Origin of the sequence: Streptomyces sp. NPDC048560 (genome assembly GCF_040650955.1) — a bacterium.
GTDB lineage: Bacteria > Actinomycetota > Actinomycetes > Streptomycetales > Streptomycetaceae > Streptomyces.
The window spans coordinates 1-57,384 of the sequence record NZ_JBEZIJ010000015.1; the positions used below are offsets into that span (position 1 = coordinate 1).

Annotated in this window: 46 protein-coding genes and 5 pseudogenes (1 of these 51 only partly in view); 23 read left to right on the top strand and 28 right to left on the bottom strand. The window is 69.1% G+C overall.

Annotated features, from left to right (window positions below; translation table 11 throughout):
• Positions 1–140 precede the first annotated feature (140 nt).
• Positions 141–725 (bottom strand): DinB family protein, encoded by a 585-nt coding sequence (locus AB0C82_RS32480; RefSeq protein WP_362849270.1) that lies wholly within the window; start codon positions 723–725, stop codon positions 141–143.
• Positions 726–924: 199 nt separating this feature from the next.
• Between AB0C82_RS32480 and AB0C82_RS32485 the strand changes: the two genes are divergently transcribed.
• Together AB0C82_RS32485 and AB0C82_RS32490 are read left to right on the top strand one after the other, a co-directional pair.
• Complete coding sequence (locus AB0C82_RS32485; RefSeq protein ID WP_362849273.1) at positions 925–1,380, top strand: VOC family protein; 456 nt, start codon at positions 925–927, stop codon at positions 1,378–1,380.
• Between the two features lie 316 nt (positions 1,381–1,696).
• On the top strand, positions 1,697–2,146 hold the full coding sequence (locus tag AB0C82_RS32490) for a carboxymuconolactone decarboxylase family protein (RefSeq protein WP_362849487.1): 450 nt from the start codon (positions 1,697–1,699) through the stop codon (positions 2,144–2,146).
• Positions 2,147–2,301: 155 nt separating this feature from the next.
• Here AB0C82_RS32490 and AB0C82_RS32495 read toward each other — a convergent pair whose 3' ends face one another.
• Both AB0C82_RS32495 and AB0C82_RS32500 read right to left on the bottom strand, forming a co-directional pair.
• Positions 2,302–2,586 carry a hypothetical protein gene (locus AB0C82_RS32495; RefSeq protein WP_362849275.1) on the bottom strand — a complete coding sequence of 95 codons (285 nt, stop codon included), beginning with the start codon at positions 2,584–2,586 and terminating at the stop codon, positions 2,302–2,304.
• Between the two features lie 31 nt (positions 2,587–2,617).
• Entirely contained in the window at positions 2,618–2,929 is a 312-nt protein-coding gene (locus AB0C82_RS32500; RefSeq protein ID WP_362849277.1) for a hypothetical protein, read from the bottom strand.
• A gap of 295 nt (positions 2,930–3,224) precedes the next feature.
• Here AB0C82_RS32500 and AB0C82_RS32505 point away from each other — a divergent pair, with 295 nt between their 5' ends.
• The 4 genes from AB0C82_RS32505 (at position 3,225) to AB0C82_RS32520 (ending at position 6,724) form a co-directional block, all read left to right on the top strand.
• Positions 3,225–3,812: a TetR/AcrR family transcriptional regulator gene (locus tag AB0C82_RS32505; protein WP_362849280.1), complete on the top strand. Its 588-nt coding sequence runs from the start codon at positions 3,225–3,227 to the stop codon at positions 3,810–3,812.
• Positions 3,809–4,189 carry a hypothetical protein gene (locus tag AB0C82_RS32510; RefSeq protein ID WP_362849282.1) on the top strand — a complete coding sequence of 127 codons (381 nt, stop codon included), beginning with the start codon at positions 3,809–3,811 and terminating at the stop codon, positions 4,187–4,189. The genes AB0C82_RS32505 and AB0C82_RS32510 overlap by 4 nt, the downstream gene beginning before the upstream one ends.
• A 976-nt stretch (positions 4,190–5,165) precedes the next feature.
• Positions 5,166–5,516, top strand: a complete 351-nt coding sequence (locus AB0C82_RS32515; RefSeq protein ID WP_362849285.1) for a hypothetical protein — start codon at positions 5,166–5,168, stop codon at positions 5,514–5,516.
• 428 nt (positions 5,517–5,944) lie between these two features.
• Complete coding sequence (locus AB0C82_RS32520) at positions 5,945–6,724, top strand: hypothetical protein (protein ID WP_362849286.1); 780 nt, start codon at positions 5,945–5,947, stop codon at positions 6,722–6,724.
• A gap of 390 nt (positions 6,725–7,114) precedes the next feature.
• On the opposite strand, the gene gap is transcribed toward AB0C82_RS32520, so the two are convergent.
• Both gap and AB0C82_RS32530 read right to left on the bottom strand, forming a co-directional pair.
• Positions 7,115–8,113, bottom strand: coding sequence for a type I glyceraldehyde-3-phosphate dehydrogenase (gene gap / locus AB0C82_RS32525; protein WP_362849288.1), 999 nt, complete (start codon positions 8,111–8,113; stop codon positions 7,115–7,117).
• 108 nt (positions 8,114–8,221) lie between these two features.
• A complete protein-coding gene (locus AB0C82_RS32530) occupies positions 8,222–9,178 on the bottom strand; it encodes a helix-turn-helix domain-containing protein (protein ID WP_362849290.1) in 957 nt (318 codons plus the stop codon).
• A 300-nt stretch (positions 9,179–9,478) separates the two neighbouring features.
• Here AB0C82_RS32530 and AB0C82_RS32535 point away from each other — a divergent pair, with 300 nt between their 5' ends.
• Positions 9,479–11,995 (top strand): tetratricopeptide repeat protein, encoded by a 2,517-nt coding sequence (locus tag AB0C82_RS32535; protein WP_362849292.1) that lies wholly within the window; start codon positions 9,479–9,481, stop codon positions 11,993–11,995.
• Positions 11,996–12,158: 163 nt separating this feature from the next.
• Complete coding sequence (locus tag AB0C82_RS32540) at positions 12,159–12,326, top strand: hypothetical protein (protein ID WP_362849295.1); 168 nt, start codon at positions 12,159–12,161, stop codon at positions 12,324–12,326.
• An 861-nt stretch (positions 12,327–13,187) separates the two neighbouring features.
• Here the strand turns inward: AB0C82_RS32540 and AB0C82_RS32545 are convergent.
• The 7 genes from AB0C82_RS32545 to AB0C82_RS32575 all read right to left on the bottom strand — a co-directional run bounded on the left by AB0C82_RS32545 (position 13,188) and on the right by AB0C82_RS32575 (position 21,161).
• Positions 13,188–15,908: a fumarate reductase/succinate dehydrogenase flavoprotein subunit gene (locus tag AB0C82_RS32545; RefSeq protein WP_362849490.1), complete on the bottom strand. Its 2,721-nt coding sequence runs from the start codon at positions 15,906–15,908 to the stop codon at positions 13,188–13,190.
• 36 nt (positions 15,909–15,944) lie between these two features.
• The gene (locus tag AB0C82_RS32550; RefSeq protein ID WP_362849297.1) at positions 15,945–16,700 is read right to left on the bottom strand and encodes an ABC transporter ATP-binding protein; all 756 of its coding nucleotides are present in this window, start codon (positions 16,698–16,700) and stop codon (positions 15,945–15,947) included.
• Positions 16,697–17,590, bottom strand: a complete 894-nt coding sequence (locus AB0C82_RS32555; protein WP_362849300.1) for an ABC transporter permease — start codon at positions 17,588–17,590, stop codon at positions 16,697–16,699. Before AB0C82_RS32555 ends, AB0C82_RS32550 begins: the two co-directional genes overlap by 4 nt.
• A complete protein-coding gene (locus tag AB0C82_RS32560) occupies positions 17,587–18,939 on the bottom strand; it encodes an ABC transporter substrate-binding protein (protein WP_362849302.1) in 1,353 nt (450 codons plus the stop codon). The genes AB0C82_RS32555 and AB0C82_RS32560 overlap by 4 nt, the downstream gene beginning before the upstream one ends.
• A 14-nt stretch (positions 18,940–18,953) precedes the next feature.
• Positions 18,954–19,181, bottom strand: a complete 228-nt coding sequence (locus AB0C82_RS32565) for a ferredoxin family protein (RefSeq protein ID WP_125741086.1) — start codon at positions 19,179–19,181, stop codon at positions 18,954–18,956.
• Between the two features lie 66 nt (positions 19,182–19,247).
• The gene (locus tag AB0C82_RS32570) at positions 19,248–20,015 is read right to left on the bottom strand and encodes a GntR family transcriptional regulator (RefSeq protein WP_362849305.1); all 768 of its coding nucleotides are present in this window, start codon (positions 20,013–20,015) and stop codon (positions 19,248–19,250) included.
• A 735-nt stretch (positions 20,016–20,750) separates the two neighbouring features.
• Positions 20,751–21,161 (bottom strand): peptidoglycan-binding domain-containing protein, encoded by a 411-nt coding sequence (locus AB0C82_RS32575; RefSeq protein ID WP_362849308.1) that lies wholly within the window; start codon positions 21,159–21,161, stop codon positions 20,751–20,753.
• 359 nt (positions 21,162–21,520) lie between these two features.
• Between AB0C82_RS32575 and AB0C82_RS32580 the strand changes: the two genes are divergently transcribed.
• Together AB0C82_RS32580 and AB0C82_RS32585 are read left to right on the top strand one after the other, a co-directional pair.
• Complete coding sequence (locus tag AB0C82_RS32580) at positions 21,521–22,330, top strand: helix-turn-helix domain-containing protein (RefSeq protein ID WP_362849311.1); 810 nt, start codon at positions 21,521–21,523, stop codon at positions 22,328–22,330.
• Positions 22,331–22,618: 288 nt separating this feature from the next.
• On the top strand, positions 22,619–23,914 hold the full coding sequence (locus AB0C82_RS32585) for an N-acetylmuramoyl-L-alanine amidase (protein WP_362849314.1): 1,296 nt from the start codon (positions 22,619–22,621) through the stop codon (positions 23,912–23,914).
• A gap of 264 nt (positions 23,915–24,178) precedes the next feature.
• Here AB0C82_RS32585 and AB0C82_RS32590 read toward each other — a convergent pair whose 3' ends face one another.
• The 5 genes and pseudogenes from AB0C82_RS32590 to AB0C82_RS32610 form a co-directional block, all read right to left on the bottom strand.
• Positions 24,179–24,877, bottom strand: a complete 699-nt coding sequence (locus AB0C82_RS32590) for a flavodoxin (protein ID WP_362849317.1) — start codon at positions 24,875–24,877, stop codon at positions 24,179–24,181.
• Positions 24,878–24,970: 93 nt separating this feature from the next.
• Positions 24,971–25,132 (bottom strand): annotated as a pseudogene (locus AB0C82_RS32595) (aldo/keto reductase); the annotation flags it as partial.
• Between the two features lie 580 nt (positions 25,133–25,712).
• The gene (locus AB0C82_RS32600; protein WP_362849320.1) at positions 25,713–26,438 is read right to left on the bottom strand and encodes an alpha/beta hydrolase; all 726 of its coding nucleotides are present in this window, start codon (positions 26,436–26,438) and stop codon (positions 25,713–25,715) included.
• 371 nt (positions 26,439–26,809) lie between these two features.
• Positions 26,810–27,283 (bottom strand): hypothetical protein, encoded by a 474-nt coding sequence (locus tag AB0C82_RS32605; protein ID WP_362849322.1) that lies wholly within the window; start codon positions 27,281–27,283, stop codon positions 26,810–26,812.
• Positions 27,284–27,388: 105 nt separating this feature from the next.
• Positions 27,389–28,072: a TetR/AcrR family transcriptional regulator C-terminal domain-containing protein gene (locus AB0C82_RS32610; protein WP_362849325.1), complete on the bottom strand. Its 684-nt coding sequence runs from the start codon at positions 28,070–28,072 to the stop codon at positions 27,389–27,391.
• Between the two features lie 141 nt (positions 28,073–28,213).
• Between AB0C82_RS32610 and AB0C82_RS32615 the strand changes: the two genes are divergently transcribed.
• A complete protein-coding gene (locus tag AB0C82_RS32615; RefSeq protein ID WP_362849328.1) occupies positions 28,214–28,960 on the top strand; it encodes a DUF4386 domain-containing protein in 747 nt (248 codons plus the stop codon).
• Between the two features lie 9 nt (positions 28,961–28,969).
• Here AB0C82_RS32615 and AB0C82_RS32620 read toward each other — a convergent pair whose 3' ends face one another.
• A complete protein-coding gene (locus AB0C82_RS32620) occupies positions 28,970–29,779 on the bottom strand; it encodes an AraC family transcriptional regulator (RefSeq protein ID WP_362849330.1) in 810 nt (269 codons plus the stop codon).
• 49 nt (positions 29,780–29,828) lie between these two features.
• Here AB0C82_RS32620 and AB0C82_RS32625 point away from each other — a divergent pair, with 49 nt between their 5' ends.
• Complete coding sequence (locus AB0C82_RS32625; protein WP_362849332.1) at positions 29,829–30,266, top strand: DUF2000 domain-containing protein; 438 nt, start codon at positions 29,829–29,831, stop codon at positions 30,264–30,266.
• Positions 30,267–30,461: 195 nt separating this feature from the next.
• On the opposite strand, the gene AB0C82_RS32630 is transcribed toward AB0C82_RS32625, so the two are convergent.
• From AB0C82_RS32630 to AB0C82_RS32640, 3 genes and pseudogenes are all read right to left on the bottom strand, one after another.
• A complete protein-coding gene (locus AB0C82_RS32630) occupies positions 30,462–31,406 on the bottom strand; it encodes an NUDIX domain-containing protein (protein ID WP_362849335.1) in 945 nt (314 codons plus the stop codon).
• Positions 31,407–31,512: 106 nt separating this feature from the next.
• A pseudogene (locus AB0C82_RS32635) lies at positions 31,513–31,770 on the bottom strand (methyltransferase, FxLD system); the annotation flags it as partial.
• Between the two features lie 325 nt (positions 31,771–32,095).
• Positions 32,096–33,988: an ABC transporter ATP-binding protein gene (locus AB0C82_RS32640; RefSeq protein WP_362849338.1), complete on the bottom strand. Its 1,893-nt coding sequence runs from the start codon at positions 33,986–33,988 to the stop codon at positions 32,096–32,098.
• Positions 33,989–34,782: 794 nt separating this feature from the next.
• On the opposite strand from AB0C82_RS32640, the gene AB0C82_RS32645 reads away from it, so the two are divergent.
• Positions 34,783–36,540: an Imm49 family immunity protein gene (locus AB0C82_RS32645; protein WP_362849341.1), complete on the top strand. Its 1,758-nt coding sequence runs from the start codon at positions 34,783–34,785 to the stop codon at positions 36,538–36,540.
• A gap of 338 nt (positions 36,541–36,878) precedes the next feature.
• Positions 36,879–37,388, top strand: a complete 510-nt coding sequence (locus AB0C82_RS32650; RefSeq protein WP_362849492.1) for a GNAT family N-acetyltransferase — start codon at positions 36,879–36,881, stop codon at positions 37,386–37,388.
• Between the two features lie 372 nt (positions 37,389–37,760).
• On the opposite strand, the gene AB0C82_RS32655 is transcribed toward AB0C82_RS32650, so the two are convergent.
• Complete coding sequence (locus AB0C82_RS32655) at positions 37,761–38,402, bottom strand: hypothetical protein (RefSeq protein ID WP_362849495.1); 642 nt, start codon at positions 38,400–38,402, stop codon at positions 37,761–37,763.
• A 260-nt stretch (positions 38,403–38,662) separates the two neighbouring features.
• A pseudogene (locus AB0C82_RS32660) lies at positions 38,663–38,830 on the bottom strand (Lrp/AsnC ligand binding domain-containing protein); the annotation flags it as partial.
• A gap of 4 nt (positions 38,831–38,834) precedes the next feature.
• Here AB0C82_RS32660 and AB0C82_RS32665 point away from each other — a divergent pair.
• The 6 genes and pseudogenes from AB0C82_RS32665 (at position 38,835) to AB0C82_RS32690 (ending at position 48,928) form a co-directional block, all read left to right on the top strand.
• A pseudogene (locus tag AB0C82_RS32665) lies at positions 38,835–39,264 on the top strand (LysE family transporter).
• Between the two features lie 50 nt (positions 39,265–39,314).
• Complete coding sequence (locus tag AB0C82_RS32670; RefSeq protein WP_362849343.1) at positions 39,315–39,773, top strand: PaaI family thioesterase; 459 nt, start codon at positions 39,315–39,317, stop codon at positions 39,771–39,773.
• A 998-nt stretch (positions 39,774–40,771) separates the two neighbouring features.
• Positions 40,772–42,529 (top strand): endo-1,4-beta-xylanase, encoded by a 1,758-nt coding sequence (locus AB0C82_RS32675; RefSeq protein ID WP_362849345.1) that lies wholly within the window; start codon positions 40,772–40,774, stop codon positions 42,527–42,529.
• A gap of 331 nt (positions 42,530–42,860) precedes the next feature.
• The gene (locus AB0C82_RS32680) at positions 42,861–45,926 is read left to right on the top strand and encodes a cellulose binding domain-containing protein (protein WP_362849348.1); all 3,066 of its coding nucleotides are present in this window, start codon (positions 42,861–42,863) and stop codon (positions 45,924–45,926) included.
• 49 nt (positions 45,927–45,975) lie between these two features.
• Positions 45,976–47,631, top strand: coding sequence for a cellulase family glycosylhydrolase (locus tag AB0C82_RS32685; RefSeq protein ID WP_362849350.1), 1,656 nt, complete (start codon positions 45,976–45,978; stop codon positions 47,629–47,631).
• A gap of 463 nt (positions 47,632–48,094) precedes the next feature.
• Complete coding sequence (locus AB0C82_RS32690; protein WP_362849352.1) at positions 48,095–48,928, top strand: PIG-L family deacetylase; 834 nt, start codon at positions 48,095–48,097, stop codon at positions 48,926–48,928.
• Positions 48,929–49,618: 690 nt separating this feature from the next.
• Here the strand turns inward: AB0C82_RS32690 and AB0C82_RS32695 are convergent.
• On the bottom strand, positions 49,619–50,113 hold the full coding sequence (locus AB0C82_RS32695; RefSeq protein ID WP_362849354.1) for a hemerythrin domain-containing protein: 495 nt from the start codon (positions 50,111–50,113) through the stop codon (positions 49,619–49,621).
• Between the two features lie 488 nt (positions 50,114–50,601).
• On the opposite strand from AB0C82_RS32695, the gene AB0C82_RS32700 reads away from it, so the two are divergent.
• Positions 50,602–51,033: a cupin domain-containing protein gene (locus tag AB0C82_RS32700; protein ID WP_362849356.1), complete on the top strand. Its 432-nt coding sequence runs from the start codon at positions 50,602–50,604 to the stop codon at positions 51,031–51,033.
• 705 nt (positions 51,034–51,738) lie between these two features.
• On the top strand, positions 51,739–52,173 hold the full coding sequence (locus AB0C82_RS32705) for a hypothetical protein (RefSeq protein ID WP_362849505.1): 435 nt from the start codon (positions 51,739–51,741) through the stop codon (positions 52,171–52,173).
• A 642-nt stretch (positions 52,174–52,815) separates the two neighbouring features.
• On the opposite strand, the pseudogene AB0C82_RS32710 reads toward AB0C82_RS32705, so the two are convergent.
• Positions 52,816–52,962, bottom strand: a pseudogene (locus AB0C82_RS32710) (transposase); the annotation flags it as partial.
• 471 nt (positions 52,963–53,433) lie between these two features.
• Between AB0C82_RS32710 and AB0C82_RS32715 the strand changes: the two are divergent.
• Positions 53,434–54,633, top strand: coding sequence for an oxygenase MpaB family protein (locus tag AB0C82_RS32715; protein ID WP_362849359.1), 1,200 nt, complete (start codon positions 53,434–53,436; stop codon positions 54,631–54,633).
• Positions 54,634–54,881: 248 nt separating this feature from the next.
• On the opposite strand, the gene AB0C82_RS32720 is transcribed toward AB0C82_RS32715, so the two are convergent.
• The 3 genes from AB0C82_RS32720 to AB0C82_RS32730 all read right to left on the bottom strand — a co-directional run.
• A complete protein-coding gene (locus AB0C82_RS32720) occupies positions 54,882–56,078 on the bottom strand; it encodes a TetR/AcrR family transcriptional regulator (RefSeq protein WP_362849362.1) in 1,197 nt (398 codons plus the stop codon).
• 205 nt (positions 56,079–56,283) lie between these two features.
• Positions 56,284–57,375 (bottom strand): NAD(P)-dependent alcohol dehydrogenase, encoded by a 1,092-nt coding sequence (locus AB0C82_RS32725; RefSeq protein ID WP_362849365.1) that lies wholly within the window; start codon positions 57,373–57,375, stop codon positions 56,284–56,286.
• Positions 57,372–57,384: the end of a DUF4334 domain-containing protein gene (locus tag AB0C82_RS32730; protein WP_362849368.1), read on the bottom strand. 497 nt of this gene lie beyond the right edge of the window; only the last 13 of its 510 coding nucleotides appear in the window; its start codon lies off the right edge, out of view; it ends in the stop codon at positions 57,372–57,374. The genes AB0C82_RS32725 and AB0C82_RS32730 overlap by 4 nt, the downstream gene beginning before the upstream one ends.

Genomic DNA, 57,384 nt, shown 5'->3' on the forward strand with positions numbered 1-57,384 from the left:
GCTGGAACAGGCAACAACGGCTCGACCAGCGACCACAGTTCGTCCGAGACGATCCACGGACGCGACTCCCTCTTTCCCACGAACAGTCCAACGAGCAACCCAGCCGACAGTCACACCATCAGAGGCTTCTGTTAGGACCTTTAAGCCTTGATCGGTGCGGCCGACCTGGCGGCCTGCTCGATCGTCGCGCAGTGGGCTGCACGGGCTTCCTCGTCGATCTGCTTCTCGTGCTCGGCGCGCAGCCCGGTCCGGCCGTCGAGGCCCTCGCGCAGGATATCGGCGTGCCCGGCATGCCGGATGGACTCGCCGAGGACATGGACCATGATGGCGAACAGGTTCGTGTCGGCGTAAGGCTGCGGCCACCACGGCACGTGGCCGGGGGCGTCGAGGGGAAGCTCGTTGATCGTCGCGTCCGAGTGTTCCCACGTGCGTTGGTAGAACCCGATGATCTGATCGCGGGTCTCGTCCTCGGTCGCCCACAGATCGCTGCCGTTGGAGTCCTGCCACCGGGGCAGCGGTTCCGGGGAAGGGCGGTCGAAGACCTCGCCGAAGTACCTGGCCTCGACGGTGGCCACGTGTTTGACCAGGCCGAGGAGGTTGGTCCCGGTCGCTGTCAAAGGTCGGCGGGCGTCGTATTCGGACAAGCCGTCGAGTTTCCAGAGCAGCGCCTTGCGGTCCCGCCGCAGTCTTCCGTACAGGTTGTCCTTCGCGAATTCATCGATCATGCGGCATGAGCCTGCCATGGGCTGCTCGTGGTCTCAAGATCCCGTAAGTGGTCCGCAACCACTGGCAGAGCCGAGGCTGGCCGCCGCCCTGACCGGCTACAGGAAGCTCGCGAGACCTGCCACGTAGGACAACCTCTGAGAACCCAGGACCTGTTGCGCATGTGGATCGTCTGTCAGACCTGCCTGGGATGCTTCGAGCATGGAGATGACAGTGCAGCTGACGATCGACTGCTCCGATCCGCAGAAAATGGTGGCTTTCTGGGCCGAGGCCCTGGGCTACGTGCCTGAGCCTCCGCCTGGCGGACACGCGACGTGGCGTGCTTACTGGTCGGCGGCGGTGGTGCCCGCGGCGGAGTTGCCGGCCGGTGCCGGGGATATTCCGGAGTCCATCATCGATCCCGCGGGTCGTGGACCGAGGGTGTGGTTCCAGCAGGTTCCGGAGCCGAAGGTCGCCAAGAACCGGTGGCACTTCGACCTGAAGGTCGGTGGGGGCCGTGACGTCCCACTGGACGTCCGCACACAGCGGGTCAAGGCTGCGGTGGAACGGCTGGTCAAGGCTGGTGCCACCGTGCTGCGGATCAAGGATGGGCCGGACATGGGGTTCTACGCCGCCGCCATGCAGGACCCCGAGGGCAACGAATTCGACGTCGTCTGAGGGCCGCTGTGACGGTGCTGGTCACAGCCACTCGTTCACGGCCGCTACAAGAACAGTCGCCTAGCAGCGGACGGCGAGCTCGTCGCACCTCATGGCCACTGCCCTGGGCCTTTCAAGTCGGTTGATCCCGCACTCGACCGCATCGCGCTCGCGGTAATCCACCGCATCGAACGCGGCGGTCGGCCGCCCGGGAACGGAACCGAGCTTCCTGCGGTTGCGGGCCTGTCGGACATGCTGTTACCTTCCTCGGCGCTGCTCCGTCATGAGGATGACGGGCCCGGAAGGGCGTAGGTAACCGATGAAGGAGCAGCGCATGGTGGAAGCACGCATGACAAGCCCGGCCGACCCCGACGTGATCACTGCAATCCAGCACCTCTACAAGGCGGTCCACGCCGGGGGAGTGGACGGGCACCTGCTGGCCCTGGTGCACCTCCGGGCCAGCCAGATCAATGGCTGCAGCCCCTGCATCTTCGCCACGATCCAGGCGGCCAAGAAGGCCGGTGAGACGGACGAGCGGCTGCACAACGTGGTCGCGTGGCGCGAGACGCCCTTCTACACCGAGCAGGAGCGGGCGGCTCTTGCCCTGGCCGAGGCGGCGACCCGGATTCAGGACGGCGCACCGGGCGTGACCGACGAGATCTGGGACGCCGCTGCCGGCCACTTCACCAATGAGCAGCTGGGCGCCATCACCCTGGAAATCGCGATGACCAACTTCTTCAACCGGCTCAACCACACGGTCCGGGAGCAGGCAGGCAAGACCTGGTGAGCCCGGTCAGGGCGTGCGTCACCCTACGTAGACCCCGCCTTCCTTCCTGACGCCAAGCAGGGGACAGGCGTGGACAGGCAGGGAGAGGCAGGAACACCCTCCGGATACTCACCCGAGTTCAGGAGCCCGGAGGCCAGCAGTCCAGCCGACAGGGCTCAGCAGAACCAGCCGTTCTGTACCCAGCCGCGTCGGTTGATGTTTCCGTAGGCGAAGCCATATACCCAGTCTCCGCCGCCCTGTTCCACCAGGAAGGTCTGGCCTCGGTACAGGGTCCCCATCCAGGCTCCGTGCGGGGCGGTGACCCGGACGAAGAGGTCCTGGGCGCAGACGGTTTCGCGTTCGCCCACAGTTCCGTTCGCCGAGGAGGCGGGGCTGACAGTCATGGCGGTGATCGCTGCAAGGGCCAGAGCCACAGCGGCGAGCCTGCTCGTACGGGTCACGAGTGGTCCTTTCGTTCGTCGAGGCGGTTGATCACCAGGATCCAAAACCTCCGAGGCACTCCTGCCTGACGAAGCCCCAGTCGTTGGGCCCGAAGTCGAAGGTGGCCGCCCAGCCGTTGTAGACCGGGTGGGCGCCACGGGTGTGCCCGACCTTGTCGCCACGGAGCAGTATCCGTTTCAGGCCGACCGGTCCTGAAGCGCTGTCATAGTTCGCGTAGAAACTCGCACTGTCACAGACGATGACCGCGTGCTCCGGCACTGTCGGGGCCGCCTGCGCAGTTCCGACAGTGCCAAAGACGAAGATCCCGGTCGCGGCCAGAGCGACTTTCTTTCTTGAAGTCATGGACATGACATTAATGATGATGGATGTTCTCTGCCTCGTCCAGGGCAGGGCATCGCGTCGAGGGGGCGGGGTCCCTGGTGAGGCGCGCGGAACCGGATCGGGATCGGCGCTGTGGGCCGGGTCCACCATGGGCGCGGTCGCTCTGGAGGCCCGATCGTGCCGGCCGTCAACCTGCGGCCGATCCCTCGGTCGGGCTCTCCGGGGCGGCAGCCTTGAGGAGAAGCGTCGGCCTCATTTCTGAAGGGCGGTCAGGGCCTCTTGTTTACTTTACGGGTCGACCCGTATGGTAAGTGTCATGAGCTCTTCTCCGCCCCCCAGGGGGCGTCCTAGGGATCCCCGATCGCACGAGGCGATCATCGGCGCGACGACAGAGCTGGTGGTCGAGGTCGGCTATGCCGCGACGTCGATCGGGGCAGTGGCCTCGCGGGCCGGGGTCGGCAAAGACACGATCTACCGGCGGTGGCCGGGCAAGCCGGAGTTGGTCTTCGAGGCCGTGTTCACGACCACCGATGATGCTCCGCCCCCGGACACCGGAACGCTGGCCGGAGACCTGACCGTGTTGGTACAGGGCTTGGTCGACGAGTTCCGCGCGCCTGCGGCCGCGGCGGCACTGCCTGGGCTGCTCGCCGACTTCGCCGCCGATCCGGAACTGAAGGCGCGCATCCGCAGTGAGTTCCTGGCCCCGTCGAAAGAACGGCTGCTGGTTGTCTTCGAACGCGCTGTGCTGCGCGGGGAGATCGCGGCCGAGACGCCCGTGGACCTGGTCCTGGACACGTTGGCAGGAGCCGTGTTCTTCCACGTAGGGCTGGTCGGGGAGCACCCCGGTCAGCACCTGGCCGCAATGCTGGCTGCTGTCGTGGCCAACGGAATCGAGGTCCGATGAACGGCTGGCTTCTCGCGGCAGGATGCACCGCGCTCGGCGTAGCCGCAGTGCACATCGCCGGCGGGCACCGCGATGTGGTGCGCCCGCTGCTGTCCTGCGGACTCGCGGACGAACCCAAGCGTGTCCTGCATGCCGTGTGGCACATGGTGAGCGCTGACCTGGTGCTCTCCGGACTCGCCCTGCTCTACCTCTCACTGAGGGACGGTACGCCGGGTACCGGCCTGGTGTCGGGGTTCGTAGCCGCCCACTTCCTCGCGTACGCCGCAGCCTTCTTGGTCGTCACGCTGTCCGTCGGCTGGCCCAGACCGCTACTCCGCCTACCGCAGTGGATCCTGCTCCTGCCGGTCGCGGTGCTGGCAGCGGCGGGCGCCGCGTAGCCGAACGCCTGGAGAGCTCCCGCGTCCGCAGCCGCGTCTAGCCGTTCGGACATGCCATTGAGTGTCCGTTGACATGCGTGGGGAGCAGCAGAGCGAGCCTGCGGAGATTTCTGGATCGGTATCACCAGGCCCGTGCGAGTCGCCCGTGGGAGACCCTGCATTCCCGTTCAAGCGAGTCATGACGGGCCTGGACGCTCCGTGGAGCGCGAGCTGCCGCCGGGCGGCACACCCCCATACCTCGCGGCCCGCAGCAGCGGCGCTCGCTCCCTCGTCCTGTGGGCCGAGAGCACCGCCAGGAGCGGGTGGCCACCTTGGTGACGCTGTCAGCAGCCCGCGGTGTCGCGACGTTTCAGGTGCTCGGCGCGCACAGCGAGCTCATCGGCACGCTGGTGCGCGAGAAGGCGCTCCGCGGTAGGGGTCTGCGCACCCGGTGGAGGGTGACGCAGGCCGGTGGCTCCGAGGCGGTGGGCTTCAAGGGCCGGATCCGCCGGTGGTGCATAGGGTGGCTGTTGCTGCCCTTCCAGGTGCTGATTCTCGTGTTCACCGTGTTGACAGCACTCCCGGCAATGAGGGCGGTGTCGCGCGCGGCCCCCGGCGTATCAGGTGGCGTGCGAACGGGCAGATGTCGCTGGAGTTCAGATCGCGTGGCGACAAGCTGTATGTGCACACGCCGGGATGGGACTGGCGGCTCGGGGCCGTGCTGCTGGTTGTCCTGCTGCGTACCTTCGGCGCCGGCTCGTGGGACGCCAGGACGTGGGGACTCGTCGGTCGCGCCCGCCGGTGGCGTCCCGAGCCACGACGTGTGGATCGTGGGCTCCACGACGGTTGAGTCTGATACTCACGCGAGCCCTTCAAGCGCTCCGCCCTGGCCGGATGGACGCCGAGTCGCTGGTGGGAACGCCCTTGAGTGCCTGCGGAGAGGCGGTGAGCAGGCAAGGGTGGATTTTCGGGCCTGCGCACAGTAGAACTGGGCCCCATGTCTGACCAGCAGCCAGCCCCGCACCCGGCCCAACTCTCCGGTGTGCCCCATGCGTACGTGCCACCAGGAGCCCGGGGGGTCAGCGTAGGCTACCGGCGATGGGCGGGCATTCTCGTATGGCTCGCCATCAGCATCGCGGTCCTGATGGTGATCGCGTTCGTGGTGAGTCTTGTCCTCCTGGCACAGGCGGACGCGGACGTGGAGAACGCTGCCCTGGGCTACTTGGCCATCTTTCTCTGGTTCGGGATCGCCGCCGCGGCCCCGGTCCTGCTCGCGGTCGCCATCCCCGGTGCGGCCATGAGACGGCGTGTGCGGGAGCAGCGGCAGACAGGGATCACACCCTCGTAAGTAGTGCCGGGTGTGCCTGCCGGGTGTCGTCTCGCCGGGGCGACCGCCGGAGCAGACATCGGGTGGCGCGGTCGACGGTGAAGCGGCGTCGCTTTCCCCCCGCATGTCCACATTGATAGTGGGCGTAGGGGGACCGCGACCGCAGCCGATCACGCCACGATCGGGGGTCGGCGCGACGACTCCGACGAGCCCGCAGATGGTGCCGAGACGATCGCGTGTCACGGTCGCGGTCCAGGCGGACCACATGACCTCGTGGTGACCGGCCCCAGGCGGTGTGGTCAGGACGATGCCCTGGTGATCAAATCGTTGCCGCACCACGTACAACCGCGCATAGCCCTCACCTGTCCCACAGTCAGCCGCGAGGACGGACCTCCGGCCGGTGCGCCTGCGCGCCCGGCCCAGGCTGCTGGGGAAAGGCGGGCTCAAGGATGGGCAAGACGTTGTGGAGAGCGGTGGTGGCCGGTGGCGCGGCGATCCTGTTCACCGGGGTGGCGGCGGTGCCGGCCGGGGCGGCGGAAGGCGGGGTCTCCTTCACCCGGGTCGCAGTGAACGGCGGGAAGCCGATTGTGGTCGGGGTCAAGGAGGAGATCGTGGTGCATGCGACCTTCCGGATGACGACCACGCTCACATACGACTCCGGGCCGACCGTGTTCCCCTTCCGGGGGACGCGCGACGCGGGTGAAACGCTGCACAGCGCCATCATCACCAGCGACTGCAAGGTCGTGGACAAGGCGAACGGAATCTGCGACTTCGAGCAATGGCTGTACATCGATCCGCGGGACCTTGACTTCGGGAACCATGACACCGGTACCTGGGGAACCGCCGCGCGGGTCTTTCTCGCCGGCGACGCCTGGGACACCGACGACGAGAACCTCCCGCTCCAGGTCAAGCGGGCCACACGTGTCACTGTCAACGCCTCGCCTGAGCCGGTTGCGACAGGGAAGACAATCACGGTGACAGGGCTCGTCACGCGGGCGAACTGGGACACCCACACGTACCAGGGGTACGCGGGCCGCACGGTGAGCCTGCAGTTCAAGGCGGCGGGCGCCTCCTCGTACACGACGCTCAAGAAGGTGACGTCGAGCAGTACGGGGGCGCTCAGGACCACGGTGACGGCCACCGGGCCGGGGACGTGGCGGTGGACGTACTACGGGAACTCCACCTCCGGGGCGAAGTCGTCGACCGGGGACTACGTCGCCGTGCGATAGGCGACGTGCGCGCAGCCGGCCTCCCACCACATAGGCGTAACGGTCGGCTGGTGGCCCGCGACGCGGGACTCACCACCTGACGGCGTGGTGACCGGAGACGACTGGCCGGCGGACCCAGCTGCCCCGCACCGGGGTGGGCCTGCCGCAGGGCCGTCGAAACTGTGGAGTCCTTGGCAGCTGCGGGTGCGGCGGGCTGCGAGGTCGCGGCGGCGGCCGGAGGCTTCAGATCCCTGGGGTCCGGTTTCGGATCGCGTACCAGCGTCCGACCTTGCCAGGAGGGAACTGGCTGAGCGCTGTGGTCGGCCCGGCCGGCCAACTACAGCGCTCACTGGCGGTCATACCGCGTTGCTTACCCGCGCCGCCTCGGCAGGCGGCCGTCCCGGGTTCCGGTCAGCTCGTGGCGAGGAGTTCAAGCGTATCGATCACGCGGTTCGAGAAACCCCACTCGTTGTCGTACCAGGCGACCACCTTCACGTGGCGGCCGTCGACGCGGGTGAGAGCCGAGTCGAAGATCGACGAGGCCGGATTGCCCGTGATGTCGGACGACACGAGCGGGTCGTCGGAGTATTCGAGTACGCCTGCGAGAGGCCCCTGTGCCGCCGCGAGGTACGCCGCCAGCACGTCCTCGCGCGTCACGTCGCGAGTGACAGTCGCGTTGAGTTCGACGATCGATCCCACAGGAACCGGTACGCGGATCGAGTCGCCCGACAGCTTGCCGTCGAGGTTCGGCAGCACGAGGCCGATCGCCTTGGCGGCGCCCGTCGTGGTCGGCACGATGTTCACAGCGGCGGCGCGGGCGCGGCGGGCGTCGCGGTGCGGACCGTCCTGCAGGTTCTGCTCCTGCGTGTAGGCGTGCACCGTCGTCATGAAGGCGTGCTCGATGCCGGCGAGATCGTCGAGCACCTTGGCCAGCGGGGCAAGCGCGTTGGTCGTGCATGAGGCGTTCGAGACGATCGTGTGCGCGGCCGGGTCGTACGAGTCGGTGTTGACCCCGAACGCGAGCGTGACATCGGCACCGTCCGCCGGCGCGCTGATGAGCACCTTCTTCGCACCCGCGTCGATGTGGGCGCGGGCGGCTGTGGCAGACGTGAAGCGGCCGGTCGCCTCAAGCACGATGTCGATGCCGAGATCTGCCCACGGCAGCTTCGCCGGTTCGCGCTCGGCGAGCACGGTGATGCGCCGGCCGTCGACGACGAGAACGTCTCCCTCGACAGTCACCGGGCGGCCGAGCCGGCCCGAAGTCGTGTCATAGGCGAGCAGCCGCGCGAGGGTGGCGGGCTCCGTGAGGTCGTTGACGGCGACGACCTCCAGGTCGCTCTCGCGTTCGAGCAGCGCGCGCAGCACGTTGCGTCCGATGCGGCCGAATCCGTTGATGGCGATGCGAGTCATGAATGGTGTCCCTTCGGGTTCGCCACCAGGTTCTCGCGCGGCATCCACCGGTGACAGCGGCGTGATCGCCACGGTCCGCAAGGATCGCGCCAAGCTGGTGGCGACGGGCTACTGCCCCTGGGTGAAGGTGCGCCGGTACTCGCTCGGCGTGGTGTCCAGGATGCGCTGGAAGTGCAGCCGGAGATTCGCACCGGTGCCCAGGCCCACGTCGGCGGCGATCTGCTCGATGCTCAGCTGCGAACGTTCGAGCAGCTCACGGGCCATGTCGATGCGGGCGCGCATGACCCACTGCATCGGCGTGTACCCCGTGTCTTCGACGAAGCGCCGCGAAAATGTTCGCGGCGACACCGCCGCATGACGGGCGAGCACCGCAAGGGTGAGAGGCTCGCCGAGCCGGTGCAGCGCCCACTCCCGGGTGGCGGCGAAGCGCTCGCCGAGCGACTCGGGCACGCTGCGCGGCACGTACTGCGCCTGACCGCCGCTGCGGTAGGGGGCCGCCACCAGACGCCGCGCCGCGTGGTTCGACGCGGACACCCCCAGATCGCCGCGCAGAATGTGCAGGCACAGGTCGATGCCGGAAGCGGCGCCGGCGGACGTCAGCACGCTGCCTTCGTCGACGAACAGAACATTCGAGTCGACCTGAACGAGTGGACGTTTTGCCGCGAGTGCCCGCGTGTAGTGCCAGTGGGTCGTTGCGCGCTTGCCGTCGAGCAGGCCCGTGGCAGCGAGCGCGAAGGCGCCCGTGGAGATGGCCGCGAGCCGCGCGCCCCGCGCGTGGGCGGCGATCAGCGCATCGATGACGGCCTGCGGCGGATCGTCACGGTCGGGGGACCGGTAGCCGGGAACGAAGACGATGTCAGCCCATGCCAGCGCCTCGATGCCGTGGGCGACGTAGTACGACAGGCCGTCGCCGCCGGCCACGAGACCGGGTGTCGCGCCGCACACCCGCACCTCGTACGGCATGCTCGCGCGGGTCGTGAACACCTGCGCGGGAATACCGACATCCAGCGGCTTCGCACCTTCGAGGACGAGGACGGCGACGTGATGCAGGGGTGAGGACGGCACGGGGAAGAGGGTACGTGGGGGTGCGGCCCAGCCCGCACAGCCGCGCAGGTCCGCCGGGATCGGTGTCGATATCAGCGTGGACATCGCCCGGTTCCACCATCCGTGGCCGGATACCCGAATGACGTCACGGCTCACGTCTGCCGGCCAACCCCCGGCGCACACTCGGGCCGACCGTGGGGAGCTGCCACCACGGACGGCCGGCGGGCCGCAGCGGTCTCGACGGGATGCGCTGAGAGTGCGTCACCGCCTCCGTGGGCATACTCAGTCTGCTCAGCGGAAGCAGGCGAAGAAATGGGGGCGATGGCCGGCATCCTCATGCATAGGCGGCGTGAAGCGCTGCTCCTCTCGTCGGGCCCTGTCCTCGGTGCCGCCGTGGGTGCGGTGACCAACCTGGTCACGTCAGAGTGGAGTTGGTGGCTCTTCGGCGCGCTCGTGGCGCTGATCTCCCTGGCCTCTGTCGGTGCCGCCCTGGTGCCCAGCAGCGGTGGAGGTGCCGTCGGCCCTTCCGCGCAGAGCCCTCCCTGCACCCTCCCCCCTGGTGCCGCGGTGTTCGCGGGGCGTGAACGGGAACTGCGTCGACTCCTTGATGCGAGGCCGCCCGGACGCGGCTCCCGTCCCCGTGTCTGCATCATCACGGGCCGGTCGGGGAGCGGTAAGACGGAGCTGGCCGTCCAGGCCGCGCACCTGCTCGCCGAGCGGTACCCGGCGGGGCAGCTCTTCGTCGGCTACCGCAGCCACGCCGAATCGGCCGGCCGTCTCGCCCCGCTGGACGCTCTGGCCGCGCTCCTGGTCGCGGTCGGCGATGTACGTGCACCCGCGGGCCCGGCCGGAATGACCGGGCAATGGCAGTCCGCCGTGGGAGGCAAGCCGTTCCTGCTCGTGCTCGACGACGTCGACCAAGCCACCCAGGTGCTGGATGTGCTTCCCCGGTCACCTCACTCCCTCGTCCTGCTCACCAGTCGGCACATGATTCCTGGCATCGATGCGGACGTGCACATAGCGCTCGACGCTCTGACTGAGGAAGCCGCGCGCTCCGTCCTCCACACCATCCTTCGACGGGGCTCGCGAACCGTCGACGACACGGTGATCGACGCACTGGTTGCCACGTACCGGCTACCACTCACAGTCAGGCACCTTGCGGACCGGATCGTCGCCGAGCAGATACCGGCAAGCGTGCAGACCGGATCCGGAGGGTGCCACCTTCCCGGTGTCGGGCTCGAACCGATGCTGGCGACGATCCAGGATCTCGAGCCGTCACACCGTCTGGCTTTCCGACGCGCCGCGCTCCACCCGGGGCCGTATGTGACGGCCGAGATCGCGTCGGCCCTGGCGAGCCTCAGCCTCGGGGACGCCACTCGCGCTCTCACCGTGCTCCATCACCGGGGCCTGCTCATGAGATCTGGCCGGCACGGTTACGGGTTCCACGATGTGATGCGGCTACTGGCCCAGCCGGAGGACACGGTGCACACCGACGAGGCGTCCGCGCAGGCCCGAAGGAGACTGTTCGAGCTGATGGCGTGCTTGCTGAAGCGGGCGAACACCTTCATCTCGGCGCCGATGGTGCTGCCTGTGCCCGACAGCGTCCATGCGGGGCCGCTCGTACCGATGACTGAGCAACAGGCCCTGGAGTGGCTGGACCACCACTTCGATGATGTGCGGTCGGTGGCGCGACTGGCCATCGAGTGCTCCTGGCCCGAGAGCTGGTGGCTGACGGCCGGGCTCGCCTATTTCATGCGTATCCGGAGAAACCTGGTGCAGGCAGATGAGATGAACGAGGCGGCGCTGCAGATCGCACTCGCCTCGGGGGACCTGGCCGGTCAGGCGCACTGCCGCGCACAGTTGGGAACCCTGCACAGGGTTTCGGGCCGGTACAGCTCGGCCGAGGAGCACTCCCGCACCGCGATGAGCATCTTCGCCGACCTCGGGTCGAGTGTGCCGCACAACCAGGCCTACTGTGCGAGCGAACTCGGCGTCATCCTCTATCACTTGGCCAAATATGCGCCCGCGCACGAGGCCACGCAGCAGGCGATCGACCTCTACCGAGCCACCTCCGACCGGCGTGGCGAGGCCAACGGACTGGGTGTCCTGGGACTGATCAGCAGGGCGGCCGGCGACTACCGGACAGCCCGTACGTGCTTCAGGCAGGCGTATGCGATCTTCGCCGGGATGGAGAACCATCGCAACAGGGCATGGATCCTCATCGAACTCGGAACCATCGACCGGCTCACCGGAGACGAGCACCGCGCCCTGGCACGGTTCTCCGAGGCCCTGGACATCAATTCCGGCGCCTCGGACCGCAACGGCTGCGCCTGGGCGCGTCGCGAGATGGGGATCGTGCAGAGGACCCTCGGGCAGTACGCCGAGGCCGGCTCCCTGCTCGAAGCGGCTTGGCATGAGTTCGAAGACCTCGGCAGCCCGAGGAACGTCGCGGATGCCCGCATCGAGCTCGGCACCCTGCACCGGTCGATGGGGCAGCTCACCACGGCACGCTCGCACGCGCAGGCCGCGCAGGAGATGTACGCCGGTATGGGCAACCGCCGGGGCGAAGTATGGGCGGAGCTGGAGCTGGGCGTGCTCGACGCGGCCGAGGGCCGGCAGACGTCCGCCATCAGTAGATTCGAGCGGGCCCGGAGGATCTACGAGGACATAGGCGACCGTTCCGGTGCCGCGCGGGTTCAGCTGGAGCTGGGAAGACTCGAACTAGCCCGTGGGAGCCGCGCAGAGGCAAGGCACCATCTCGATACGGCTCTGATGCTTTACACCGGACTCGATGCCCCGCAAAGCGCGGAGGTGCGGGAGCTGCTCTCCAGAACTTGAGGGGCGAACCGGTGCGTTCATCGCTGCACTGTGTACGCGCCTGTCCACCCTCAAGACCCTGCCCCGGCGGATGGCCGGCGTCGGGGTGCGCTACCTGGGTTACGCAGCGCCGCGATCAAGGCCTGGAAGAAGCTGGCCGAGGCGGTGGTGGACCGTGCGTCGCGTGCCCGGGAGTACCCGGTCCGGGCGGGATGTTGTCGAGCAGGCCCTGAAGCGGGCCGGTGACGGCTGCTTTCCTCCACTCGGTCGCGCTTCCGGCTGCTGCACGATCATCCACAGCCCCGAGGGCCGCCCGGCAGAGCTGCGCTTCCGGGGCTTCACCGACGACTGAGCCCGGGTCCACGGCCAGAGACGCCGTCAGGCCGTCTCAACCAGATCATCGACCGGCATACTGGGCGCCATCCAAGATACGGCCGGAAGTAGATAGCATGAAATCCGACATAATTCGCATCAGTGCAAGCCTTGCGGCTGCCACCGTGACGGCATTCGCTCCGTCCTCATGCGGGGCAGGCAAACCCGTCGTCACTCCAAAGGCCGTAACTCATTCCGAATTGGTCGGCCGATGGGACGGGGAGCGGAAATGTGGATCGCCGATAGTTCGTCTACGTGACGATTACACCTTTTCGAGCAAGGACTTTCCAGTCGAGTGGGAGGGCCCCGGGCCGGACTCGCAGGTGACGCGCCGTTCATCCGGCGGGAAATGGCATGGCGTCAACAAAGATCCTGGCCTGCCGCCCTATCTGGTACTCAGATTCAAGAATTACAACGACATCCAGATTCTGGGATTCTTCTTGGAGCATGGAGAGTTGCAGATGGATGGGACTGTCCACGCGGGTGGGGGCGACCCCTATCCCTACGAATGTCTCTTCAAGCGCACTTCTGTCGACCCCGAGTCCTAAGGCGTCATCTCACGTGGTGAGTTCGGCGAGCCGCTTGTAGCAGATCAGGGTGGCGGAAAGGCTTAGGGAGCTGACTGACCTTGGTGCCCTGTCCGGATCGCATACGAGGGGCGTTGCCGGTACGAGGCTGTGGCCGAGACCGCGCCCGCCACAAGACTGCCGGGCGCGGTTTTTGCGACGCCGGCCGTCCCCTCAGCCGCACGGCACGGGGTGCCCGGCCCAAGCCCATGCTCCGGAGGGCGCCCGTCGGAGCCGCCATGGTCGGGAACTGCCGTGGTGACGAGCCGCCGTTGTCAGGAGGCTCCGCGGGATGCGTAGGCGCGGATGTCGGCGTCGGGATCGGTGGTTGCCGTCGCGAGGGCGGCGCGGGCCTCAGCGTCGGCGTGGTGGGGGAGCAGGGAGAGGACGGCGGCCTTGCGGACATCCGCGTTGGGGTCGGTCAAGGCCTTGGCGAGAGCGGGGACGGCCTGGGCGGGCGGCGCCGCCCGGAGGGCGCTCGCGGCGCCGGCTCGGACCTGCCAGGCGGGAGCGTCGAGGGCGGCCGCGGCCAGGGCGGCGTAGCGGGGAGGGCAGCCCGTGGCGGCCAGCGCCGCGAGCGCGGCGCCCCGGACGAGTGAGTCGGCGTCATCCAGCAGCGGGTCGAGCGGTGCCGGTGCCGGAGCGTGCACAGCCGCGAGGCCCCGGGCCACCGCGACCCGGACCTCGCGGGCCGGGTCGGCGGTGGCCACCGCCAGTTCCGCGACCGCGTCCACCGACACCAGGGCCCGCACGGCCGTGATGCGGACCTCGATGTCCCTGTCGGCGAGAGCGGCGGCGTACACCTCGGCGTCGCCCAGCCGCAAGGCGCGCAGCACGTCGAGCGCGGCGGCCCGGACGGCCGGATCGGCAACGCCCAGTGCCTCCCGCAGTCCGGATCCCAGATCGGCCTCGGCGGGCAGTACTTCGACCAACTCACGCAAGGTGGCTGCGGCGGCGGCCCGGACCTGCGGTGCGCTGTCCCGCAGGCGCTCGGCGAGCGCGGGCCCGGCGCCTGCCGGCACCGTCTCGCCGAGGGCGGCCACGGCGGCTGCGCGTACCGCCGGGTCGGCATCCGCGAGGTAGGGGCGAAGCGCCACGAGGTCGGGAGAATCCTCGGTGAGGGAGAGCAGGCGCAGGAGTGAGGGGCTGGGCGCGGAGACCTCCGCGGCATCGGCCGCGACCTGAGCCGTCGAGGCGGCTGCCGGGCGGGCGGCCGGGGCGGCGCCCCGCGCGCCGGCCGTGGCCACCGGCACCAGCGCGACCTCGCCCAGCCACCGCTCCGGCCCCGGCGTCGGGGTGAACTCCGGCACCGGGACCACGTACGGCTCGACCGGCCGAGCGGTGAACTCCATCGCCCCGGCAGCGGACTTGCGCAGGTCGAGGTGGTGCAGCCAGCCCGCGTCGTCCCGCCCCGGGTGGTCCAGCCTCTCGTGGTACAGGCCCCACCGTGACTCGGTCCTGGCCAGCGAGGCCCGGGCGGCCATCTCCGCGCAGTCCCGGATGAAGGTGACCTCCGCGCACCGCATCAGCTCATGCGGCGTGCGCGCCCCCATCCCGGCGATCTCCTGCGACATCCGGGTGAACGCCTCCACCGCGAGGGACAGCTTCGCGCCGGTCTTCGGCGGGGCCACGTAGTCGTTGACGAACCGCCGCAGCTTGTACTCCACCTGCGGCTGCGGCGGCCCGTCCGGGTTGCGCAGCGGCCGGTAGACGAGGTCGTGGGCGGCGGCCAGCTGGTCCCGGGGCAGCTCGCCCTCGTACGCCCGGTAGCGTGCGGCGTCCTCGCCGGCCAGGTCGCCGAAGACGAAGGCGCCGATCATGTAGTTGTGCGGTACGCAGGCGAGGTCGCCGGCCGCGTACAGCCGGGGCACGGTGGTGCGGGCGTGCGCGTCCACCCGGACCCCGGAGGCGGAGTGCCCGCCGCAGAGCCCGATCTCCGAGATGTGCATCTCGATGTCGTGGGTGCGGTAGTCGTGGCCGCGGCCCTCGTGGAACGTGCCCCGAGTGGGGCGCTCCGTCGTGTGCAGGATCGATTCGACGGAGGCGATGGTCTCCTCCGGCAGATGACTGAGCTTGAGATACACCGGGGCGCGGTCGGAGGTGAGTTCGGCCGCGAACTCGGCCATCATCTGCCCCGACCAGTAGTCCGACTCCACGAACCGCTCGCCGTGCCGGTTCACCTGGTAACCGCCGAACGGGTTCGCGACGTACGCGCAAGCAGGCCCGTTGTAGTCCTTGATCAACGGGTTGATCTGGAAGCACTCGATCCCGGTGAGCGCCGCCCCGGCGTGGTAGGCCATGGCGTAGCCGTCGCCCGCGTTCGTCGGGTTCTCGTACGTCCCGTACAGGTATCCGGAGGCGGGCAGCCCGAGCCTGCCGCAGGCTCCTGTCGCCAGGATCACCGCGCCCGCCCGGACGGTGACGAACGCCCCGGTGCGGGTGTCGAACCCGGCCGCGCCGATGGCCCGGCCGTCGTCCGGGTGGGTGAGCACCCGGACCGGCATGACCCGGTTCTCGATCCGGATCCGCTCCCGCATCTCGCGCCGCCGCAGCTGCCGGTAGAGAACCTTCTTGACGTCCTTGCCCTCCGGCATCGGCAGCACGTACGAGCCGGACCGGTGTACCTGGCGGACGGCGTACTCGCCGTGCTCGTCCTTCTCGAACTTCACCCCGTACGACTCCAGGCGCTGGACCATCGTGAAGCCGCGCGTCGCGGTCTGCCGGACGGTGGACTGGTCGACGATGCCGTCGTTGGCGCGGGTGATCTCGGCGACGTAGTCGTCGGGTTCGGCCCGGCCCGGGATGATCGCGTTGTTGACCCCGTCCATGCCCATGGCGAGCGCGCCGGAGTGCCGCACGTGCGCCTTCTCCAGCAGCAGCACCTGCGCGCCGCGTCCGGCGGCGGTGAGCGCGGCCATGGTGCCGGCGGTGCCGCCGCCGATGACCAGGACGTCGCAGGACAGTTCGGTCGCGTCGGCGAGGGCGGGGATGGCCATGGGGGTGTCCACCAGGGGGTCCACGGGGGGTGCCTTTCAGAGGGATTCGAGGATGCGGCGGCGCAGTTCAGCGGTGCCGGGGTCGTGCTGTGCGGCGCGCTGACGCGGGTGCGGCACGTCCAGCACCTGGCCGGAGCCCAGCAGGACGACGCGGTCGCCGAGGTGGATGGCCTCGTCCACATCGTGGGTGACGAAGACGACGGTGGCGCCGGTGCCTCGCAGGATGTCCACCAGCAGGTCCTGCATCTCGGCGCGGGTGTGCGCGTCGAGTGCGCCGAAGGGCTCGTCCATCAGGACCGCGCGGGGCCGGCCTGCCAGGGCGCGGGCCAGCTGGACGCGCTGCCGCTGTCCGCCGGACAGCTGGTGCGGCAGTTTGTGTGCGTGCTCGGCCAGACCGACCCGCTCCAGCCAGTCGGCCGCTGACCTGCGTCGATCCGCCCGGGGCACCCGGCGGATCGCCAGGGGCAGTTCCACGTTGGCGCGTACGGTCCGCCAGGGCAGAAGGGCGTCGTGCTGGAAGACCAGCGCCCGGTCGGCCGCGGGCTTTCCGATCGGTTCGCCGTCCTGGGTGACCCGCCCGTCCAAGGGGGGCAGCAGCCCGGCGAGGGTGCGCAGCAGGGTGGACTTCCCGCAGCCGGAGGGCCCGACCACGGCAAGCGATTCCCCTGGTGCGATCCGCAGGGCGACCGTGCCGGGGACGGCAACGCCGTCCGCGTGGCCCAGCCGTACGTTGTGCAGGGCGAGTTCGGCGCCGGTCGGCGTGGCTGCCGCCGGCAGGGTGGCGGTGCTCATGGGACCGGCTCCTTCCGGGGAACGCTGGTACGGTCCGCCGCGCGGGCGGAGGGGGTGGTGGCGTCCGCACGGGTGCGGCCGGTCCTGCGCGGCGCCGTACGCGGTGCGCCGGCGGCTCCCCGCGCGGCCGCGCGGGGCAGCCAGGAAGTGGCGCGACGGCCCAGCACCTCCACCGCGGTGGAGGTGAGCCATCCGAGGGCGCCGATGGTGACCATGCCGACGAACACGGCCGGGTAGTCGATGATCGTGTAGTCCTGCCACGTGCGGTAACCGACCCCGTACTCGCCGGAGATCATCTCCGCGGAGATCACGCAGATCCACGAGACGCCGATGCCCACCGACAGGCCCCCGAAGATGCCCGGCAAGGCGCCCGGCAGCACCACCGAGAACAGCACCCGCAGCCGGCCGCCGCCCATGGTGAGCACCGCCTCTTCCCAGACCGGGGTGAGCGCCCGGACCGCGTGCCGGGTCGACACCACCACCGGGAAGAACGCGGCGGTGAAGGTGATGAACACGATGCCCTGCTCGTTGGTGGGCAGCAGCAGGATGGCGACGGGAACCAGAGCGATGGCCGGCACCGGCCGTACCACCTCTAGCAGCGGGCCCAGCAGGTCGGCGGCCCACCGGGACCGGGCGATGGCCGTTCCGACCGCCACTCCCGCCACCGCGGCCAGGAGAAACCCCACCACGATCCTGCGCAGGCTGTGCCCCAGGTCCTGCCAGTACGGAGCGGTGTCGACCCGGTCGGCGAAGGCGGAGGCCACTTCGCCGACCGTGGGGAACTGCTCGAACCGCAGCCACAGATTGACGTCCATGGAGGTCAGCAGCTGCCACAGCCCGAGGGCTGCGGCCAGCGAGGCGGCACGCAGCAGCCAGCGGCCGGCGCTCATGACGCCAGACCCACTGCGTCCGCGTAGCGGATGATCCGGGCCCCGGTGTGACCGTCGACGTACCTCTTCGCACCGGCCGGGGTGACGAAGGCACGCAGGTCGGTGCCGTCCGCGACCCACACCGCCTTGTCGGCGAACCAGAGGGTGCCGGTCAGTGCGTCCGGCACGTACGCTGCCCGCACGTCGGCGGCCTTGGCGGCCTTCAGCAGCTCCTTGGGGCTGTCGAAGGTGCGGGTGGTTGCCGAACCCCGCAGCCACAGTTCGGGCTTGGCGGTGCCCGCCTTCGGATAGGCGGCGGCCTTTACGGCCCGCTTCAGCGGAACCGGGTCGACGAAGGCGTCCACGTCGACGTCGCCCACCAGCTTGGCCGCCTTCAGTACCGGCACATCCTCCTTCAGCGCTGCGATCAGCTCCGGGCGGAGCTCCGGGTCGAAGGTGGCGATGCCGTTGGCGCCGTTGTAGAGGTAGACCACCTCGGCAGGCAGCCCGGTCTTCTCGGCCACGGACTCGGCGGCGGCGACCGGCCGAGCGCGCAGGTAGTCGGTGGCCCGTCGCTGAGCCCTCAGGAAGTCGTCGAGGACCCCGGCCCGCTCCTTGGCGAACTTCTCCCGGACCGTGACCCCGTGGAAGGTCGGCAGGTTCAGTTCGGCCCCGTCGTACAGAGCGGTGGCCCGGCCCTCGAAGGCCATCTTGCCGGGCCAGGCGACGAACTGCGAGAGTGCGTCGGCGCTGCCCGCCTGCAGGGCCGAGGCGCCCACGCTGGGTTGCTGGTTGAGCTTCTGAATGCCCTTTTCCGGGTCGATGCCTGCCCGCTGGAGGGCCCGGACCAGAGTGCCGTCGGCGGCCGAACCGATGCTGGTGGACACCTTCTTGCCGCGTAGGTCGGCCAGTGAGCGCAGAGGTGAACCGGGTGCGGTGACCACCGTGTTCAGGCCGCCGGCAAGGTTGTAGCCGGTGATCGCGACCAGCCGGGTCGGCTGCTTGAGCTGCTTGCCACGGGCCGCGTTGATCAGCAGCGGGAAGTCGCCCATCGAGCCGATGTCGATTTTCCCGGCGGTCATCTGGGCGGTGATCGGGGCGCCCGTCGCGTAGTCCTGCCACTCGACCTTGTAGGTGGTGCCGTCCTTCTTCCCGCGGGCCGCGAGCTCCTCCTCGAAGTAGCGCAGGGAGCGCAGCAGGGTGCCGGCGGTGACGGTGTTGATGGTCTTGGACTGGTATCCGACGGTCACCGTGACCGTCTTCGCGTCGGCGTTGCCGTCGGCGCCGGCCGTGCCGCCGCAAGCGGTGGCCAGGGGGAGCAGCAGGGCAACCGGGAGGAGCGGGAGGAAGTGTCTTGTCTTACCGGGCATGGGAGTTCGGCCTTTCACCGGAGGAGGTAGGGCATGTTCACGGTGACCGCGCCCGTGGGGCACCGGGCCGCGCACGGGCCGCAGTACCAGCACTCGTCCACGTGCATGTACGCCTTGCCGTTGTCCTCGCGGATCGCGAGCGAATCGAGCGGACACATGTCGACGCAGAGCGTGCATCCGTCGATGCACTTGGACTCGTCGATGGTCACGGGCACGTCGGCGCGCTGCGGGACGAGAGGCATGGTTGTCTCCAAGAGGCCGGACAGGGCCGGGAAGAGGGAAGGAAAGGGCGGGGGAGTTGTCAGAGATCAGACGGAGCGGTGCAGCACGCCGCTCATGGTGATGCGGTCACCGCGGAACCGGATGAACTCCAGATCCACCGGCCGCCCGTCGGGCAGACAGGTCAGCCGCTCCAGCATCAGTACGGCGGCTCCGCGCGGGGCCTCGAGCACCGTGGCGGAGTGCGCGTCGGCGTTGACGGCCTCCAGGGTGATCTCGGCATGACCCAGTGGGCCGCCGGTCAGCGACTCCAGGAGCCGGAACACATCCGTGTTCTCCAGGTCGCAGCCGAGCAGTTCACCGCCCACGTCCATCGGCAGGTAGGAGAGGTCCAGGGAGAGCGGCAGTCCGTTCAGGCGGCGCAGTCGCTCGATACACAGAACGTCGGTGTGCTCGGGCAGGGCCAGCCGGTGGGCCACCGGGCCGGGTGCCGTGACCGGCCCGACGGTGCGGACCTCGTTGGTGACCCTGCCGTGCTCGTGCAGGGTTTCGGCCAGGCCCTGGAGGCGGTCCAGTCCGTGCGGGTACTTCTCGCAGACGACCACGGTGCCGACGCCGGGCTGCCGGTTGATGAGCTGCTCGCCGCGCAGCAGGTCCAGCGCCTGCCGGACGGTGTTGCGGCTGGCCCGGTAGTCGTCGGCGATGACGTCCTCCAGGGGCAGGACCCCGCCGCGGAAGTTGCCGGCCAGGATCTGGTGCCGCAGCAGGTCGGCGAGCTGCCGTGCCCGGTCGGCACGCAGCCGCCGTCGGCGCGCGGCGGCGATCGGGCGGGCTGCGGGGGCGGGTTCGGCTGGCATGGCACGGAACGTACAAGGAGAACCGCTCCGGTGGTGTTGCCGCCGTATTGCGCCACCTGACGCCTCGTGCGCACCCATCTGACCTGCGGCTTCACCGGCAGAGCGGCGAGATCCGCCACCCTGGCGCCCACAACGTGGACGCCGTGTGCCCACGATGCGGCCGGCGGCCTCGTCACTGCACGGCGCCGATGCGGTCGTCGGCCTCTACCCTGACCGGCCGGAACCGGTCACGGTGATTCGGAACTTCCAGGCCGCGCCGCAGAGGCCTACCCGACAGCCTGTCAGCTCTGTGTGACAGGGGTGACTCTCTACCCGAGGGAACCCGCGATGTTCTCGTCTGATGTCGAGCGCCCCGGCGCAACCCAAGCGCCTACCCCAGTGGCTCAGGCTGCTCCAGGGCTGCGCCCACACCCACACCCTCACCCGCTGACCCGCGGGCTCCCCTGTGAGCAAGGACGCCAAGGCAGGACGCGCACGGAAACGACACCAGGGCCTCCCGGCACCGCTCGGTGAGATTCGCATCCCCGAGCTACCGAGAGGCCCTGTCATCACGCGCGTACGGCGGGAAGAGCGCCCCGCGTGAAACTGTTCAACCCGCACGTCCCATGATCGCTTGCGACACGTCGTCCACAGCTCTCCTGGTGTACGACCGAACGCAGCCACCGCCGGAGCTACGGGACACGACCACCAACTATCAGAGCAACGGCCCGTACTTCACCGATCTACTTCACCGATCTATGGGACGCGGACGCACGTGGTGCCGCTCGTCGGCTTGTGCTTGAGGGCCTTGCGGGTGAGCGGGCCGTACTCGCCGTCCGCGGTGGTGCCGGCCCTCTGCTGGGCGCGGATCAGCGCAGCTCGCGTTCCAGGTCCGAAGTCCCGGTCCACCACCAGGCTTTCGCCGTAACACATGTTGAGGGTCTCCTGCAGCGTGCCGACCCCGACGCTGTTGACGCCCTGGACCAGTGAGCAGTCGACATTGACGCTGGTCGTACCGTAGTTGGGCACCCAGGCCCCATAGTACGAGGCGCTCCAGTTGCACCTCGGGGCGGCCGCCGCGGCGGAGGTGGCCGAGGAGAGCGCGATCAAACCGCCACCGCTCACCACCATGAGGGTCGCGAGCAGTGCATTCAAAGGCTTACGCACAGGGAACTCCTTGCTGGGATTTGGGTGGATTGCCGTCATAGGCCGCTGACACTGCTGCGGCTGGGTCGTGTTTGCGGTGCGCAGAGCTTGTCAGCCGCGATCGGCGGCAACAATCATGTGAAGCCATAAGTGAAAGACGCACGTCAAACGGGGGGAATTGCGTGCTCCGCATTCATTTCACCGATGTTGATCTTGCGCGCACGCGAGTGGCGTCCGGGGCGGATCCCTTCTGGGAGATCGCTTCCAGCCTTCACCGCTTCCAGACCCGGCGTGGCCGCTGGGCCTATGCCGAATGGCACCGCACCGCCCGGAGCCGTCTCCGCGAACAGCGACTGGACAACGCCCTACGAGGAGTTCTGTTGCCGCTCTTCCCGCGGGCGGCGTACTTCCCGGACTTCCTCACGCCGGTCGCGGGGTGCGGCGGATGGGACGCCGGCGCGGATGCCATCATGTCGACGCCCGCCCCTCAGGTCACCCGAGAGATGCACGCACTGGGTCGGGTGAGTGGAGCTCCCGCGTGGACGCAACGTCTCACCGACTCGGAAGCCCGTGCGGAGCTGGTGCAGGTGATGCGTGCCTATTACGACGCCGTCATCGCGCCCCATTCCGATCGCATCCAGGCAAGTCTGGAAGCCGACCGGTGTCTGCGGGTCCGTGCCCTGCTCGTCGGCGGCGTCGACGGTCTTCTCCGGAGCCTGCGGCCGGCCATGCGCTGGGAACCGCCGGTGCTGCACGTGGACGCATATGGCGGTGACCGCGATCTGCACCTGGCGGGCCGCGGGCTGCTGCTCATGCCCTCGTATTTCTGCTGGGGATCGCCCGTCCCCATCGCCGATCCCGCGTTGCCGCCTGTCATCGTCTATTCGGTCCTTGGCGGGGTGCCAGGCTGTGAACAGCCCCTGCCGCCGGCCGCGGCCTCGGCGCTGGCAGGAGTCGTCGGACGCAGCCGCGCCGCGATCCTTCATGCCGCCGCAGCCGGGGCGACCACCGGTGAACTCGCCCGAGCTGTGGGAATCTCCGCTTCGGCGGCGACACAACACACCTCCGCGCTGCGTGACGCCGGACTGATCTGCAGCCGGCGGGCGGCCAACACGGTGCTGCACACGCTCACCCCGCTCGGTGCGGCGCTCCTCCACGCCAATGCCGCAGGACTCGCCCGGGAGGGGTAGCGGAGGCGTGTCGCTTCGCCGCCGGCGGGCAACCTCCCGTATCCACACGAACTCCCCGGCCGTACTTCCTGCCGCGGCGCGCTCCTCCACGCCGAACTCTCCTGCAGTCGGGGCGTCCACTCACCGAGTTCGGCAAGTCTCCTCGGGTCACACAGATGGTCAACTAGCCGCAGTGCTATGGACATTGGAGTCGTCTACGGGTTAGAAGGAAGGCTTCCTGCCGGCGTACACGGAGCAGCGTGGCGCAGCGGCGCGAGACCTCGGACAGTTTCTGGAGAGGAACACCTCATGTCCTTCGAGCCCGTGTACATATCCCGGCGCAATGCCCTGCGGGCCGGAGCCGGTGCGGCCGCCGTCGTGGGTCTGGGGGCCGGCCAGCTGACCGGTGCGAGCGGTGCCTCGGCCACCGCCCCGGCCGACCCGTCGGACACCGCGTACATCATGAGCTGCGACGAATGGGGTGCCCGGCCGCCCGCCGACGCACTGTCGACCCGTACGGGCTCCACCCGGCGGATCGTGGTGCACCACATGGCCTTCCCGAACACTACGGACTTCTCGATGGAGGCGGCCATCGCCTGCGCCGAGCGGGTCCAGTACATACACATGGACAAGAACGGCTGGTCGGACACCGGGAACCACTTCAGCATCAGCCGCGGCGGCTATGTGCTGGAAGGCCGCCACGGCAGCCTGGACGCGCTCGATGACGGCGGCTACCAGATCGTCAGCGCGCACGCCGTCGGGCAGAACACCCAGTCGATCGGTATCGAGAACGAGGGCACCTACATCGACGAGCTGCCCACCGGGAAGCTGTGGTGGTCGCTGGTCAAGCTCTCCACCACCATCTGCACCCAGTACGGCTTCGGCGCCCAGAACATCACCGGACACTGGGACTGGAACAACACCCAGTGTCCCGGCGCCAAGTTCTACTCCACCTTCCCGCTGCTGCGCCTGCTCGTCGCCAAGCGCCTCGGCCAGGACCCGAGCACCATCCCGGCCCGAACCTGGCCCGACACGTTCACCTCCTGCGCGGGCGCCACGGTGCGTACGCTGCAGCACCTGCTGAACACCCAGGGATTCAACCTCGTTGCGGACGGTGCCTTCGGCCCGGCCACGCTGGCAGCGGTGCGCGCCTTCCAGACGGAGCACGGCTTCCCCACCGCCTCGGACGGCACGATGACCGGGCCGACGTGGGAGGCGCTCGCCCCGGAGATCGGCATGGGTGCCACCGGTTCTGCGGTACTGGGCGTCCAGTCGATCCTCGCGAACAAGCTGTACGCCGTGCAGGCGACCGGCACCTTCGACCGGGCGACCTGGGTCGCGGTCGCCAAGCTGCAGGCCCTGCACGGGCTCCGGGTCACCGGTCGGGTGGACCTGAGCACCTGGTGTGCCGCGCTCGGCGGTGTGGTGGAGGAGAACTTCCGTGGCCTGAGGGGCCAGGCAGGGCTGGAAGAAGAGCTTGTCGTGCCGGAGGACGCGTCCCTGCCCCCGGTGACCCTCACGGCGGACGGGGTCGTGCCGAGCGACGCACCCGCCACGCAGTTCGAGGAGGTCCCGGTCGACCAGGACGTGCAGGCAGGGCTGTAGTCCTTGCGCCGGCGGCGCCCGGTCATTGGCGCCGCCGGTCATTCCATCGGGGCCACTCACGGTGCGCCTGGCGGGCCGTCAGCGACCCCACGACCGGCTACGCCCCCCAGACCCTCGAACGTCCTCAAGACTGTGGAGCGCCGGTTCACGGCCGGCGTGATCCCTACGTGGACACGCTCCGCGTCATCCGTAGTGCACACAACGTCCGGCACCAGCTTCGCCGCCCACGGCGCCCCGAAGCCCCGCTGAGGTCGAGCTGATATGTCAGGAGCCAGTGAGGCCAACGCGTTCCAGCCAGTCCTTGATGGCGCTGTCGGCCTGGGCGACTTCTTCGCCCTGGACCGCCAGACCGTCGGCAAAGTTTGCGCCGCGGCAGGAGGCTGCGTAATCGCGTGCGGTGGTGCCCAGGCCGCTCATGGCGTGGGTGGTGAAGGGGATGACGGTCTTACCTGAGAAGTCGAGCTGCTCTGTGAGTGTCGTCATGATCATGGGCGCGCGGACGTTCCAGATGGGGCTGCCCAGCAGCACGGTGTCGTAGGGGTCCAGATCCGGCAGTGAGCCCCTGATGGCGGGGCGGGCATCGGCTTCCTGTTCGCGGACGTTGCGCTTGACGGTGGCGTCGTAGCCGTCCGGATAGGGATCGGTGGGCGCGATCTTGTATACGTCGCAGCTGATGAGGTCACGGATCTTGCGGGCCATGACCTCGGTGTTGCCGACCTTCAGATCGGTGCGGCCGCCGTAGTAGTTCTCGCCGGGCCGGGAGAAGAACGCAAGCAGTACCTTGCCTCGTGCCCTGCCGCTCGTGGCCGGGCCGGCTGATGTCTTCGGCCGGTCGGGTGCCGGCTGATCGTTTGCGGCTGAGCAACTGGTAAGGGGCGGCGCCGCCATGGCGGTGACTCCGGTCAGCAGCGCGGCGCGCAGAATCGTACGGCGCCGGGCTGTCATGCGGTCCTGCTCGTTCATAGGGGCCCTTCGCAGGTGTGGGGAAGTGAACGGGGCGAGCGGCACTCACGCTCCAGGCCAAACCATCTGCTCGCTGCTTGCGGCGGGCGCGGGTCAGCCCTCCAGGCGGCGTTGCGCGAGCCAGGTGACGATCTCGGGGTCGTGGTGGTCGAAGAACAGGGAGTTGCCGGTGTCGAGGGTGGTGATCCGGGCCATCTGCTCGCCGGTGAGCTGGAAGTCGAAGACATCGAAGTTCTCGGTCATGCGCTCGGCACGTCACATGCGGGCGGCATTCGGCTGAGCATGTGTTCCGAACAGTGCTCGGGTAGTAGCTGCCGTGGGCGATGGTCGTGGTGCCGACGGTGGCCTTGGCACCTGAATTCGCCGAGGCCAGGCAGTCGTTGCGGACCGAATGGCGGGGACTCACTCAGCCTGGTGGACGCGCCTATGTGAGACGGCTCGAAAGCCGTGATCACATCAGCCACGGCAAGATCAATCCACTGCCGGCCTGCCGGGGAACTTCCTCGCCTTCGTCGCAACCGCCGCAGCCCCTATCGGATATCGCCGATTGGGCACCCCATTCAGGTCTTGAGCCGGTCCTGCTGCACGGCGAAACAGAGCAGCCCCATCGAGTTCGCCAGTCCTGCCGCGTAGGCCGAGGCTTCCTCGGCCCTGCTCCAGGCCATCCCGAAGTAGATGAAGGGACCATTGCACCGGCGATCAACGGCGGTACCACCGAGATCTGGGTGGTTGTGTATCTGTGGGCCGCCGCCATCGAGGAGGACCGGGGCCTGTCCTCGATGACGGCATCCTGGCCCGCACCGCCTGCCGTCCGCTGCCCGCCGGACGGCCGGCCTCACTTCAGGTGTCGGTCCAAGAATCGGCAGCCGTCTTCCAGCTCGAACCACGGTGTGCCGGTGTGCCCGCCCAGATTGGCGTGCAGCGTCTTCTCTGTGCTGCCGAAGGCATCGAACAGGTCCAGGGCCCGTTGCCGGGGGTTGCCTTCGTCGTCCCACTGGAGGAGGAACAACAGCGGAATGGTGACCCGGCGGGCCTCCTCCCGCTGGGCGAGCGGCACGTACCCGCCGGCGAAGAACCCGGCGGCCGCGATGCGCGGCTCGGCCACCGCCAGGCGGATGCCGAGGGCGGTCCACCCCCCTGAGTATCCGACCGGGCCGCCGATCTCGGGCAGTGCAAGGAGGGCGTCCAGGGTCGTCTGCCATTCCGGGACCGCGTTTTCGACCAGCGGGCCGATGAAGGACTCGAAGATCTCGTCGACCGGCTCGCCGGCCTGCATCGCGCGCCGGAGGTGGGTACGGGCCTGCTCGTCGGTTGCGGAACGGGGCCGGTCACCGCAGCCGATGGCGTCGATGGTGGCCACCGCGTAGCCGCGCGCGGCGGTGTACCGGGCCCGGGCCATCAGCCGCGGGTCCGCCTTGGGCAGGCCGTTGTTGTGGGCCATCAGGATGAGCGGGGCCGGTGCGACGGATGCGGGCGTCCACAGAGTGCCGGGGATCTCGCCGAGGGTGAACTCGCGTTCCATGACGCCGTCGTCGAGGCGCTGCTCGGAAGTGAAGTGCATGGTCGTGCCTTTCGGGAATGCGCTTGAACGGCGCTCCCGGACGACCTATCGCCCGACCGTGACCCAGCAGGAGAGCACCCATGTCGATATGTTCACGGGTACCACCTCCTCGTTCTCCAGCACGGCCTCCGGGAGACTAGCAATGGTGGCCGTGGTCCGCCAACGAGTTTCTATGCGGAGGCTTCCGCGGTCTCCCCTTCCAGGTTCTGACGGAGCGTGAGGAGGACAGTTCTGTCGCGAGCGCTTCGAACGAGACGTACGGCGGGTGAACGAACATGTTCACGGATCCCAGGCTCCTACCGCTACCGCTACCGCCTCGCTCAATCCAAGCCCAGGGCCAACGATCCATCGGACAACCACGTCGGCTCGACCTATCGGAGTGGTCCGCACTCATCGATGAACAGGGTGGGGGCGGACAAGAACACATCAGCATTCGCCGGGCCGTATGCGATGTTGAACGTGTCCAGCCAGTACGTCCAGCCCCGAATCCCCAGTGCGCTGCTGAAACGGTAGTTGAGCTGCCAGCGGACCCATTGTCCAGGGACGAGCCGGACAGCTGGTGGCCGCCGCTTCCTAGGTGGCAGGCCGAGCAGAGGCTGCACTCGCGGCAGCACCCGCAGTTGACCATCTGCTTCACGGAGCTGGACATCGACCTTGCTCAGGCCTTCCCGGCTGTCATACGGCTCGAAGCCGTCGCACTCATGCATCCGGATCACGTGCGCGAGGGGAGCCGCCTCGTGCGGGAGCGCGAAGCCGATCGGGGAGGCGTTCCTTCGAGCCGCAGCATCTCCGCCCCGCGATTCCTTCGTCCAGGTCGTCCGGATCCACTGGACGGTGATCTCCACAGGCGTTGCCCGCTGAGAGCGCATGCCCGCCGGCACGGGACGCTGGCCCCCTGTTCGGCCCCCTGCTCGGCCGCCGTTCGCCTCTGGACCAGTCACCGGCATCCGCTACACCTTCCGCGCGGACGTCCAGCCCTGGCGGCGGAGGCTTTCGAAGCCGTCCAGGAGGAGGTCTAGAGCGAATTCGAACTCGAACTGGTCGTCGCAGCCGCCACCAACCGTGGAGCCCCCGTCGTGTGCGGCCGTCGCGGCCAGTTCCGCGATGTGCGGATAGTGCGCCGCCAGGCCCGGGTCCGGAGGGCCGGAGGGGCCCGAGGTGTCGAACAGCTCCTGGCTGAAGCCGAGCAGGCGGCTGCCCATCGCGTGCATGACGTGGTGCGTGAGGTCGGCGGAGAGGCCGCCGGCCCGGAAGCTTCCGGCCATCGAGTCCAGGTATGCCAGCACGGCCGGGGTGGGGCCGGTCCGCGACTCGATGACCCGCGCCGCCCAGGGGTGGTGCAGCAGGACCTGTCGGGCCGAGAGGATCCGCCCGCGGACCACGCGCTGCCAGTCGGGGCCCACGGCCGGCGGGTCGATCTCGCCGACGACGGCGTCGGCCATGCCGTCGAGCAGCTCCTCCTTGTTGGCCACGTGCTTGTAGAGGGCCATCGGTACGACGTCCAGCTCCTGCGCGAGCCTGCGCATGCTGAGCGCGTCGATGCCGGTGGCGTCGGCGAGTGCGACGGCGGCGCGCAGGACGCGGTCCCTGTTCAGGGGGATCCGTTGCGTGTGTGTGGCTTCCTGCCGGGTCATTCCGGTTGGGCCCTTTCCTCCTCGGCAGCATCCTCTCCTTGACGAGTGTACGTCGTACACCTACGATCGATCGAGGTGTACGGCGTACACCTGCTGCCTGGTGTACGGCGTACACCATCATCGAGCGAGGGGTGCCGACACATGAGTCCGGACCGGAGAACCGCGGTGGCCGCCGGGTCGCTGTTCCTGCTGACCGAGGCCGCCGCGATAGCCGGGGCGGTTCTCTACCGCCCCCTGCTGAGTGCGACGGACGGCCGGCTGGCGCAGGGCGCTGACACGTGGGCGCTGCTCGGCGCGCTCTGCGAGGTGGTACTCGTGGTGGCTGTGGCCGGCACGGGGGCGGCGCTGTTCCCCGTCCTGCGCCGTCACGGCGAGGGACTCGCCCTCGGGTACGCCTTCGGGCGGCTGCTGGAGGCTGCCGTCATCGCCTTCGGGATCGTTGCCGTCCTGGCGCTCGTCACCCTGCGGCGAGACGTCGGGGCGGCGGACGGCGCCGAGGTCGCGCTGGCGGCGGTGCACGACTGGACGTTCCTGCTCGGGCCCAACCTCGCCCTCGGCCTGAACACCCTCCTGCTTGCCTACCTGGCGTACCGCGCACGGCTCGTGCCCCGCTTCATCGCCGTGCTCGGGCTGGTCGGCGGGCCGCTGATCTGTGCCTCGGGCGTCGCCGTGATGTTCGGGGCCTACGCGCAGGTCTCGGTTGCGGGGTCGGCCGCCGCACTCCCGGTGTTCGCCTGGGAACTCGCGCTGGCCGGGTGGCTGATCGTCAAGGGGTTCGGGCCCGGCTCAGGCGCCGCGGCCCGGGCAGACGCAGAAGCGGCTGCTCCTGCCGGTGTTCGTCGTGAGGCCGACCCGACCTTGACGGCGGTGCCGACCGCCACGAAGTGACCGTGCGGGTCAAAAGCCATCGGCAGCACGGCTGCGGGCGTACCGGCCCGGGGTGACGCCGACGACTCGCTTGAAGTGCCGGGTGAGGTGCGACTGGTCGTAGAACCCGGCAGCGGTCGCGACCTCGCCCGGCGGCCGTCCGTCGAGCAGGAGACGGCGGGCCAGATCGACGCGGCGGGACACCATGTACTGGTGGGGAGCGATACCGAATGCGGCGCTGAAGGCGCGTACGAGATGCGTGGGATGGGCGTGGACCGCACGGGCGGCCTCCTCCAGGGTGACGGTTCCGAGCAGCCGCTCGTCAAGGAGGTCGCGCAGGTTCCGGGCCACACTGCGGTCGGGTCGTGCGCCGACGGGGACAGGCCCGGGCCGCAGGTGCTCGCGCAGCCGCTCGCTGATGAGGGCGAGTCGGCTCTCCGCCTCGAACTCGTCGCCCCGCGCCGTAAGGGCCGTGTGCAACTGTCCGACGCGTCTGCGCAGGACCGGATCGGCGAGATCCGGACTGTCCACCGACGGTCCGATGTAGCGCTCGTCCAGCTGCGTCATGTCGAGGTAGAGCACGCGCTTGCGGAAGCCGCGAGGGGTTGCGGGCGAGCCGTTGTGGGGGACCTGCGGCGGGAGCAGGCTCACCGTGTCGCCCGGGGTCGCGCGCTCGTGGCGGTCCAGGTCGTAGCGGACCTCGCCGTCGTCGACGATCAGCAAGGTCCACGCGTCGTGGACATGCATCGGGTAGGCGTGCTCGGTGAAGTGGGCGTGGAAGACCTCCACGACACCCGCGACCGGCGGGCGCCAGGCGGAGATCTCCTGCCGGGTCACCATGCAAGGAACGTACAAGACGCAAGGGGCGGGCACCCTGGAGTCTCAGAGCATGAGAACCGAGGACAAGAACGTGCCCGTCCGCTTCGATACGAAGATCGCTGTCCTGCTGCGGGACGACCTTGAGCCCTGGCAGCGGCTGAATGTGACGGCATTCCTGGTGAGCGGACTGGGCACGGTGACACCGGAGGTGATCGGCGAGCCGTACGAGGACGCCGACGACACCACGTATCTGCCGATGTTCCGCCAGCCGGTGCTGATCTTCGAAGGCAGCAAGGAGACCCTGACCGCAGCGCACGGCCGTGCGCTGTCCCGCTCGCTGCCGACGGCCCTGTTCACGTCGGATCTGTTCGGCACGGGCAACGACCGGGACAACCGAGCGGCCGTCCGGGCCGTGGGCGGGGAGCATCTCGATCTGGTCGGCATGGCCGTGTACGGGCCGCGCAACGCTGTGGACAAGGCGCTCAAGGGCGCGCGTATGCATCCCTGAGCAGCGCGAATCCACGGCAGAGGCGGCACCGCACGACAGCGCAACGACCCGACTTTCCCCTACCTGGTCGAAGGCGGTGCGGAGCCGTCACCGCAGTTCAACGCTTTCTGGGCGACCAGGTGCGGGCACCTCTTCCCGTATATGGAGGAGAGGTGCCGAAGGAGCTACGCAGGGGGTGGCGTGGAGCGGTCGGCGTCAGGCCCAGCCCATCGCGCTGTAGAACGTGCCGCGGGAGATGGCTTCCAGAGCGGCACGGGTGTAGTCCACCGTCGGCTCCGGCAGGGCGGTCAGCGGCCACCATCGCCACTCGGTGCAGCGGTCCGGTTCGAGGACGACCGGTTCGCCGCACCACCGGGACGCGGCGAAGAAGTGCTGGATACGAGGAATCGCACTGCCGGGGTCGAGCAGGTCGAGGGTGTGTACGAGTGACAGGTCCGCCTCCTCGATGGTGAGTCCCGTTTCCTCCTGCGCCTCCCGGATCACGCAGGCCATCGCAGACTCGTGTTGCTCGCGGTGTCCGGCCGGCAGGTGCCAGGTTGACGGTGCGAAAGCACTGTTCGGGTGTCGTTTGCCGAGCAGGATGTTTCCGTTGCGGATGAGGACAAGGTGAGCACCGATGATGCTGCGGCCGCGGTGATCGCTCGGCTCGCGGACCCGCACGGTGGGGAGCGTGCCGTCATTGCCGGGGGCCGGGCGCGGACTGCCCCGATGGGCTTGGAGGACGGCGGCGGCTCCGGGGTCCATGGTCATCTCCGCTGTCTCCTCGATGTGGGTCCAGCGCAGCTGGATGCCTTCGCGCAGTTCGATCTCGTGCGCGGGCCGGTTGAGCGTGCCGTGGTAGACGCGGACACAGCCCTTGAAGGCCCCGTTCGCATCAAGGGTGTCCAGGGTGACGAAACCGGTCAGGTCCGGGATCGAGAGCCCGATCTCCTCGTCGAGTTCCCGGGAGATCGCCTCGTCGCAGTGCTCACCCTTCTCCGTGTTCCCGCCGAGCAGGGCCCAGTGGCCTGGGCGCCAGATCGGTTTGGTCGCGGAGCGCAGGTGGAGCAGATATCGGCCTTGGTCGTCGGTGAGCAGAGCAGCGGTGCCGGGAATCACCGGCCAGTTGATCGTGATCGCCGTGTGCCTCTTGCGGAACACATGAGGGCCGCCGACTCGGTCGGCCGGGGACGGACCTTGGCTGGGCCGGACAGTGATGCGGGGGCAGAGAGCGGCGCGGTGATTGCGCTGCCAGGAGGTGTGCGGCTTCGAGCATGTCGGCCTGTAGCCAGGGGGCGGAGATGGAGCTGCTGATACGGCCGTCGTGTGCGTATCGGATCGGGATGCTGTCGTCCGCGTACGCGGCCTCCGCCGACGCCTCGGGGGCGAAGGCATGCCTCGGCACGGTGCTGAAGGCGGCCTCGACGGCAGTACTGCGAATGTGCTCCGTCGCGACGAGCTGGTCGGCGAGGTGGTTGCGGAGGATGGCGGGTTCTTGTTGATGTGGTGCTGGGGGATTCGACACGGAGGCCTTCCGGGCAGAGGTGTCACGCGGATCCGTGACGGTCGGGGGAGCTGGGGCGGAGCGGGATGGGGGGCGGCGGAGGCGTGCTGGGCGGCTTGGGCTTCGAACTCACGGCATCTCGGCCTTGTCGGGCCGCGAGGCGTCGCTCCCCCCGTCGCGTCAGCTCGGCCGTGAGTGCTTCGGCCCCTCCCGCGCCTCCGTCGTGTTGCAGCGGCAGGGGACCTGATTCAGTGAGCGGGGGACCGCAGTCGGCGGTCGCGGTCCGGGATGGGGAGACGACTCCTTGAGTTGCGGGGCGCGGGCTGGCTGTGGGCGGGCGGGTGGTTCAGCGGTCCTGGGAGAGCTCCAGGAGCTCGGCGAATGTTCCGCCGGCGTGGACGAGGTCGTCGTAGCAGCCCTGTTCGGTGATCCGGCCCTGTTCCATCACGACGATGAGGTCCGCGATCTTGGTGTTCTCGAGGCGGTGGGTGACCACGATGGTGATGCGGTCGGCGGCGATGGCCTTGATCCGTTCGAAGATCTTGTGCTCGCCCCGCGGGTCCATCTGGGAGGTGGGCTCGTCGAGGATCAACAGCTCAGGCCGTCGGTACAGCGCCCTGGAACAGGCAACGCGCTGCCATTCCCCGCCGGAAAGCTCCGAGCCGCCGAAGACGTCGCGGGCGAGGAGGGTGTCGAGCCCTGCGGGGAGGTCTTCGACGGCGTCCCGCAGGCCCACCGCCTCGATGGCCTCCCACACCGCTGCGTCATCGCGGGAGCGGGGCTGACCGAGGGTGACGTTCTCGCGGACCCGCAGCGGCCACTGGGCGAAGATCTGCGGGACCAGGCCTGTGTTCGACCAGACCTTGGCGGGGGAGACGTCGGCGAGGTCGGTGCCGTTCCAGGTGACCTTGCCCTTGTCGGGGAGGTAGATCCCGGTGAGCAGTCGGGTCAGGGTCGACTTTCCGGAGCCGTTCGCTCCGACGATCGCGAGGATGTTGCCGCGCTCCAGGGTGAGGGAGACACCATCCACGGCGGGCTTTTCCTTGCCGGGGTACTGGTACACGACTTCGTCGAGGCGGATCTCCGCGACCGGCGCGGTGAGTTCGCGGTTGCCGCGCTGGGGCGCGCGGGCGACGGCGTCGTCGAGGAAGGCCTGCATGTCACTCAGGTACAGGCTGGTGTGGAAGACAGCGGCCCCGTTGATGACGACCTGGGAGAGGGCGGCGAGCGTGGTCTGTACGGCGATGACGGCCGTGGCGGCGACAGCGGGTTCGATCCGGCCCGTCACGGCAAGCCACGCGAGGGCGCCCCACGTCGCGACCAGGAAGACACCGCCGGCAAGCGCGGAGAGCAGGGCGATCCGCAGGGTCCGCGGGGCGGCGGCCAGCGTGCGCCGGTCACACCGGTCGGACAGAGCCCGGTACCAGTAGGTGAGGTAGTCGGTCATGGAGTTGGCGCGGACCTCGTCGCCGTACTTCGACGTGGTCGCCCACCAGCGCATCATGCCGCGGACGTTGCGGTCGCTGATGTTGGCGTAGTGGATCTCGTAGTCGACTCGGGCGCTGAGGACGGCTCCGATTCCGGCCGGCAGCACAGCGAGGAGGAGCAGCGGCAGCATCAGCGGGTTCAGCACCGACAGGACACCTCCGGCAGTGAGCATCCGGATCAGCGCGGACAGAAAGCGCTGGGCGTCAGTGACCATCACGTGGGTGCGGATCACCCCCATCTCTGCCGCCTCCTGCCGGTCGGAGAACCCGTCCTCCGCATAGGCGGAAGCCTCGACGCGGCAGACCGCCTCGACGAGCGCGCTGTCCGTCTCCGTGGTCAGAAGAGGCGTGATCCGCCGCTCGGCGTACGTTGCCGCAGCCCCCGCGCCACGGCTTAGCGCTGCCGCGAGCGCCACCACCAGCAGCGCGGGCAGGGCGCCATGCAGACGCTCGGCGGCGGTTCCGTCGCCGAGGACGGGGCCCATGGCGCGGGCGGTGGCGGCCAGGAGCACAGCGGCTGAGACGCCCGTGAGCAGCTGGCAGACCACCAGAAGCTGGGCTGCCTTCCGGTCGGTCTGCCACGAGAGCCGGGCAATCCTGGTCAGGACGGCCGGGATCTGGGCACACATCCGCCGGAAGCTGACCTCCGCGAGCGGATTGACGGAGTACTGCCCGCTGTAGGTGATCTCGGCCGGCGGCGGCGGCGGAGGAGGAGCACCATTGCGTGTGCTGTGAGACTCGCCCGAGGTCATCTGGTCCCCCTGGATCGCCGGTTGGACTCTGTCGTGGGTTCAACGACGCCAGGCGGTATATCGAACACACGTATTTCAGACGCGACGGAATCCGCCTGGCTGCGGGAGCTGCGCAGTGTGTGTGATGCACCGACCCGTGTAGGGCGCGGATTCCGCACAGGGAGGGGATGGCCGAAACGCCGATGCCCCACGCCGGCCCAGCTGATGCGCTGCGGACTCCGACGGTGAGGCAGAGCTGCCCGCTATGACCGGGACTTCAACAATGGCTGTTACGAAGGGCTTTGGGGCGCCGCCCAGGCCCTGGCGGAGCTCGTGCCGGGAGCCGTGGGGGCTTCACGCCTGATCAAGATCGTCCTTGTTGAGCCGTGCCAGCCGCTCGGGGCTTGGCAAGCGATTCTGTGCGGTTGGCGATTCCCGAATCGTCGGTTGCTGGTACGCGGCGCAGTGGTGAGTTGGTTACGCAATCCGGCGGGGAGTCTTTCGGCTCCGCGCTCCTACGCGGTCAGTCCGAGCCGAACGTCGACGACGGCCACATCCGATTCAGGTGGCGACTCGACGCGAGTGTCAGCCAACTCATGCCACCAGCAGACGAGTTGCCTGGGCCGAAGGACTCCGGCAGTGAGTATGGGGTGGGCCGCCTGACCGTGATCCACGGCCACGCCACGGCCACGCACCGGCTGCGGCCACGGCCGCGGCCAGCGACCTTGACGACAGGCCCAAGCACCGTGCCCCGCAGTGCTGGTCTCGCGGATCCCGCGCCTAGGCTGTTCCGTATTCGATCAAGGAGCAGGGTAGTGCGAATAGAGCGTCACCAGGTGGGCGAGCAGGTCGTGTCGGCAGCGCGCGAGGACTTCACGAACCGCATAGGGGGCCAGGTCCGGTCCATGTCGAGGGCCGGCCGGATGGCCACTTACGAATGGCAGTCGATTGCTGACGAGTTCCTCGACTACCTGGGCGCCCTCTCCGTCGAGACACCCGACCTTGACTCCTCGGAGGCCAGGGCCGCACTCAAGGACGCCGCCGAGGCCGCGGCCGGGGCCGTCGCCTACGCGGCGTACCACCCGCACTGCAGCTTCCAGGTCTTCCTGGAGTACGTGAACTTCGGCATGAGCTACGACCCGGGTGACGATGCCCCCGCGGAGAGCATCAGGCCGGGGGAGTGGATCGATGCGCTCTGCCTGTCGGTTCTCCGGGACAAGGCCAAGTGGCACGGCGAGGCCTTCCACTTCGCCCGGGAGAAGTTCGCCGAGCAGGCGCAGGGAACGCCCGGCGGTGAGCTCGCCACAGGATTGATGGCTGCGGTCTTGGACGACACCGGCAAGGACGAGGAGTACCCGCCGAGCGCCCAGGCCAAGCTCGCCGCCGTCGACGCGGCTCTGGACCGCATCCGCAGCCGCGCCGAGGAGTCGGGCGAGCCTCTCCTGGACCGGCCGGACAGCGTAGCGCTGCGCACGCTGCGCGCCCTGACCGCAGGGGACCGGGAGGCCTTCGACGCCGGGCTGGCCGAGCTCCTGACCAGGCACACCACCCTGCATGGCCCCTCAGCCTCCCCGAGCAGCCTTCTCCCGCTCGTCCCCCTTGCTCTCGCCGCGCTCGCGTACCGGACCTTTGGATGGACCCCTGCGGTCCGCAGCGACTACCTCCCGCAGGCTCTCGTCACCGGCTTCGAGAGCCGAGGCCCTCGGGTCGCGGGGTTCGGCCGGGACCGGCGGCCGGATGCGGTGGCCGCGCTCGACGCAGGCCCGTTGGTGGTGGAGCGGCCGGCCTTCGACTGGACGGTGAGCCCGGAGATCGAGGCCATGTACGAGGAGAACGCCAGGGAGGCGTTCACCCGCATTGATGGGGAACTCCTCGCCGTATGGCGGCTCGGTAGCGTCATGGGCGATCAGGAGCGCCTCTTCAAGTGGCGCGCGGGGAGCCCCGGCGGAGTTACGGACGCCCAGCTCGCCAACCTTCGTCTGGCATCCCAGGTGGGGGCGGCCCTTTTCCGTATCGCCCTCGCGGAGCCGGGTACCGAGGTCGAGGTGACCATCGACGGCCGCAAGCTGCGCTACCCGGCCGCGAGGAAGCAGGAAGCCGGCGCCCACAACTGGGAGAGGGCCACTGCCTTCGCCTTGATCACCGGTGCACGCGAGGACCTCGTCCCGCTGGTTCTCACCGGCCCGGCCTTCGCCCGGCCGGACGGCTCCGCTTTCACCGCGTACCGCGAAGCCCTCCACTCCTATCTGAAGGGCTCGGATCCCGAACCGGCAGCGGAGCTGGCCTTGCAGCAGGACGAGAAGGCCAAGGACTGGGGCTTCGCGATGCGGCCGGCCGTGCTGCTGTCGCAACTCGTGGAGGGCGACGAGGAGAGCTTCAACCTCGCCCTGGCCGATGCGCTCGAAGCCCACCGCGACTACTACCAGGTTGCCGACCGGGCCGACGATCCGGATGCGTCCTGCAACATCGACATCCTTGCGCTGGCCTGCCACGCCCGCCGCCGCGGCTGGGACATCCGCGTCGAATCCCCCTACCTTCCGCAGAGTCTCCTGAGTGCCGCTGAACCCTTCTAGGCGGGTGGGGTTCGCAGCCCCGACGCCCCACGTCGGCTCCTGACCGCGGGGGTCGGGAGTCGGTGAGCAGGGGGTCGGTGGGGCTGCGGTCGCGTACGTACAGCTCCCCGGGCGCTCGACCGCGCCGCACGGGCATGGATGCGGCCGGTGAGCAGCGTCCGGCAGCCGGAAGTGACGCTTCCTCAGGTATCCGCCGATGCGAGGTCGGCTGCGGGCGGTGAGGTGTCGGGCCCCTATGCAGCCGATGTCAGCAGTCGCCAGCCATGACGTCCGTGGCCGACAGCGAGCCGGAATGATCGCGGGAGAACGAGAGACCAGTGGACAAGGGAGCAAAAGCAATGCTGCTACGCGATGTTGAGTACGGCGACCTCGATGCCTACATCCGGATGCGATGCGACCCGGTCATGATGGTCGAGCTCGGAGGCCCTTTGCCTTGCGAGGGAATGGAGTCGAAGGTCCGACGTGATGTCCAACGGGCCGCGGCGGACACGGACTGGACAAAGATGATCGTGCCCGATGAGGGGGAGCCAGGAAGGGTCGCGGGAACCGTGACCTTGTGGCCTCACCAAAGCGATGGCGAGCCCATGTCCGAGATCGGCTGGATGGTGCTCCCGGAGTTCCAGGGGCTGGGACTTGCCAAGCGAGGCGTCCGTCTGCTGCTTGAGCTGGCTCGCGACGACGGCCGGTGGGGGCTCATTCATGCATTTCCGGCGACGAAGAACGCTCCGTCGAACGGTATCTGCCGCGCCCTCGGTTTCAGGTTTGTGAGCGAGCGGGACGTGCCCTTCGCCGGTCGAGTTCTGCAGACCAACCACTGGACCATCGACCCCGCCACTGACATGACCTGAGACAGGTGCCCGACATGCCGGGACCCCTGCGAAGCGCGCCGAAGACAGACGCATGGGGACGGTTCCCCAAGCAACGCCACCTTGAGCCGGCTACCCACCCAGACCATTGATGCCTACCGGGCTTTCCTCGCACGCCGCCACTGATCCGTCCTGCGGTCGGACGTGGCACAGCGCGGCCGACTGGTAGAGATTGCGACTACGTCCTCGACCGGATCGACGAGGCGCCGCCCGGAAGGGCCGACTCGGCGAAGTTGCAGGACTTCGAGTCAGTCTGGACGGTGCCGAACCGTTCAGACCGACTCCTCGGCTTCTGGCAAGCCGGGTCCCGTCAAGAATGCCGACACCGTGACCGGCCACATCATGATCGCTTCATCAGCAACCGTGACCCGCCCTCTGTCCATGGCTCAGCGGCGACGCCCACCTGGGATCGTGCGAGGGCCGTCGCATCAGGTGGTCGATCAGGTGCTGCGCCGTGTCGGTGGCCGTGTCTTCCGGTGCTCCCACCGCTGTCAGGGCGGCGCGGGTCCTTGCCCGTGCCGCCGACGGTATGTCCAGGTCACTGAAGAGGGGGAGGATCAGGAGCAGGCGAGCGGCAGGGTCCTGCACCCCTTCGGCCGCTCGGGACGGAGTGTCGGCGATTCGGACCAGTTCCTGCCATGTCAGCCCGCCCCTCGGCAGGTGGCCTTCACCGCCGGCGTTCTGCTGGGCGTAGTTCCGGCCTGCGCGGGTGATCAGGTAGTCGATGCCGTAGTCGCCGACCAGATTGCGGTAGACAACCACGACTCCGGGACCGTCGGCGGCACGCACGCGGAAGGCAGGCCACCGCTCGGAGTCGAGGAGAGTTTCGGACAACGCGTCGGTGTCAGCGCCGTCATCGCCGAACCACTCCGGAGCCGGACGGGCGGCACACGTCCCGTCAGCACACATCGCCATGAGGTGGTTCGACCAGAAGCCCGGGCGGCCCAGCAGCAATTCCCCGGCGACCAGCGGGCTGTCCTCGTATCCCTGGATCATCACGCCGATAGCGTCCCACCAGCCACTGACAGCCCGATACGGGCGCCACCTGTTGAGCGTGACCCTTGCCCTCACCGGCGCCGGTCCGGTCGTCCTCCTCGACGGCTACCGGACCCCGGCCGCGATCCGTCGTATGGGAACTGCCCGGCTGACCCGCCGCCTCCGCGCCCGTGGCGTCCGCAGCCCGGAGGAGCTCGGCTCAGCGCAGCGTCAGGTGGGGTGCCATCGCTGCGACGTTCAGCGCACAAGTTCCGCGACGGCTAGTTTTCGGGCAGGGGCCGGTCGTCGATGACGTTCTTCATGACGAGTGTGGAGGTCAGGCGCTGGACCCCGGGCAGTCGGGCGAGCTGCTGGTCGTACAGCTGCTGGAACGCGGCCAGGTCGGCAGTCGCGACGCGCAGGAGGTAGTCGGGCTCGCCGAACAGGCGGATCGTGGCTCGCTCTCCGGCCGCACTCACGGGCCTGACCGCGGCGGGTGCCGGCTACCTCCTGTGGCTGGGCCGGGGCGTGCTGCGGCAGCCGGTCGTGCCGGCAGTCGCTGGTGGGAGCGCGGATGCCTCCCGCATGCAGGTCATGCTCAAGGGGTTCGGCATCAGCGGCCTGAACCCGAAGGCTGCTGCTGTACTTCTCGCTGTTCCCGCAGTTCATCGATACCGGCGATGGCTGGCCGGTCGCCGCTCAGACCGGGCTGCTCAGCGTGGTGCACCTGATCGCGTGCGCGGTCGTCTATCTCGGCGTCGGCGTCCTGGCCCGCACGGTCCTGAAAGCCCGGCCCTCTGCCGCCCGGGTCGTCACCCGGACCAGCGGTGCCATGATGATCGCCATCGGCGCCTTCCTGCTGGTGGATCGCCTGGCCGGCTGAGGAGCGCGTCACGCTCCCCCCCCGATACGTAACCGAAGGAGAGCACGCACATGGAAGACCGGGCGCACCAGGAACAGGCAAGTCCCGTGGTCCAGAAGCGTGTCCAGGACAGCTTCGGCCTGCAGGGCCTGATGTCCCACCTCGGCGCACACCTCGGCCATATCTCCCCCGGCCGGGTTCACATCGTGCTCCCGGCCCGCCCGGAGGTGACCCAGCAGCATGGTTACGTCCACGCCGGTGCCACCAGCGCCATCGCCGACAGTGCCGGCGGCTATGCGGCCCTCACCCTGTTCGACGAGGACTCGGACGTTCTCACCGTCGAATACAAGATCAACCTGCTGGCCCCCGCCGCCGGTGACCACTTGGAGGCGATCGGCACCGTCCTGAAGTCCGGACGGACTCTGACCGTGTGCCGGCTGGAGGTGTTCGGTGTCCAACGAAGCGGCGAGCGCAAGCTCGTCGCCAACGGCCAGCAGACACTCATCCGCATCGACCGGCCCGGCCAGTGAGTACGCCCGCCCTGTCGCCGCCCTGCGTGACCTGGTGAGTGGCCTTTCCCCGAAGCCGACATCCTGCTGATGCGCGGGCGGTGGTCGACTCCGCACGGCAGCAGGGTTGGTGGCCCACGCCGAGGACACCCGCCTTCTGAGCCCGCACCTGCGCGGGAGCGATCGGCCTGGTCGTGAGCACTTTCATTCCGGCCATGTCGGCGGCAACGCCGCCCTCCAGGCAGGGGGCGCCATCGCGGCAAGGCGCCCGGAGGCCGAGGCGATCCGGCGCCGGGCTGCGGGTTGCTGCGCGGCCGCGTACCTGGATCGGTCGGTTGCCTCGTACGCCGTCGATGCGCCGATCGCCGATGGTCGGTTCCTCCGGCGCGGAGTCACCGGCTGGCAGCCGTTCGCACTCCGGTCACGCGCCAGGCCCTCTGGCACTGTGGCAATCGGACGAGCGACTGCTCGCGGTCGGGGACGACTTGCGCGCCTACGGCGTCGGCCTGATGCCTGCACGAATCGGTTACGACGGGCAGTCGGCGAGTTCTTACGCAAAGCGGCCGTTGTGGCGTCGAACTCGCTGATGGCCTCGCCGGGGGGAGAGGGCGGCACCCGAGCGGTCGGAGCGGAAGCGCGCATCTCAGGAGTCTTCGCAGGCCAACTCCCCGTTTGCGTAGGCCTCTTGACAGGTCCACCACCAACCAGCACTGTGGGAGCGCTCCCAAGCATGGGAGCGCTCCCAAGCACTCAAGGCTTGCAGCACCTCCCCCTGGAGCCGTGAGGAGGGGCCGAGTTCCGCTTGTGCCTAAGCGGAACTCGGCCACCCTTACGGCGCTCGCCGCGCCCGGAACATGCGTCGTCCGACGGCGCACGACCGGCACCTCCCGCAACGGAGAGAGGACCCAGCAATGCCGCTGGCGCCATTAGGTCCCCGCAGAACCTGGCATGCCGATCGCCGTGCGCGGCGCTCGGCCGGAAGCACGCCCTTCGCTGTCAGCCGGCCTGTCCGGTCAGCTGTGGCCACACTCACCGTCTTCGCCGCGCTGCTCGTCGGTCCCGTCCTCCAGACGGCCGAGGCCGCCGCAGCGACGCCGACGCTGCACGAGCTCGCGGCGGCCGAGGGTAAGTTCTTCGGTTCGGCCACCGACAACTCCGAGCTGAGCGACGCGGCCTACACGGCTGTCCTGGGCTCGGAGTTCGGCCAGATCACCCCCGGAAACTCCATGAAGTGGGACGCCACCGAGCCCGCCCGGGGTCAGTTCAGCTACGCCAGGGGCGACGCGGTGGTGGACTTCGCCGGGCAGCACGGCCAGAGCGTGCGCGGCCACACCCTGGTGTGGCACAGCCAGCTCCCCAGCTGGGTCTCGTCGCTGCCGGCCGACCAGACGCGGTCGGCCATGGAGACCCATATCGCGAACGTGGCGGGGCACTACCGGGGCGAGGTGTACGCCTGGGATGTGGTGAACGAGCCCTTCAACGAGGACGGTACGTTCCGCTCCTCGCCCTTCCACAACGCGATGGGCAAGGAGTACGTCACGTACGCCTTGCGGGCGGCCAGGGCCGCCGACCCGGACGCCAAGCTCTACCTGAACGACTACAACATCGAGGGCTTCGGCGCGAAGAGCGACGCCATGTACGACCTCGCCCGCGAGCTGAAGGCCGACGGAGTGCCACTCGACGGCATCGGCTTCCAGGCCCACCTGGCGGTCCAGTACGGCTTCCCCGACCGGATGCAGGAGAACCTCCAGCGGTTCGCCGACCTGGGCCTGGACGTGGCGATCACGGAACTCGACGTGCGGATGCGGCTGCCCCAGGACACGGCCAAGTACCAGACACAGATCGATTACTACGGCCGCGTCACCCAGGCGTGCATGGCCGTGACCCGGTGCGTCGGCATCACCGTCTGGGACTACACCGACAAGTACTCCTGGGTTCCCGGCACGTTCAGCGGGGAGGGGAACGCCACCCCGTGGGACGCCGACCTGCGGCCCAAGACCGCTTTGCTGGATGCCGTCCGTGGCGCCCTCGGCCACACCGGCGGAGACGACACCCAGCCTCCGAGCGTTCCGGCCGGCCTGCGGGTGACCGGTACCACCTCCTCGTCCGCCTCGCTGGCGTGGACGGCCTCGACCGACGACATCGGGGTCACGGCTTACGACGTGTACCGCGACGGGGTGCTGGTCGGCTCGGTTTCGGGCATCACCTTCACCGACTCGGGCCTGTCCGCCGCGTCCACGCACAGCTACCGGGTCCGGGCCCGCGACGCGGCGTCCAACGCCTCGGCGCAGTCGGCTGCGGTGAGCGCCACCACCTCACCCGGCGGCACCGGCGGCGGAAACCTGAAGGTGCAGTACAGGACCAGCGATACCAATGCCACCGACAACACGGTCCGGATGAGCCTGCAACTGGTCAACACCGGATCGAGCGCCCAGAGCCTGTCGGGGGTGGAGATCCGCTACTGGTTCGCCGACGGCGCGAGCTCGTACACCACCTGGTGCGACTGGGCGCAGCTGGGCTGCTCCAGCCTGACCCACTCGGTGGCGGCCAACGGCTCAGCGCCCGGTGCCGACCACTACCTGAAGGTGAACCTGTCCGGCGGATCCCTCGCCGCGGCGGCTTCCACCGGCGAGATCCAGCTGCGGGTCCACAAGGCCGACTGGTCCAACTTCAACGAGGCCGACGACTACAGCCGCGGCACGAACACGGCCTTCGCCGACGCCCCCACCATCGGCGTCTACGTGAACGGCACCCTCGCCTGGGGCACCCAGCCCTGATCCCGCACCCGACGGGCTCTCGGTACGACCGGGTGCCGGCGTCACCGCTGCAGTTCGCAGACGTCACCACGCCGGCACCCAGGCATCGCCCAGGCATCTCCAAGACGTCACCACGTCGGCACCAGGGCGAGCTCGCGTCGCGGCAAGGGACCGGCTCCCTCGCCTGTTCCATTCCGTCCCCCGCGCGTCCGCCGCTCAACGCACGTGTACGTCCCACACCAACACCCCCACCGGGGAGCACCGCCGCCCAGCGCGGCCGAGTGCACCCACAGAGCTGTCCCTGGTGCCCCGGGCCCAGGGACAGCCCCATCCGAAGGGCTGACTCCTACCCATGGACAGAAGACGCTTCATCGGCCTCGCGGTGGCAACCGCCGGCGTACCCCTGCTCGCCCGGCTGCCGTTCGCGCCCGCCGCGTACGCCACCACCGCGGGTGTGGTTGCCGCGGCCGCACCCGCCGCGTGGCGCAACGTCCGCATCGACGGGGGCGGTTTCGTCCCCGGCATCATCTTCAGCCGGACCCGCAAGGACCTGATCTACGCCCGTACCGACATCGGCGGCGCCTATCGCTGGGACCCCGCGACATCCTCCTGGATCCCGTTGTTGGACTGGGTGGGCCGGTCCGAGTGGGGCTGGAACGGTGTGGTCTCCATGGCCATCGACGAGTCCAGCCCGGACAGGGTGTACGCCGCGGTCGGCATGTACACCAACTCGTGGGATCCGAACAACGGCGCCATCCTGCGCTCCGCCGACCTCGGAGCCACCTGGCAGGCAGCCCGGCTGCCGTTCAAACTCGGCGGCAACATGCCCGGCCGCGGCATGGGGGAACGGCTGGCCGTCGACCCCAACAAGGGCAGCGTGCTGTACTTCGGCGCGCCGAGCGGCAACGGCCTGTGGCGCTCGGTCGACGCGGGCGTCACCTGGGCGAAGGTGACGAGCTTCACCAACCCCGGCACCTACGTGGCAGACGCGAGCGATACGAACGGCTACTCCAGCGACATCCAGGGTGTCGTCTGGGTCGTCTTCGACCCGACGACCGGCAGCCCGGGAACCGCCAGCCGGCACATCTACGTGGGCGTCGCCGACAAGGACAACACCGTCTACCGCTCCACCGACGCCGGCGCCACCTGGACCCGGCTGGCCGGTCAGCCCACCGGCTACCTCGCCCACAAGGGCGTGCTCGACCACACGGGCCGTCGTCTCTACATCGCCACGTCCGACACCGGCGGTCCGTACGACGGTGGGAAGGGCGACGTGTGGCGGTACGACATCACCGCCGCGAGCTGGACCCGGATCAGTCCCGTCCCGTCCGACAGCAGCGACGCCTTCTTCGGCTACTCGGGTCTGAGTATCGACCGCACCAGCCCCGGCACACTCATGGTCGCCACCCAGATCTCCTGGTGGCCGGACCTCGTCATCTTCCGCTCCACCGACGCGGGCGCCACCTGGACCCGGGCCTGGGACTACGCCGGATACCCCACCCGCTCGTTCCGCTACACCCACGACGTCTCCGAAGTGCCCTGGCTGTCCTTCGGCGCCAACCCCAGTCCGCCCGAGGTCAGTCCCAAGCTGGGCTGGATGACCGAGGCGCTGGAGATCGACCCGCACGATCCCGACCGCTTCCTGTACGGCACCGGAGCGACGATCTACGGCGCCACCAACCTCACCGACTGGGACCGGGGCACGAAGATCACGATCAGGCCCGTGGTGAAGGGGCTGGAGGAGACCGCCGTCCTGGAGCTGGTCAGCCCGCCCACCGGCGCGCCACTGTTCTCCGCGCTCGGCGATATCGGCGGCTTCAAGCACACGGACCTCACCAAGGTCCCCGCGCTGATGTACACCCAGCCGAACTACAGCAGCTCCACCGGCATCGACTTCGCCGAACTCAACCCCTCCGTGATGGCCCGCTGCGGCAACATCGACAAGACCGCGAACCCGGGTGTCAACCGCGCGGCCTTCTCGACAGACGCAGGTTCCAACTGGTTCCAGGCGAGCAGTGAACCGGGCGGCGTCACCGGAGGCGGCACCATCGCCGTGGCCGCTGACGGTTCGGCCGCGGTATGGGCACCGGCGGGCGCGGAGGTGCAGCGCACCACCACCCACGGAAGCTCCTGGACCGCCGCCTCGGGCATTCCCCAAGGGGCACAGGTCCGGGCCGACCGGAGCAACCCCCGGAAGTTCTACGGCTACGCGGCGGGGAGGTTCTACCTGTCCACCGACGGCGGCGCCGGTTTCACCGCGACCGCCGCCACCGGACTGCCGGCCGACAAGGCGGCGTTCAAGCCGGTGCCCGGCAAGGAGGGCGAGATATGGCTCACGGGTACCGGAGGCCTGTGGCGCTCCACCGACTCAGGGGCAAGCTTCACCAAGGCCGCCGGTGTCGACTCCGGCGTGGGCATCGGCTACGGCAAGGCCGCCCCCGGCAGCACCTACCCCGCGCTCTACCTGGCCGGCAGCGTCGGCGGTGTGGACGGGGTGCACGCCTCCGACAACGCGGGCGGCACCTGGCGGCGTATCAACGACGACCAGCAGCAGTTCGGCAACATGGGCGACGCCATCACCGGTGACCCCCGTATCCACGGCCGCGTCTATCTCGGCACCAACGGCCGCGGCATCCTCTTCGCCGACGTCTCCGACGGCAGCGCCCCGGGCGGCGACACGACGCCACCGACGGTTCCCGCGGGCCTCACGGTCGCGGCGGTGACCGGCAGCACGGTGTCGCTGTCGTGGACGGCCTCGGCTGACGACACGGGGGTGACGGCGTACGAGGTGCTGCGCGGTGGGGTATCCGTGGGCACGAGCACGACCACCTCGTACACGGACACCGGCCTGTCCGCCGCGACCGAATACGGGTACGCGGTCCGGGCGAGGGACGCCGCAGGGAACGTATCTCCGGCATCGGCTGCCATCACCGCCAAGACCGGCGACGGGGGGAGCGGTACGGGCACGGTCAGGGTCCAGTACAAGAACAGCAGCTCCAACGCCACGGACAACTCGATCGCGATGGGCCTGAAGCTCTTCAACACGGGCGGTGGGCCGATGGACCTGTCCGGCGTCACGATCCGCTACTGGTTCGCGGACGCCCCGGGCACCGCCGGTCACCGGACCTGGTGCGACTGGGCGCAGTTGGGCGCAGGGAACATCACCCACCGGGTGGTCTCCGTCTCCGGCGCGCCCGCCGGTGCGAACAGGTGTCTGGAGATCGGCTTCACGGCCGCAGCGGGCGGCCTCGCAGCCGGTGCGGGTACGGGCGAGATCCAGGTGCGCCTCAACCGCTCCGACTGGACGAGCTTCGACGAGTCCGACGACTACAGCCGCGGCACGAACACGGCCTACGCCGATGCGCCGAAGGTCGCCGCGTACACCGGCGGCACCCTGGCCTGGGGGACGGCTCCGTGAGGGCCCGCACCTGTCCACGTAACGCGAACAACTCTGACGGGAGTCGCACATGAGAGCGCGATCCAACACGCCCGCGAGGCGCCTGGGCATCAAGGCCGCCGCGCTGCTGGGCGCGGCCGGCGCCCTGGTGGCGGCCGGCCTGGTGGCCGCCCCTGCCGCGCAGGCCGCCCCCACCGGCATTCACGTCAGTGACGGCCGGATCGTCGAAGGTGACGGCAGCGATCTGATCCTGCGCGGCGTCAATCACGCCCACACCTGGTACCAGACCCAGACATCCGCCCTCGCCCAGATCAAGGCCAAGGGCTCCAACAGCGTCCGCGTGGTGCTGGCCTCCGGCCGGCGCTGGGCGAAGAACGACACCGCCGACGTCGCGGCCACCGTCTCCCGCTGCAAGCAGAACAAGCTCATCTGCGTGCTGGAGGTCCACGACACCACCGGCTACGGCGAGCAGTCCGGCGCCGCGACGCTCGATCAGGCGGCGGACTACTGGATCAGTGTGAAGAGCGCGCTGGAGGGCGAAGAGGACCACGTCATCCTCAACATCGGCAACGAACCCTACGGCAACCAGGGTTACGAGGCCTGGACCAAGGACACCAAGGACGCCATCGTCAAGCTGCGGGGCGCCGGTTTCGACCACGCCATCATGGTCGACGCCCCCAACTGGGGACAGGACTGGGCCAACGTCATGCGGGACAACGCGGCGTCGGTCTTCGCCGCTGACCCCGACCGGAACACGGTCTTCTCGATCCACATGTACGGGGTCTACAACACCGCGGCCAAGGTCGAGGACTATCTGAACCGCTTCGTCACCGCCGGACTCCCCTTGGTAGTAGGGGAGTTCGGTGATTTCCACTCCGACGGCGACCCGGACGAGGACGCCATCATGGGGACCGCCCAGCAGCTCGGCCTCGGCTATCTCGGCTGGTCCTGGAGCGGCAACGGCGGGGGAGTCGAGTACCTCGACATGGTGACGGGTTTCGATCCCGACCAGCTGACCGCCTGGGGCAACCGCATCTTCAACGGTCCGAACGGCATCGCGGCCACGGCCCGAGAGGCCGGGATCTACTCGGGCGGATCCGACGACACCACCCCGCCCACCGCCCCCGGCACACCGACGGCCGCCGGAATCACCTCGACCGGGGCGCAGCTGAGCTGGGCCAGGTCGACCGACGACATCGCCGTCACGGCTTACGACGTGGTGCGGCTCGACGGCTCCACCGAGACGTCGTGGGCCTCGACATCCACCACCTCGGCCGCCCTCGGCGGACTGAGCCCCGGCACGGCCTACTCCTTCGCGGTCTACGCCCGTGACGCGGCAGGCAACCGCTCGCCGCGCTCGGCAGCGGTTGCCTTCACCACGGACACGCCGGATGAGGACCCCGGCCGGTGCAAGGTCACTTACACCGTGGTGAACAGCTGGAACTCCGGCTTCCAAGCCGATGTGCGGATCGCCAACACGGGCACCACACCCCTCGACGGCTGGACTCTGACCTGGAGGTTCGCCGACGGTCAGGTGGTCCAGAACATGTGGGGAGGCGCGCCGTCCCAGACCGGCGGTGACGTCAGAGTGACCCCTGCCGACTACACCCGAGTCATTCCGGCTGGCGGCTCGGTGACAGTGGGCTTCGTCGCCGGCGGCACCGGCGCGGCGGCCGGCAACCCCACCGCATTCGCCCTGGACGGACGGGCCTGCACGATGGGCTGAGCCGGCGAGGCCGAAAGGGCAGGCGAGAGTCCGGGTCCCGGCAATTTCCGGGACCCGGACACGTCCGGCGCGGTGCAGATGGTGGCTCCGGCGTGGTGATCGGGCAGGTTGCGGTGGATTCTCGCCGCAGGTGTCGGTCGGAGGTCCGTGGGAACAGGACGTTGATCGTCAACTCAGCCAGGCCGCCGGCCACGGAGGCGCCGAGAGTCGCCCGCACGGCTCTGTGCGTGCCATCGGCGGCGATGACGTTCGCGTTCGCCCTCAGACGCCTCGTAGATCAATTGGCTCTGTCGGGAACAGCGGGTCCGGCTCGCGCGGTTGCATCACAGAGACACCGGCGCTGCACGGGCGGGAGACACGGATGAAACCGGGTCGTCCGCCCCATCAGCATCCGGGCTCCCGGATCGCGGTGCGCCCGCCGCGCATTCGGACCAAGACGTATGTTCAGCAGGAGGACCGTTTCATGACTGACCGGCCGTTGACCCTCATGGCAGTGCACGCCCACCCCGACGACGAGGCCACCGGAACCGGAGGGGTCCTCGCGCGGTACGCGGCGGAAGGTATCCGTACGGTTCTTGTGACGTGTACCGACGGCGGTTGCGGTGACGGACCCGGAGGTATCAAGCCGGGCGATCCCGGGCACGATCCGAAGGCCGTTGCCTTGATGCGCCGCCAAGAACTTGAGGCGAGCCGTGACGTTCTGAAGATCAGCGATGTGGAGATGCTGGACTATGCCGACTCCGGGATGATCGGCTGGCCGAGCAATGACGCCCCCGGATCGTTCTGGCAGACCCCCGTGGAGGAAGGCGCTGTCCGACTTGCGGAACTCATGCGCCACTACCGACCCGACGTGGTCGTCACCTACGACGAGAACGGCTTCTACGGCCACCCCGACCACATCCAGGCCAACCGCGTCACGATGGCGGCGCTGGAGATGACCGCGCTGACACCGAAGGTGTACTGGACGACGATGCCGCGCTCGATGATGCAGCGGTTCGGGGAGCTCATGCGCGAGTTCAACGAGGACATGCCGGAGCCGGATCCCGCCGAGGCTGCCGCGATGGCCGAGATCGGTCTCCCCGACGATGAGATCACCACGTGGGTCGACACCACCGCGTTCAGCGGTCAGAAGTTCGATGCACTGGCCGCGCACGCCAGTCAGGGCGAGAACATCTTCTTCCTCAAGATGGGCAAGGAGAGGTTCGGCGAGTTGATGGGGGTGGAGACCTTCGTACGTGTCAAGGACGCCACCGGCGCGGCCTTGCCCGAGGACGATCTCTTCGCCGGACTGCGCTGATCTTCTCGTGCGATCGGGGGCGTGAGTACGACGAGCTGTACGGGGGAGAGGTCCCGCGCCCCTCACCCCGCACCGTGGTGATCAGCTTGTGGCTCCGCTGCTGCGGTTGCTCTTCCGCATCGTTTCAATTTTCCGCGTGGAGGCGAGGTTCTCGAACCGGGTCCGTGAGGTTCTCGGGACAGTGCCTTGGCTTTGAGCCTGAGCGGTGGCCTTCTTCGTGATCGCGGTGCGTGTTGCGCTGCTGGCCAATCAGCCTTGACAGTGCGCTGGTTGTCGCGCATGGCCTGGCGGCGCACCAGGCCGCTCCGACGTCGCCGAGCCGGTAGCGGGGCGTTTGGGTGTGCCGCCCCTGAGGGTGTGGATGCCGTGCCTGACCCCGCTCGCACGTGCTCGCCGCAAGGACGGCTGGTATCCCGCTTCGACCATCTCGTCGGACGCCGCGCGTCTGCGAGGAACGCGTACATCTGGTCCTTCTCGCATTGCGGGGCATCAAGTTGGATTCCTGCTTCGTGGACGACGCCTCGGCCATGGCTGCCGGCCCGCTATTGAGTGAGACCGCATTCCGCCGTCCGGGGCGGTTGGTGCCCGGACGGCACCCCGGCCCGACGCCATGCACCGCCGGGTTCCGGGGCGTCAGCCAGCAGCACTTTTTGACTTGTCCGGATCGACGCTGGCTTACATCTGCAAGGTTCAGTGCGCACGGACCAGCGCGCGGACGCTGTCGATGTTCCCGCAATCGGCCTTCAGATGCTTCGCCCGGTCCTGGAGGAAGACCGCACCGAGCTCGGCGCGGCGCTCGGTCGGCACGCTCTCCCGGGCTCCGTTGAGGATCGTGCGCTCCTCCTCATCGAGGTGGTGGGCCACGGCTTTTGCCAGCTCCTCCAGCTTCTCGTCCCACTCCTCGGAACCGAGCTCCTCCACTTCCATCAGGGCGAGAAGCGCCTCGTTACCCTCGTGGTGCTCCTCTTCTCCATGCTCGACTTCCTCGTTGTCCACGTTGTGGAACCGCTTGAGTGCCGGGTACACCTCCGCCTCCTCGGCCTCTCCGTGGGCGATCAGGAGCGCGGCAAAGTCCCTCAGCGCCGTCCCTCGGTCCTCCTCGACACTCCGCATTCGCCGCAGTAGTTCCTCCATGGTGCGATGGTCCTCGAGAATCGCAGTCACCACGTCACGAGCTTCGGACACCACAAACTCCTCTCCTTGGCCAGTGCTCCGCTGCTACCCCCGGGAAGAGCGGACAAGCGCGGACGGCCCCTCCTGGCCGACCCGGAGCGAGACCGAGTGGATGGTCGGTAGGCCGCCGGCACCGGCCCGGCACGCGCTGTGGCTGCGGTTCGGACATGCCGTGCCGGCGGCGCTTGTCGAGGCGGCGTCCGGGACAGGACAGGCCCCGTGCCGCCGTCGGCGAAGCTGTCCGGTCCCCGGTCCCCGGCCCCCGGGCTGCGAAGACCGTGCTGCTGCGCGCACTGCGTGGCCGCGCGGGCTCATCTCCCACATGCTGCCCTGTCCGGGGCGAGACGCATCGTCTCCGAGTCCGGTCGCGTAACAGCGCCTCTGGTCGGGAGTACCTGTATGCCCCCACGACCTGGACGGATACCTGAGGCAGCGGCAGGCTGCGCCGGCGTCTGGCGTGAATTGATCGAACGGAACCGTCGGCCTGTTGTACTGCGCGTATGGCAGATCAGAAGCAGTGCACAGTGGTGCGAACCGGGCAGTACGTGGGTGTCCAGGGCGGTACGTTCGGCGCGGGCATCAGCGCCCAGTCGGTGGGAGCGGAGCGGCTGTGTCTGCACCGTCTGGTGATGCCGGCCGGGACGCGGGGGCGCCCTCACCTGCACGATGGGCATGAGTCAGCCATCTTCATCCAGTCCGGCCAGGTCGAGGTCTGGCACGGGGAGGGGCTGTCGGAGCATGTGCTGCTGCGGGCGGGTGACTACATCCACATCCCGGCGGACACCCCGCATATGCCGGTGAACACCGGCGCCGAGGACATGGTCTGTCTGGTTGCCCGGACCGACCCCGACGAGCAGGAAGGCGTCCGGCTCCTGGACCTGCCGGTGTGGCTGGAGACCCGAGTGAGCCCCCTCCCGGTCGGAGCGGGCTGAACCGACCTGCTTCGGGCACGGAGCGTGACGGGGCTGCGTGCGGGTCCGTGCGTGGCCGGTGCCAGGCAAGGGCGATGCAGGCGCCCGGCTCGGGTCCGACCTCTCATGGCCACGAGCGGCGCCGGCCGATCGTGGCCCGAGCAGAACCAGCTGCTGACGCTCGCCGTGGCCGCAGCGGAGATCGTGTTCCCTCGCCAGCGCCTACGCGAAAACCCACGGCGCGCCACGAACACCGCCGTCCTGGCCTGTCGCGGAGGCCCTGACGTCATGGGGCAGCGCAAAGTTGGTCCGTGCACCCTTATGGCCGCTGAGCGTGCCCCAGGGGTGAGCACCCCTAGGTGCTGCCTGGCAGCACTCGAAGTACGAGGCCTCCACGCGGCTCCCGTGGTGCTCGCGCAGGACCTTGCAAGAGAGGCTCGGCGCGGCGAAGTCCAGGTCGAAGCCGCCTTGTTCCCAGTTCCATCGTCGCGGTGAGAACAGGGGGTTGGGGCTGTGGTCCTCCTCACCCGGAGCCCAGCTCGGAAAGTATTCGCCAAGTTGCCGGTTCGGCAGGATCCGGACGGCTCGGGTCGCGATGACGTGCTCGGCCCGCGCGAGTGTGCAGCTCGGGGTCGGTGCCTGCCGACTGGGAACTTTCCGGGCGATCACATCGCGATGCGCCATGCCAAGCACTCCTGTCATACGTCCTCGGTAGGGTTCGCCCCCATGGGAGCGAGTAGATGGTCGTACTTCACGTCCTTCCAGGAGAGTGAACAAGTTGCTCTGAACGATCTTCGCGAGGCGGTTTTCGCCCGCGATGGCGCGTACTACCGGGAAGCGGGCGTTGAGACGCCGGCAGCGCTGATGGCGAGCGGTTGGCTGGAGGAGGAACCGGCGCATTCGGTGCTTGACGTCGAACGCGTGGTCCGCTGCGAGGAGCACATGGAGGAGCCCGGCGACGTAAGAGTGGTCGAAGCGGCGGAAGCCGTCGAACTGTTCGGTACGGCGCAGCCCGTGCGGGAGGTTGTCGAGCAGGCCCTGAAACGGGCCGGTGACGGATGGTTCCCGCCGTTCGATCGTGGCTCCGGCTGTTGCACGATCGTCTATGGCGACGAGGGCCGCCCGACAGAGCTGTGTTTCTGGGGCTTCACCGGCGACTGATCCATGCTCCATGGCCAGACAGACCCGCTGGCACTTGTCTGGCCGATCATGTGCGGAGCCATAGCCAGATGACGAGGGCTGGTGCGGTGGCGGAGCCGAGGAAGACGTAGCCGCGTTTGTCGTATCAGGTCGCGACGGCTTGAGCGTGCTTGAGATTGTTGATGGCCCGCCCGACGGTGTTCCGCTTCTTGTGTCGATCTTCGTCGCACCCCGGTGGCCGTCCGCCGCGTGCCCCTCTGCGCAGGCGGGCGGCCTGGCTGTCGGTCTTCTCCGGGATAGTGTGCTGGACGCCCCGACTCCGCGAGTAATCACGGGGAAGGGGCCCGTTGCTGCAAGCCTTGTCCACGGCCAGGCTGTCCCCCGGTTTCTTGCGGGGCCTTCCCGGCCCCACCCGCGGGACCAGGCTCCGTCACGGCGTCTCGCCCTGGTGTTCTGGCTGCGCGTCCCCTTCAGGACGTGAGCCTGCGGTGGATCGGTGCGGGCGCGGGCCCCGTGCTGGTGAGCCCGCACGATGGTGGAGTCCACCGAGATGTCTCGGTCGATCCCGCCGGCCGCGTCGGCCTCGGCCTGGACCTGCTGGAGCAGGTGTTCCCAGGTTCCGTCGGCCGACCACACCGGTGGCGTTCGTAGACCGTATTCCATGGCCCGAATCTCGGGCAGATCCCGCCACTGAACTCCGGGCCGCACCCGGTGCAGAATCCCGTCGATCACCTGCCGGTGATCGCGTAACCGGCCACCACGCCTGTTGCTGACAGGTAGGAATGACCGCAGCCGACTCACCCCGCGCATGTCCACATCAACGCCCCGGGCACCCAGTAGTCACATGATCATCCGGACGGCTCCGAGGTCCGGCAGGTGCTCGAAGAGCATGGACCGGGCGGTGCGAAGAACGACAGCGCGGAGACACCGCGCCCGGTGAACTCGATGGTCACGTCGGCCGGAACCCGGCGTAGGGCCGTTCCGTGTCCTCCTCCCAGCCGTCCCGCATCGGAAGCGGCGTCCTCACGTCCCGCGGCTGCATCGCGACATCGATCGAGGTGTCGGGATGTCACCGGACCGCCTCGGAGACGAACTGGCGGACTGCGGAACCAAGGTCGGCGGCAAGCCTTCTGTCCCCACCATTGCCGACGCTGGCGTACCTCGCTATGTTAATCGAAAATCACATCAGCGTGACAAGGCGTACCGCGTCGTGGCCACACAACTGGCAAGTCAGCGAAGGCTCATAGCATCGTCTGGCCCATCACGGAAGCAGGTAAGTAAATGGAAAATCCCAGCAGGAGAAGGATCTTGTCCCTCAGTGTCGCGCTCGGTCTCGCCGGTGCGGCGAACCCCGCACAGGCGTGGGCGTCGACGGGTTCGGTGACCGGAGCCGGCGCAGGGACCGGTCCGGAATGGATCTGGGACGACATGGCCGACCCTCTGATGGTTTCGATGCTCGACAACGGCCATGTACCGGCGATCAACACCGCGTGGGGTTCATGGGTGAACAACAATGACCCGCTGCCCAGCGGCATGCCTTCCGAATTCACCGCCTACCTACAACAGGTCAACCGGCTTCCTTCCTGGGCCGACCCCGTCAAGCTGGCCCGCGCCGCCGACTTCAACCGTCGCAGGGACATGTATCTGTTCATGCTGTACGGCCTCGGCAGCGGCATCATGAGCACCGTGATCCCGCGCGAGGCCAAGAGCGTCTACTGGGCTGCCGGTGGCGGCGACATGCAGGACCGCGCGGCCAAGACGTTCACGTTCGGCTACGACCTGTCCCAACTGGGAGCCTTCCGGCCGACGGGGCAGTTCGTCGTCACCGCCAACAAGACGCGCGTGGTGCACGCTGCGGTGCGTCACCTGCTGCCCCAGTCGCCGCACTGGCGGGCGGTCGCGGACGAGACCATCCCGATCAGTGCCGCCGACATCCTGGTCACCTTCCACAGCCTGGGCACCTATGCGCGCAGGAAGCTGCTCGACTGGAAGATCCCGTTCCCGGCGGCGGACCAGGAGGCGTTCCTGCACTCGTGGCAGGTCGCCATTCACCTGCTCGGTGTGCCCGACGAGCACATTCCCCAGACCTGGGCAGCGGCGGAAGCGCAGTCGGCGCGAGTGCTCACCCCGATCCTCGCCCCGACGACCGAGGGCATCGCACTCGCCGAGGAACTGCTCGGTCTGACCGCACAGATCGATCTCGGCGTCACGCGCGGGTTCCTGAACGAGTTCGTGCGCTACGTCCTCAGCGACGAGGTCGGCAACTGGCTGGGACTGAAACGCGACTACGCGGCGGCGGCCCTGGTCCGCACCGCCTGGCCCACGTACATCCTGTTCCGTGAGGGGCTGTCGCCCATCATGCCCGCCACCTTCTACATGTTCGACCAGCTCGTACGCGCCCTCGGCATGGCGTTCCTCAACAAAGGCTCCTCCGGGACCACCACACCCATCACCATCCCCACGGGGAACAGGGTGGGCTGAGCTGCCGATCCCATCCCACAGGTGCCCGCCCTGCGGCAGTTGGGCCGAGGGGCGGGCGCCACGGTGCCGCCGGCGCGGGGCGCTGCGCTACGGGGCACTACGGGTGACGGGGCGTTGCGAGGCGCTACGGTGCCCTGCGTTACGCCGCGTTGCGAGGCGCTACGGTTCCCTGCGTTACGCGCGTTGCGAGGCGCACGAAGTGCCCTGCGCGACGCCGCGCCTCACCCATGCAGGCATCCGGCGACCGCTCAGAGCCCCAGAGCACCCACGACCAGAGCGGTCACGGCCTCACGGTGGGCGGGGCTGTCCCGCCACCGCAGTCTGCGTCCGGCCTCGACCGCCACGCCGAACCCCGCGTGCACCAGCACCCGGGCCTGGCGCGGATCCAGCTCCGGACGGGCCAGCCGCAACTGCTGCTCCCAGACGGCGATGTGTTCCCGCTGCGCGAGGACCAGGGGCCGCCGCAGGTCGGCCGGCAAGCCGGGAAGCTCGGCTTCGGCGACGCTGTTGAGCTCTGTGTATTCGAAGCTGTAGACCACATACGTCGCTGCCAGCGCGACGACGGCGTCGTGCGGCCCGGCAACCTCGTGCAGGCTCTGCTGCACGGCCTGGGCCAGCAGTCCCGCCGCCTGGAGGCACGCCGCCACCAGAATGTCGATCTTGCCGGGGTAGTGCCGGTAGAGCGCGGACGGGGTGAGTCCCACCGCTTCCGCGATCTGTCCGTTCGTGACGCTGGCGAATCCGTCCCGCGCGAACAGCGGGATGGAGGCCGCGAGGATCTCCGCGCGTCGCGTGCGCGGCACGGACCGGGCGGGCAGCTCGACGGGGGGCGCGTCCGGCCGGCCTGCCGCGGGGTCGGTCGCGGCCACGCGCAGCGCTGATGCCAGCAGCAGGTCCTCGGCCCGGCGTTGGGCGATCGAGGTGTGATGCATGGTGATCGACCCGATCGCACCTAGCGCCGCCACGGCCCGCAGGCGTTCGTCAGGCAGGGGGTGCTCGCGCTGCACCGCCTCGTCGACCCGCTCGACGAGACGGCCGAACTTCGCTGCGAGGCGTCGGCGGTCGTCGCGGTTGAGGTACCGGGCCTCCCACCGGTAGACGCCGCCCGCCGCGCGGTGCGCGACGGTGACCCGGGTGATGGCGGTGAGTACATCCGCCAAGGCCGCCCCGGGCGGTACCTCGTCGAGCGCGACGGCGAGTCCGTCCACCATGACGTCGGCGCACTCGGCGAACAGCGCGTACTTGTTCGGGAAGTGCCGGTACAGGGCGGCCGCGCTGATGCCCACGTCGGCGGCTATCTCTTCCATGGACGCCGTGTGGTAGCCGCGTTTGCTGAAGACCCGGCCGGCCGCCTCGACGATGAGCTGCTTGCGGTTGCGGGGCCGAGTGGCCGCGGTCGGATCGGCGGTCGAGGCCGAACGGTGGGAAGCGGAGGCGGGGGCCATGCGGGTGAGTCAATCACACGCCGTCAGCAGGCCGGGCCTCCTCGGAGTGGACCGCACAGGACGTGATTCCCGAATCACTTCCCATACGACACACCTGTCCCGCGCCACGAGCGGTCGGTGCCGACTGCCGGCGAGGCGGGCGGCTGTCCGTTGTCGGGCGGGGACATACCGCGCGACCCGCCGTTTCCGGTGCCGGAGCGGCTCGTCAGGTGAAGGTGAGCACCGGTTTGACCACGCTGCCGCCCCGCATGGCGGCCACAGCCGCGCCGATGTCCTCGAACGGAAACGTGGTGACCAGCCGGTCGAGAGGGAAGAGGCCATGCCTGTGCAGGCCGATCAGCTCGGGGATGAAGCGGCGGGGGTCGGAGTCGCCCTCGATCACCCCGTGGACGCGGACACCTTTGGCGATCAGGCCCATCACGTCGAACGTGACCTCACCGCCGAGGCCTAGCAGGGCGAGTTCGCCGCGCGGGCGCAGCGCGCCGACGGCCCGGCGGATCATCTCCGGTCGGCCGCTGGTCTCGACGACGTGGTGCGCACCGCCGCCGGTGAGGTCGCGCAGTGCCGCCACCAGACCGTCGCCGGGGGGCAGGGCCGCCTCGGCACCGAGTTCGGTGGCCAGGGCGCGGCGGGAAGCGATCGGGTCGACGGCCACCACCGGGTCGCAGCCCACGGCAATCGCGGCCATCAGTGCGCTCAGGCCGACCCCGCCCGCACCCAGGACGACCAGCGAGGAACCCGGTTCGGGTCGCAGTCGGTTGAGCACGGTGCCCGCGCCCGTCTGGGCGCCGCAGCCCAGCGGCGCGGCGACCGCGGCCGGCAGGTCGGAGGGCACCTTGACCACGCCGCGCTCGTGGACGACGGCGTGTGTGGCGAAGCTGGACTGGCCGAAGAAGCCGGCGTGGAGCGGTGCGCCGTCGAGGGAGAGCGGAGTGGTGCCGTCGTCGCGCCCACCGGAGAAGTTCAGGGTCTGTGCGGCGTGGCAGTACGCCGGGTGGTCCGCGGCGCACTGATCGCAGACGCCGCAACTGGCGAAGGTGAGGCAGACATGGTCCCCCGGCCCGACACCGGAAACCTCCGCGCCCACCGCCTCCACCCGGCCGGCGCCCTCGTGGCCGAAGACCATGGGGGTGAGGTGCCCGGGCCAGGTGTCCCGCATCCCCAGATCGGTGTGACAGATGCCTGCGGCGGTCATCCTCACCACCACCTCGCGCGGCCGCGGGTCACCGAGGTCTGCGTCCCGGACGATGAACGGCGCCCCCGGCGCCTCGGTGACCGCGGCGCGGACGCGTCTCACGAGTCCTCT

What these genes read in the sequence shown, in the direction of transcription:
- AB0C82_RS32625 (WP_362849332.1), top strand. Translation starts at nt 29,829, where the DNA reads ATGAGAACCGAGGACAAGAACGTGCCCGTCCGCTTCGATACGAAGATC.
- AB0C82_RS32700 (WP_362849356.1), top strand. Translation starts at nt 50,602, where the DNA reads ATGGCAGATCAGAAGCAGTGCACAGTGGTGCGAACCGGGCAGTACGTG.
- AB0C82_RS32650 (WP_362849492.1), top strand. Translation starts at nt 36,879, where the DNA reads ATGCTGCTACGCGATGTTGAGTACGGCGACCTCGATGCCTACATCCGG.
- AB0C82_RS32690 (WP_362849352.1), top strand. Translation starts at nt 48,095, where the DNA reads ATGACTGACCGGCCGTTGACCCTCATGGCAGTGCACGCCCACCCCGAC.
- AB0C82_RS32600 (WP_362849320.1), bottom strand. Translation starts at nt 26,438, where the DNA reads ATGCACTTCACTTCCGAGCAGCGCCTCGACGACGGCGTCATGGAACGC.
- AB0C82_RS32720 (WP_362849362.1), bottom strand. Translation starts at nt 56,078, where the DNA reads ATGGCCCCCGCCTCCGCTTCCCACCGTTCGGCCTCGACCGCCGATCCG.
- AB0C82_RS32535 (WP_362849292.1), top strand. Translation starts at nt 9,479, where the DNA reads ATGGCCGGCATCCTCATGCATAGGCGGCGTGAAGCGCTGCTCCTCTCG.
- AB0C82_RS32520 (WP_362849286.1), top strand. Translation starts at nt 5,945, where the DNA reads ATGGGCAAGACGTTGTGGAGAGCGGTGGTGGCCGGTGGCGCGGCGATC.
- AB0C82_RS32610 (WP_362849325.1), bottom strand. Translation starts at nt 28,072, where the DNA reads ATGACCCGGCAGGAAGCCACACACACGCAACGGATCCCCCTGAACAGG.
- AB0C82_RS32590 (WP_362849317.1), bottom strand. Translation starts at nt 24,877, where the DNA reads ATGAACGAGCAGGACCGCATGACAGCCCGGCGCCGTACGATTCTGCGC.
- AB0C82_RS32640 (WP_362849338.1), bottom strand. Translation starts at nt 33,988, where the DNA reads ATGACCTCGGGCGAGTCTCACAGCACACGCAATGGTGCTCCTCCTCCG.
- AB0C82_RS32485 (WP_362849273.1), top strand. Translation starts at nt 925, where the DNA reads ATGGAGATGACAGTGCAGCTGACGATCGACTGCTCCGATCCGCAGAAA.
- AB0C82_RS32620 (WP_362849330.1), bottom strand. Translation starts at nt 29,779, where the DNA reads ATGGTGACCCGGCAGGAGATCTCCGCCTGGCGCCCGCCGGTCGCGGGT.
- AB0C82_RS32550 (WP_362849297.1), bottom strand. Translation starts at nt 16,700, where the DNA reads ATGAGCACCGCCACCCTGCCGGCGGCAGCCACGCCGACCGGCGCCGAA.
- AB0C82_RS32670 (WP_362849343.1), top strand. Translation starts at nt 39,315, where the DNA reads ATGGAAGACCGGGCGCACCAGGAACAGGCAAGTCCCGTGGTCCAGAAG.
- AB0C82_RS32565 (WP_125741086.1), bottom strand. Translation starts at nt 19,181, where the DNA reads ATGCCTCTCGTCCCGCAGCGCGCCGACGTGCCCGTGACCATCGACGAG.
- AB0C82_RS32615 (WP_362849328.1), top strand. Translation starts at nt 28,214, where the DNA reads ATGAGTCCGGACCGGAGAACCGCGGTGGCCGCCGGGTCGCTGTTCCTG.
- AB0C82_RS32480 (WP_362849270.1), bottom strand. Translation starts at nt 725, where the DNA reads ATGATCGATGAATTCGCGAAGGACAACCTGTACGGAAGACTGCGGCGG.
- AB0C82_RS32545 (WP_362849490.1), bottom strand. Translation starts at nt 15,908, where the DNA reads ATGGCCATCCCCGCCCTCGCCGACGCGACCGAACTGTCCTGCGACGTC.
- AB0C82_RS32500 (WP_362849277.1), bottom strand. Translation starts at nt 2,929, where the DNA reads ATGACTTCAAGAAAGAAAGTCGCTCTGGCCGCGACCGGGATCTTCGTC.
- AB0C82_RS32510 (WP_362849282.1), top strand. Translation starts at nt 3,809, where the DNA reads ATGAACGGCTGGCTTCTCGCGGCAGGATGCACCGCGCTCGGCGTAGCC.
- AB0C82_RS32570 (WP_362849305.1), bottom strand. Translation starts at nt 20,015, where the DNA reads ATGCCAGCCGAACCCGCCCCCGCAGCCCGCCCGATCGCCGCCGCGCGC.
- AB0C82_RS32680 (WP_362849348.1), top strand. Translation starts at nt 42,861, where the DNA reads ATGGACAGAAGACGCTTCATCGGCCTCGCGGTGGCAACCGCCGGCGTA.
- AB0C82_RS32505 (WP_362849280.1), top strand. Translation starts at nt 3,225, where the DNA reads ATGAGCTCTTCTCCGCCCCCCAGGGGGCGTCCTAGGGATCCCCGATCG.
- gap (WP_362849288.1), bottom strand. Translation starts at nt 8,113, where the DNA reads ATGACTCGCATCGCCATCAACGGATTCGGCCGCATCGGACGCAACGTG.
- AB0C82_RS32585 (WP_362849314.1), top strand. Translation starts at nt 22,619, where the DNA reads ATGTCCTTCGAGCCCGTGTACATATCCCGGCGCAATGCCCTGCGGGCC.
- AB0C82_RS32555 (WP_362849300.1), bottom strand. Translation starts at nt 17,590, where the DNA reads ATGAGCGCCGGCCGCTGGCTGCTGCGTGCCGCCTCGCTGGCCGCAGCC.
- AB0C82_RS32655 (WP_362849495.1), bottom strand. Translation starts at nt 38,402, where the DNA reads ATGATCCAGGGATACGAGGACAGCCCGCTGGTCGCCGGGGAATTGCTG.
- AB0C82_RS32515 (WP_362849285.1), top strand. Translation starts at nt 5,166, where the DNA reads ATGTCTGACCAGCAGCCAGCCCCGCACCCGGCCCAACTCTCCGGTGTG.
- AB0C82_RS32685 (WP_362849350.1), top strand. Translation starts at nt 45,976, where the DNA reads ATGAGAGCGCGATCCAACACGCCCGCGAGGCGCCTGGGCATCAAGGCC.
- AB0C82_RS32715 (WP_362849359.1), top strand. Translation starts at nt 53,434, where the DNA reads ATGGAAAATCCCAGCAGGAGAAGGATCTTGTCCCTCAGTGTCGCGCTC.
- AB0C82_RS32705 (WP_362849505.1), top strand. Translation starts at nt 51,739, where the DNA reads ATGGGAGCGAGTAGATGGTCGTACTTCACGTCCTTCCAGGAGAGTGAA.
- AB0C82_RS32560 (WP_362849302.1), bottom strand. Translation starts at nt 18,939, where the DNA reads ATGCCCGGTAAGACAAGACACTTCCTCCCGCTCCTCCCGGTTGCCCTG.